Origin of the sequence: Actinoplanes sp. NPDC049681 (genome assembly GCF_044465265.1) — a bacterium.
In the GTDB taxonomy this organism is placed as follows: Bacteria; Actinomycetota; Actinomycetes; order Mycobacteriales; family Micromonosporaceae; genus Actinoplanes.
On sequence record NZ_JBITLP010000006.1, the window covers coordinates 691,643 to 737,037 of the forward strand.

Below are 45,395 nucleotides of genomic sequence, written 5' to 3' on the forward strand. Positions count from 1 at the left end.
GACTACCTGGGAGAGCGCCAGAAGGTGCACTTCCTGTCCGTTCCCGAGGCGCTGCGTGTGATCTGCTGAGGATCGGGTAGCCGGGGTCGGAGCACCCCTCACGATCCGTTACAGAAACAACGGGCAAAAGGTCGGCAACGCGGCGGGTACCGTACTACATTGATGGGAGCGTTCATGAGCCGGCACCGGGGGAAGCCTCGGAACCGGACAAAAGGGTCGTGAGCTAGCTCACCCGCCCGGAGATTTTCCGAGCGCTACCCTTGACATCGCGGGAGTTCGTGAAAGCATTCACAAGCGATAAGAAGTAACCGGATGCCGCTCGCCCGCGTTCCTAATCCAGAAGGCGCGAAACGGCCTCCTGCACAAAGCTTGCTCACGCACTGGTGATCGTACGAACGCTGTCCGTCGGTCGTCACGGCGTATGCAGATAAAAGTAAGTCAGTAAGTCCGCACCATTTTCTCTACCCCATCCGAAACAAGGAGTGTTGCCGCCATGGACTGGCGCCACGATGCGATCTGCCGCGACGAGGACCCGGAGCTGTTCTTCCCGATCGGGACGTCCGGCCCCGCGCTCCTGCAGGTCGAGCAGGCCAAGGCCGTGTGCCGCCGGTGCCCCGTGACCGAGTCGTGCCTGCAGTGGGCCCTCGAGTCGGGTCAGGACGCCGGCGTATGGGGCGGTATGAGCGAGGACGAACGGCGTGCCGTGAAGCGTCGCGGCGGCCTTCGGGTCGGAGCTCCCACCGCCTGAACAATCCCTCACAGCATTCGCGCCCCGGGCCCATGACGGTGCCGGGGCGTCGTGCTGTCCGGGGTCATCCAAAGTCCCCGACCGATTACGCCAAGCGATCCCGAACAAGGGTCGGAAAGAGATCAACGGAACTTCGCGAAATGATCTCGAAATCATCGCAATCGTTGACACCATTAGTCTCCGCCCGCTCACTCTCCGATGTGGACGAGCTTTTGGGCATCGCACCCGATTCCCGCTCCCGCAACCCGGCGCCGCGGTGATCATCGACACCACGCACTGTCACGCGCGTCATAGCCGGCCCTGATCCGCCGGAAACGACGCGAACGAAAGCTCGAGCCATGGCGCGACTCCGAGAATGCATCAGGCAGCACCCCGCCCGTGACCCCAGTCACTACGCCCCGGCACGCGCACCGCCATTCGCGCGGCCCGGACTGGCGCGCACCGGCGGTCGTGACATGCGGCTGGGTGCCCGGCCGGCGGTCAGGCAGCGCGCAAAGCCGGTTTGGAGGCGATGGCATCGGCCACCCGCTCCCCGACCAACTCCGCCACCTCGGCACGGTCGGTCAGCGGCTCGGCCACCCCATCGACCCCCGCCTCCCGGGCAGAGGCCACCGCGGCGTCCCACAGCAGCCCCGGAGCAAGGAAATACGACGCCAGGCCGACCCGTTCATGCCCCGCAGCCCGGAGCTCCCGAACGGCGTCGCCCGCCAGCGGAGGCGCGGCCGAGGCGTACGCCACCCGGCACGGCACCCCGAGACGAGCCCCGAGCGCCGCGGCGGCCAGCTGCACGGTCTCCCGAGCGGCGGCATTGCGGGTGCCGGCGGCAGCGAGCACCAGCGCATCGCAGGAGGCCCCGGACAACCGGCTCACCAGTCCGTCGAGCAGCAGACCCGGAACCTCGCCTTCGACCGGCCCCAGCACGTCCGACAGCGACACGTCCAGCCGTACGCCCTCGGCCCGCGCCGCGGTGATCTCGCCGGGCACGTCGACCCTGCCGTGATAGGCGCAGGTGAGCAGCAACGGCACCATCACCGCGCGCCGATGCCCGGCCGCCTCCAACGAGGCGAGGACCTGACGCGGCCGCGGCACGCTGTGGTCGAGGTACGACGCCCGCACGTCCCACTCCGGATACCGGGCGCGCACGGCCTGGGCCAGCGCCTCGGTGGCCCGCCCGGCACGCGGATCCCGGCTGCCGTGCGCGACCAGGACGACCCCTAGACGTGCAGGCCGCATTCGGTCTTCTCGAACATCGCCCAGCGACCCGCGCGCGGGTCCTCCCCCGCCTTGGTACGCCGGGTGCACGGCCAGCATCCGATGGACCCGTACCCCTTCTTGAAGAGCTCGTTGACCGGCACGTTCCAACGGGAGACGTACCGGTCGACGTCGGCCTGGGTCCACGCCGCGATCGGGTTGACCTTGACCTTGCCCTTCTTGGCGTCGAACGCCACCACCGGGGTGTTGGCGCGCGTCGGGGACTCGTCGCGGCGCAGGCCGGTGGCCCACGAGTCGTAGTCGGCCAGGGCGCGCTCCAGCGGCTCGACCTTGCGCAGGAAGCAGCACTCGTCGGGGTTGCGGGCGAAGAGCCGGGGCCCGAACTCGCCGTCCTGCTGGCCGACCGTCATCCGCGGCCGGATCGAGCGCACGTTGACGTTCATGGTCCTGGCGACGATGTCGCGCACCTTCAGCGTCTCCGGGAAGTGCAGGCCCGTGTCGAGGAAGACGACGTCGACGCCCGGCGCGACGCGCGAGAACAGATGCGCCACCACCGCGTCGGCCATCGAGCTGGTCACGCAGAACCGGTCGCCGAAGGTCGAGGCGGCCCAGCGGGCGATCTCCTCGGCCGGCGCGTCGGCCAGCAGTGCGGCACCGTCGGCGGCCAGCGCCGACAGCTCCGCGGGAGACCGGCGGGAAGGATCGGCCGGGGCGGCCGGGGACCCCAGGGTCACCAGGCCGAGGCCGGCGGCGGTCACGACAGTCATCGGTTCACTCCCTTGGAAAGCAGCCCGTTGAACTTGACCGTGAAGACTCGGGCACAGGAGTGGCACTCCCACGCCCCGTGCGAGGCCTCGTTCGGGTAGAGGTCCTCTTCGCCGCAGTAGGGGCAGTACAGCGGGGTGGATCGGGCGTCACTCATTTGAGCAACTCCTCGTCGGCCCGGACGACCCAGTCGGCGAACGCCTCGCCGTCGGTGCGCCCCTCCAGGTAGCGACGAGCGACTCTCTCGACGTACTCGGGAAGCTCTTCGGCGGTCGCCTTGAGACCGCGCAGCTTGCGGCCGAAGCCGGCCGTCTGGCCCTTCGCCATGCCGAGCCCACCGCCGAGGTGGATCTGGAAGCCCTCGACCTGCTCGCCGTGGGCGTTCATGACCAGCTGCCCCTTGAGCCCGATGTCGGCGACCTGGGTGCGGGCGCAGGCGTTCGGGCAGCCGTTGAGATGGATCGAGATGTCGGCGTCGAAGTCCTTGAGCCGGTCCTCGAGGCGGGCCACCAGCTCCTCGCCGCGCGCCTTGGTCTCGACGATCGCGAGCTTGCAGTACTCGATGCCGGTGCAGGCCATGGTGCCGCGCCGCCAGGCGGAAGGCCGGGCCTCCAGCCCGATCGCGCGCAGGCCCCGGATCATCGGTTCCACCTGGTCGTCCGCGATATCAAGGACCAGAAGCTTCTGGTACGGGGTGAGGCGCACCCGGTCTGATCCGTGCGCCGCCACCAGGTCGGCCAGCCGGCTGAGCTGCGTGCCCGAAGAACGCCCGACGACCGGGGCGGCGCCGATGTAGTTGAGCCCGTCGACCTGCTTGTAGACGCCGATGTGGTCGATCGGCTTCTCCGGCAGCACCGGCGGCGGCCCGTCGATCAGGGCGCGGCCCAGGTATTCCTTCTCGAGGATCTCGCGGAACTTCGCCACGCCCCAGTCGGCGAGGAGGAACTTGAGCCGGGCGCGGTTGCGCAGGCGCCGGTAGCCGTAGTCGCGGAAGATCCCGACGACGCCCTCCCAGACGTCCGGGATCTCCTCGAGCGGGACCCAGACGCCCAGCCGCTCGGCGAGCCGCGGGTTGGTGGAGAGCCCGCCGCCGACCCACAGGTCGAAGCCCGGCCCGTGCTGCGGGTGCACGACGCCGAGCATCGCGATGTCGTTGACCTCGTGCGGGGTGTCGGCCAGCCACGAGATCGACGTCTTGAACTTGCGCGGCAGGTTGGAGTAGCGGGGGTCGCCGATGTACCGCTCGAGGATCGTGTCGATGGCCGGCGTGGGGTCGAGGACCTCGTCGACCGAGATGCCGGCGACCGGGCTGCCCAGCACGACGCGGGGGCAGTCGCCGCAGGCCTCGGTGGTCTGCAGGCCGACCGCCTCGAGGCGGCGCCAGATCTCCGGCATGTCCTCGATGCGGATCCAGTGCAGCTGGATGTTCTGCCGGTCGGTGATGTCGGCGGAGTCGCGGGCGAACTCGGTGGAGATCTCCGCGATGGTACGCAGCTGGGCGAGGTTGAGGCCGCCGCCGTCGATGCGGACGCGGAGCATGAAGTACTCGTCCTCGAGCTCGTGCGGCTCGAGCACGGCCGTACGGCCGCCGTCGATGCCCTGCCGGCGCTGGGTGTAGAGGCCCCACCAGCGGAAACGTCCCCGGAGGTCCTGCGGGTCGATGCCCGCGAAGCCGGTGTGGGCGTAGATGTTCTCGATCCGGGCGCGGACGTGGAGCGGGTTGTCGTCCTTCTTCATCCGCTCGTTGGGGTTCAGCGGCTCGCGGTGTCCGAGCGCCCACTGACCCTCGCCGCGCGCCTTGCGGGGGCGGGCGGTGGGGGCTGCGGGGGTGTTGCTGGGCGCCATGGCGGCGTTCCTCCGAAGAATCGTGGACACGCGGTGACGCTTACGGCAGGGCTCGCGACATCAGTGTCTGGAGGAAGCCGGCGCGTCGTGCGCGCCCGAGAAAATCAGTCGGGCGACGTCAGGAAGCCGGACACATCGCGCTGCGGACACGGCCGTAGTCGACGTGGCGGCGGGCCACGAAGCGGCGGTCAACTGCAGCGGTCATGCGGGTAAGCCTCTCACGGGCGGCGATTCTCGGCCAGTGCGGTCCAGATTTCGGGAGTGTGTCGGCGGCCACCTCCGGAGCGCGTTCATCTTCGCGTACCCCATTCAGCGTCTCCGATTCATGAGCGCGCGGTAGAACCGGACGTCGTGACCGCGGCGACGATGATCGAGGCAGCTCCCGGCACCGTGCGGGCGGCACCCGCCCGGCGGCTGTGGCCGGTTCTGTACCCGTCCGTCCTGCCGGCGCTCGCCATGGTGGCCGTCGGCGCGATCGGGCTCACCCGGCCGGCACTGGGCTGGGACGAGCACGCCACCTGGTCGGCGGCGGAGCGCACACCGGGCCAGATCGTCGACCTCGCCCGCTCGATGGACGGCGTCATCGCGCCGTACTACCTCTTCCTGCACTTCTGGTCCACCGCGTTCGGCGATTCGGTGGCGGTGCTGCGGCTGCCCTCGCTGATCGCCGTCGTCCTGGGTGTCGGGCTGGTCGGTGAGCTGGGGCGGCGGTTGTTCGGCCCCGGGGTGGGGCTGACCGGGGCGCTGATCGTCGTGGCCGTGCCTCAGCTGTCGCGCTATGCCCAGGAGGCACGGGCGTACGGGATCGCCTTCTTCTTCGGGGTTCTCGCGACGCTGCTGCTCTATGTGGCGGTGGGCAGACCGACGTGGTGGCGTTTCGCCGCGTACGGAACAGCGCTGACGCTGCTCGGCTGCACGCACATGATGGGACTGCTGGTGCTGGCAGGGCACGCCGTCGCGGTGGCCGTCCGCTGGTGGGCCGGGCACGACCGTCGGCTCCCGGTCCGCTGGCTGGTCGTCGTGCTGGCGGCGATCGCCCTGGTGTCCCCGCTGATCCGGCTCGGCCTGGGCCAGCGCGGCACGCAGCTCGAGTGGATCGCGCCGATGGACCTGCACCAGGTGCTCATCGCGCCGGGCGTCATCTTCGGTGCGCCCACGGCGGGCCTGCTGATCGTCGGCCTGGCCTTCGCGGCCCGCTCGGACCAGCCGCTGCTCCTCGGCGAGCTGGCCGCCCTGGCCGCGTTCCCGCCCGTGGTGCTCATCGCCGTCTCGTTCGTCACGTCGCCGCTGTGGGTGCCGCGGTACGTGCTGGTGGTGATCGTCCCGCTGGCCCTGCTCGCCGCCGTCGCCCTGCGGGGGCTGCGGTGGCGTACCGCCGTCGCCCTGCTGCTGATCGTGGCTTCCGGCTTCGAGGTGCACCAGGCCGTACGCGAGCCGGACGCGCACGGCGGCATGGACTTCCGCCGGGCGGCGGCGATCATCACGGCCGGACAGCGACCGGGCGACGGCGTGGTGTACGGCCGCGTCGGCACCTGGTCCCTGCGCGCGGGCCTGGACTACGAGCTGCGCCACCGCGAGAAGCCCGCCGACCTGCTCCTGCGCCGGTCGGCCGCCGAGGCGGGCGGCCTGGACGCGGTCGAGTGCCCGGAACTGACGTGCTTCGACACCGCGCGGGTCTGGTACGTGGGCGCCCGCCGTGCCGGCGACCCGATGGCCGACATGGGTGACGCGCTGCGGGCCAAGTTCGCCGCGGAGTACCGCCGGACCGGCTATTGGCTTCTTCCGCTGGGCACTATCGCAACCTATGAGCGGCGCACAGCCTGAGCTGCGACTCTGGAGGTGTGCAGACGACGCTGACGCGCGAGGCACCTCCGCTACCGGCACTTGCCGTACGCGACCCGGTCCGGGTGGACCGTCTCGCCCGGCTGTTCTGCTGGCTGGGGCCCGCGGTCGTGACCGCGTTCGTCGTGGCGTACCGGGCGGCAGAGCCCCAGCTGTGGCGGGACGAGCTCGCGACGTGGAGCGCGGCCACGCGTACGGTGCCGCAGATCTTCGCGCTGGGACGGCACATCGACGGCGTCACCGTGCCGTATTACCTGCTCGAGCATCTGGCGGTGGGCCTGTTCGGCGACTCTGCGCTCGCGTTGCGGTTGCCGTCGCTGCTCGCCGCCACGGCCACCGCCGCGGTCACCGGCCTGCTCGCGCGCCGGCTGTGGGGCGCGCGGGCCGCTGTCCTCGCCGGGCTCCTGGTCTCGGCGATGCCGGTGGTGTCGCGCTACGGGCAGGAGGCGCGGGGCTACGTCTTCGCCGCCCTCTTCGCCGTGGTGTCGACCCTGCTGCTGCTCCGGGCTCTGGAGCTGCCGCGGTGGCGGCGCTGGCTCGCGTACGGAGCGGGGGTGCTGGCCCTGGGATGGTCGCATCAGGTCGCGCTCCTGCTGCTGCTGGGGCATGCGGTGGCGGTGGTGACGACGGACTGGCGGCTGCTGCGACGGTGGCTGCCGGCGGTGACGCTCGCCGCCGGTGGCGTGCTGCCGTTCTTCGTGCTGGGGCTCGAACAGCACGACCGGCAGCTGAACTGGCTGTTCGCCGCCGAACCGGCCGACCTCGCGACCGTCGCCCAGACGATCTTCCTGTCCGGTGTGCTGGGCGGGGCGGTCTGTGCGCTCGCGGTGACCGCCGTGCGTACCCGTACGGAAGCGGCCCTGTTCCTCTCGGCGCTGCTGCCGGTGCTCGCCCTCTACGCCGTCGACCAGCTGATCACACCAGTCTTCGTGGGCCGCTACCTGTTCTTCGTGGTGCCCCTGTTGTGCGCGCTGGCCGGGCAGGCGCTCGCGCGGTCGGGGTTGCTGCTGGGGCCGGCGATCGTCGTGGTGCTCGCCCTGATCGGCCTTCCGGTGCAGGACGACATCCGGCGCAGCCACTCCCCTTTCGACTACCGGCAGGCGGCGCAGGTGATCGAGGCGAACGCCCGCCCCGGTGACGGCATCGTCTACGCACCTCGGTGGGGCTGGCAGTTCACCGACATCGCGATGCGGTATTACCTGGGTGAGGCCGTACCCCGGGACGTGCTGCTGAAGGACGACGAGGTCGCGAGCGCCTCGCTCTGGGCCACCGAGTGCGCGGACGCGGCGGTGTGTCTGCGCGGCGCCGAGCGCGTGTGGACGGTCAGCGCGGACAATTTGGAGACCGGGCGGCGGGCAGGCGTGACGGACCAGCTCACTCCCGCCGAACGGGCGGCGCTCGCGGCCTCGTACCACCAGGTGCTGCAGACCCGCCTCGAGGGTTTCACCATCGCTCTCTACATCCACCGATAGCACCCGTGAGGGGACCGTGATTGGATACGGTCACCCCGACAGCGCCGACGAGGAGGACGACACCATGGCCGACGAGATCCGTGCCGAGATGGTGGCCAACGTGTGGAAGATCGTGGCCGCCCCCGGCGCCGAGGTCGCGGAGGGGGACACCCTGGTGATCCTCGAGTCGATGAAGATGGAGATCCCCGTGATCGCCGAGTCCGACGGCGTCGTGCAGCAGCTCGCTGTCAACGAGGGCGACGTGGTCCAGGAAGGCGACCTCATCGCCGTCATCGGCTAGCGGTCAGCGGCCGGAGAGCCAGCGGCGAAGCCGGCTCGCCCGGCGATTGCGCTGCCGCGGGATCAGCGGGCCGGTGTAGTTCTCCTCCGCCTTGATGATGGCCGCCGCGCGTTCCCGGACCGCCGGCGCCACGTCCGGCGTCGCGAGCGCCAGATGCGCGAGCGACCACGCGAGCCCTGCCGTGGCGGCCGCCTCGTCGAGGCGGCCGGCCACCAGCGTGGCCACGTCCGCCCTTGCCGACGGGTCGACCCAGGCGTAGGTGACCAGCGCGAAGAGCGCCGCCTCCGTGATCCGGTCGAGCCCGCCCGTCGCCAGGTCCACCAGCAGGCGCCGGCGGGTGGAGTCGGCCCAGGGCTCCTCGGTGCGGTGGTGCAGCAGGCCCAGGCAGGCCCAGGCCTGCACGCATCGGCCCCACAGCACCGGATCGTGCGCGGCGAGCGCCCGGCCGACCTCGTCGTCCGGTGCCGGCGGCGGGTGGACGATCAGCGCCAGCAGGTCTTCGGGCTCGACGAGCACCAGGCCCAGCGCGGCGTCGTAGGCGGCCGGCGGGTGCGGCCAGAGCGGGTGCGCCACCCGGTGCAGCCGCTCCACCGCCGCGGCGCTCGGCTCCCCGCAGACGATGGGCTCGCGGTCGGGGTCCGGCGGGGTGTCGACGGCTGACGGCACCCGGCTCAGCCAGGGGTGGTCGGCGCAGCACTCGGCCAGATCGGCGTGCTCGTGGGTGTCGTCGATGTGGTCGCGCTGGAAGTCCGCGAGCCGTACGAGGTGGGTCAGGTCGCCGTCGGCCCGGTAGCGCAGGCGGTAGCCGGTGTGCACCGCGCAGTCGTCCTCGGGATTCTTGGCGAGGGCCCGGTCGATCCAGGCCAGGGCGTCGTCCAGCCGGCCGTGGTCGGCGAGGGTGCCGGCGATGTCCGCGTAGACGGAGAGGTCGTCGGGGTCGTACATCACCGCCCGGCGCAGGGCCGCGAGGGACTCCGGGATGCGGCCCGCGCTGCGGTACGCGTACCCGAGCCAGATCTCCGCCAATTTCGACGGCCGCAGCCGCGCCCCCCGGGCCGCCCACTCCACCGCCTGCGTGGCCTCGCCGAGCCGGCGCGCCAGCGCCGAGCCGGACCCGAGCAGCATGGCGTGTTCGGGATGGGCCCGCACGGCGTGCCGCACGAGCGTCAGGTACGGCCGGAGCGCCGCCTGGCCCGCCTCGGGCGCCGGATCACCGACCGCCGTGCAGAGCTGCATGACGATCCGGGCGAGCAGGCCGGGCTCCATGCGAGCACCGAGCTGCGGGTCGCTGACCCAGGGCACGCCCGCCCAGTCCACGTCGGGGGTGTGCCCGCTGGCCGCCGCGAGCAGCGGCAGGCCGTCCTCGGGGCGACCGGCGGCGGCCAGCAGGTGCGCCCGGGCCACCACCGTGCCGACGAAGGCGTGCTGCTCGAGCGGGAACAGCTCCAGGCCGCCGTCCGCGCGGGCGGCCAGGCGGCTGAGCAGCTCGTGGATCTCGGGGAGGGTCGGCGCGTGCGCGATCGCGCCGGCCAGGTGATCGGCGGCGTGATGCATCTCGCCACGCTCGAGGGCGGCACGCGCCTGCTCGAGGTCGCGATCGGCGGAGCGCCGGGGGTCGTCCATGGCCACGCCTTCCCTCACCACGCGGAAGGCCTGAGCGTGAGCCCCCGCGAGACGGTGGCACGCGGTGTGCCACCGAGGCGAGCCTAGGCGACGACGCTCGATATGTCAGTCCCGTCCGCCTGCGCAGTAATGCTCGATACGTTGCGATACGACGTCGAAACGTGCAAGACTGAGCACCGTATGAGCGAGAGTGCGCAGCAGGGAGGTCCAGTGACGCAACGAGGCCAAGGCATGGCGGCCGATATCGCGGAGCAGCCGGAGGGCTATGCGCGGTTGATGGAGGGTGAGCCGGCGGCGGCGATTGCCACCGTGGCCGCCCGGATCGCCGAGCAGCGGCCCAAGCACGTCGTTTTCGTCGGCCGCGGCACGTCCGACCACGCCGCGCTCTACGGCGCGTACCTCACCGAGATCCGGCTCGGCATTCCGGTCGGGCTCGCCTCGCCCAGCGCGATCACGCTCTACGGCGCCCGCCCCGACCTGACCGGGGCGCTCGTCGTCGGCGTCAGCCAGAGCGGCGGCTCGCCCGACCTCACCGAGGTGCTGAAAGTCGCCCGGGAGAGTGGCGCCCTCACCCTCGCCGTGACCAACAACCCGGCCTCCACGCTGGCCTCGACCGCGGAGCTGTCGGTCGACGTCTCCGCCGGGCACGAGCGCGCTGTCGCCGCGACCAAGACGTACACCGCCGAGCTGCTGACGCTGCTGCTGCTCGTCGAAGGCATCCGCAACGGCGACGGCACGCTGCCCGCCGAGGAGCGCGCCGCGCTGGAGAAGCTGCCGCGGCTCGCCGAGCGGACGCTGGCCGAGCGCGGGTCGGAGGAGCTGGCCCAGCGCTACCGGTTCGCGTCGCGGATGGTCACCACCGGCCGGGGGTACGCGTACCCGACGGCTCGCGAGACCGCCCTCAAGCTGATGGAGACGTCGTATCTGCCCGCGCTGGCCTTCTCCGGGGCGGACCTGCTGCACGGCCCCCTCGCCATGACCGACCCGGACGTCCCCGTGCTGGCCGTCGTGGGCAGCGGCCCCGGCGGCGGCTCGATGGCCGACGTGGTGACCCGGCTGGGCGAGCGCCGCGCGGACGTCGTCACCGTCGGCGCCCACGACATCGCCGGTGCCGCCGGCCGCCTGGCGGTGCCCGAGGTCGACGAACGGTACGCACCCCTGCTCGACATCCTCCCGCTGCAGAAGCTCGCGCTCGCGCTGGCGCTGGCCCGCGGCGAGGACCCCGACGCACCCCGCGGCCTGAAGAAGGTCACCGCCACCCTCTGATCACCCGTCGCGCCGCGTGGGCATGGCAGGCTTGGTGCGTGTCCACGCTGCGCGATCTCGCCGAAGAGCACACCGACCTCGGCCCGGCCGACATCGACCACCTGACCCGGCTGGCCGGCGACTGGCAGCTGCTGTCCGACCTGTCCTTCGCCGACCTGCTGCTGTGGGTGCCGGTGCGCGCCGAGCCCGGCCGGCCGCGCGACTTCCTGTGCGTCGCCCAGGTGCGTCCGACCACCGCCCCGACGGCGTACCAGGACGACCAGGTCGGCAAGATGGTCGGCGGCCCGGAAGTCGCCCACCTCGACATCGCGTACGCCCAGGGCCGCATCTGGCGTGAGGGCGACCCGGTCTGGTACGGCGACACCCCGGCCCGCCACGAGGCCATCCCGGTGCGGCTGCGCGGCGAGGACGAGAACATCGAGGTCATCGCCGTCATCGGGCGCGACACCAACCTCTCCACCGCCCGTACGCCCAGCCAGCTCGAGCTCAACTACCTGACCACCGCCGACGACCTGGCGCAGATGGTCAATGACGGCACGTTCCCGCCACCGCGGCACGCAGGCGAGCACACGTCCGCCCCGCGCGTCGGCGACGGCCTGATCCGGCTGGACGCGGGCGGCAAGGTCACCTACGCCAGCCCGAACGCGCAGTCGGCGTACCGCCGGCTCGGTTTCAACGCCCACCTCGTCGGCGAGGAGCTGTCGGTGCTGTCCAGCCGGCTCGCCGCCGACCCGCTGGAGGGAACGGACGCCGCCGAGCGCATCCTCACCTCGCTACGCGGCGAGGCACCACCCCGCCACGAGATCGAGGCCCGCGGCGCCACCGTGCTCATGCGCGCCCTGCCGCTGATGCCCGCGGGCGTGCCGATCGGCGCGCTGGTGCTGGTCCGCGACGTGACCGACGTCCGCCGCCGGGACCGGGCGCTGATGACCAAGGACGCGACCATCCGCGAGATCCACCACCGGGTGAAGAACAACCTGCAGACCGTCGCCGCCCTGCTGCGCCTGCAGGCCCGCCGCGTCGATGCCCCCGAGGCGCGGATGGCACTCGAGGAGTCCGTACGCCGCGTCGCCTCGATCGCCCTGGTGCACGAGACCCTCTCGATGTCCAGCGACGAGGCGGTCGAGTTCGACGGCATCGTGGACCGCGTCGCGACCGCCGCCACGGAGGTCGCCGCCACCGAGATCACCGTGAAGATGCGCCGCGAGGGCACGTTCGGCGTCCTGCCCGCGGAGATCGCCACCTCGCTCGTCATGGTCCTCAACGAGCTGCTCATCAACGCGGTCGAGCACGGCTTCCCGGCCCCCGCCGAGGACGGCGAGCCGTCGGTCGTCCCGCCGTCGCCGGTCGGCGAGGTGGTGGTGTCGGCGCACCGCTTCCGCAAGCAGCTGCACGTGACCGTCGCGGACAACGGCCAGGGCCTGCCCGAGGGCTTCGCCGCGGACGCCGGCGGGCGCCTCGGCCTCCAGATCGTGCGCGCCCTGGCGACCGGCGAGCTGCGCGGCACCATCGAACTGCGCAACCGCGCCGGCGGCGGCACCGAGGCCGTCCTCGTCGTCCCGCTGGGCAAACGCTGAAGGGCCAGGGGACTCACCTCGACCCGCCGGACGAGCTGCTCGACCGCCTCACCCCGGCCGGTGCCCAGACCGAGGCGGGTCACGCTCAGCGCCCCCGCCGCGGCACCGGTCCGCAGGGCCTCATGGCCGGCTGGTCCGCGCGGCTGATCATCACCGCGTCCGCGCCCTCCTCGCGCAGCGCCCGGCGGCCTCCACCAGGGCCTCGACACTGTCGTCGCGCTCGCCCGTCCTCGGTCAGCTCCTCGCGGCTGTGGCCTTCAGGAAGGACACGCCGCCGGCGAGAACGGCCGTCAGGTTCTCGCCGGAGAGGTCGGCGGCTTCCATGCCCGAGGCCTGCCCGGCGGCCGATCGACCAACCTGAACATCTGTTGAACTTGCCGCCGGGGTGGATGAGGGAGCGCTCGTTGGGTATCCGCGCGGTATGACCGATCCGAACGACGACCTCAGCAGCGTCGCGGACCCGGGAGCGATGGGCCCGGACGCGATGACCGAACCCGGCCAGGACACCGGCGGCGACCTCTCCTACGACGAGGTGCACCAGGCGGACGAGGGCGGCCCGGGGGTGCCGGGCGAGGCCGCGGACAGCCCCGCGGCGCAGGGAGCACCGGTCGGCCCACCCGACTGACCCACTAGGATCGGCGGGTTGGACGGACCCATCACAGGAGAACGACATGGCCAAGAAGGCTCGTAAGAAGAAGGCCCGGAAGAAGAGCTCTGCCAACCACGGCAAGCGTCCCAACTCCTGAGCCGCTGATGACGACGAAAGGGCCCGCAGCGTGCGCTGCGGGCCCTTTCGGTCGTCGGGCGGTGTCTACGGCAGGAACTCGTGGCTCTCGACCTCGACCACGTACTCGCTCAACTTCATCCTGAGCCGCTCGCGCAGCTCCTTGGGGGCGGTCTCGTCGCCGCAGCAGCGGGCGACCAGTGCCTTCACCTCGTGCTCGATGCCGTATTCGCGCAGGCAGTCGGAGCAGTCGTCGAGGTGTCGCTGGATCAGCTTCCGGCGTTCGTCGCTGCACTCGAGGTCGAGGTAGAGGTAGACCTCGCTGATGACGACGCTGCAGTCGGCCTTGTGGTCCTCGTCGCTCACGTCGCTCACGCCTCCTGTGCGGCGGGCGTGCCGGAGCTACGGGTGATGCCCCGGTCGACGGCGTACTGCTCCAGCAGCTTGCGCAGGTTGCGGCGGCCGCGGTGCAGGCGGGACATGACGGTGCCGATCGGCGTACCCATGATGTCGGCGATCTCCTTGTACGAGAAACCCTCGACATCGGCGAGGTAGACGGCCAGGCGGAACTCCTCGGGAAGCTGCTGCAGCGCGTCCTTGATGTCGCTGTCGGGCAGCCGGTCCAGCGCCTCGGTCTCGGCCGAGCGCAGGCCGGCCGACGTGTGCGACTCGCTCGAGGCGAGCTGCCAGTCCGAGATCTCCTCGGTCGGCGCCTGCACGGGCTGCCGCTGCTTACGCCTGTACGAGTTGATGTAGGTGTTCGTGAGGATGCGGTACAACCACGCCTTGAGGTTGGTGCCCTCCTCGAACTGATGGAACGCCGAGAACGCCTTGAGGAAGGTCTCCTGGACCAGGTCCTCGGCGTCCGCCGGGTTGCGCGTCATGCGCAGTCCCGCGGCGTACAACTGGTCGACGAACGGCAGCGCGTCCCGCTCGAAGCGCGCCCTGCGCTCCTCGGTCCGCTCGCCGCGTCCTACCCGCTCTGCTGGCGTCACCCGCACGTCTCCCCTCGACTGCCCCGCCGAGGATACGGGTAGTGCCCCGTCAGCAGATTCAAAAACCGCCGGTGTGCTCACGCTCACCGATGGGGCGACAAGCGCCGGCGACGCCGCGGGCCACTCCGGGGAGTGCAGCAGTTGCTGCACCCTGCGGGCCTGCAGGCCGTCGCGCTCCGCGAATCCGGCTCGCACCTCATCTACCCCTTCCGACGTACAGCCTTCCGGGTGGTGTAACCGCAACTTGCATGTCCGCATTCCGACTTACCGCGCCCAGCGGTGCCGGCGCAACCAGTCGGCGACGACCGCGGCGGTGCCCGGCAGGTCGCGGCGGAGGTCGTGGACGGCTCCCGGGCGTACGGCGACCTCCACGGCGCCGGTGGCGCCGGGCATGCCGAACGGGTCCCGGTCGCCGTTGACGACCAGGGTCGGCAGGGTGGCCGGCAGCTCGTCGGCGCGGCTGCGCTCCGGCTTGCCCGGCGGGTGCAGCGGGAACGCCAGCGCCAGCACGCCGGCGGCGCTGAGCGCGGCGGCGGTGCGGCAGGCGACCCGGGCCCCGCTGGAGCGGCCGCCGACGATCAGCGGCACCGCCGGGTCGCGCACCTCGGTCACGACGGCGGTCCACGCCTCGTCCAGGTGACCGGCGGGTGCCGGCGCGCGGCGGCCGGCCACCCGGTAGGGCTGGGTCACCAGCACCACCCGGACCCCGCCGGCGACGGCGACGTCGCGGACGGCCGTCAGGTCGGGCGCGTCGACGTCACCCCCGGCGCCGTGGCCGAGCACCAGCATGCTGACGGGCGGGCCGGCGGGGTCCACGACCTGGACCCGCGCCGGTCCGCGCGGTGTGTCGATCTCGAAGCTGCGCACAGCTCCTATGGTTACCGGCTGACCGGCTCCAGGGTGAGCAGGCGGCGATCTTCCTCGTCCGGCCCGTCGTCGACCGGGTCGCCGTTGGGCTGGACCCGCTCGCGCCAGGCGATCAGCATCGCGCGCCGTTCGCGCGGCGTGGTGCCGCCCCAGACCCCGTGGCAGTCGCCGACCTGCAGCGCCCACGCCAGGCACGACCCCTTGACGTCACAGGTGCCGCAGAGCGCCACGGCGCCCTCGGTGGGCTCGTTGGGAGCCGGGAAAAAGGTTTCCGGATCGACGCTGCGGCAGGCGCCCCGGGTGCGCCAGGCCTCGTCCGACCTGCGTTCCGCGATGGCTGCGAGAAGCCTCGGGTCACGCCTTGCGATGGCGACTTCGTGTGGACGCGGCATACGAGCACGTGTCATCAGCCCACCTCCCCCGTGGGTACCGGTAGAGCCGTGGCGACGCGGTCCGCACCGTGCGCACCGTCACCACACCGGCGCTGGTTTCTATCGCACGGAGGAAGATCAGAACAAGGGTCTTGTCTATCTCGAAACAAAGAAGTCAGTGAGGAATGCCGGCATTCTGGGCAAAGATCCCTCACGTTTTGCCAGGAACCGGCAATTCGGACGTCGTTTTCGATCTCCATTTGTGACCCGTCAGAAGAGCGTCGCCTCCCTCTCCGGAGCCTCTTCGGGAGTCGTCAGTTGCGGACCGTTGTTGCGCACATTGCCGACGTCCGGGCGCACCGCGCGCACCTCGATCGCCTCGAGCGCGGCCTCGGACAGCGGGCGCAGCAGGTCGCCGGCATCGCCGCCGCCGGCCAGCCAGGGCTCCCACCGCTCGCGGGGCAGGATCAACGGCATGCGGTCGTGCACCGCCTTCAGCCCGCCCAGCGCCGCCGTGGTCAGCACGCTGCAGGTCAGCGCCTCGCCGCGCCACATCGTCCAGATGCCCGCGAAGGCCAGGACGGAGGAGTCGAGCGGGGTCATGTAATACGCCTGGCGCTGCTTGCCGGTGCGCACCCACTCGTACCAGCCGTCGGCGGGCACCAGGCAGCGGCGGCGCGCGAAGGACGCCGCGAACGCCGGGGACGTGGCCACCGTCTCCGACCGGGCGTTGATCATGCGAGCGCCGGCGCGCAGGTCGGCCGCCCACGGCGGCACCAGACCCCAGCGGGCCGTGTCCACCACGCGTGCCTCGTGGCGCTGCGACATGCGGATGAGCGGGACCGGATCGGTGGGTGCGACGTTCCAGCTGGCGGCGGGCGCCTCGGCCACGGCCACGGCGTCGAAGAGCTCGCCGAGGTCGGCCTCGCTCTTCGTCGTCGCGTATCGCCCGCACATGCCCGCAGACCCTACGCCGGGGCCGCTGCGCCCGCTGACCCGTCAGGCCGTACCGAAGCAAACCCCCCGGAAGAGCACGGCAGAATGGGGCCGTGACCGCAGAAGCCCGGCCGTGGACCGCGCCCCTCGCCCAGGCGCCGGTGACCGCCACCGTGCGGCTGCCCGGCTCCAAGTCGATGACCGCGCGCGCCCTGGTGCTCAGCGCCCTGGCCGACGGTCCCTCGCGGATCCACCGGCCGTTGCGGGCTCGCGACACCACGCTGATGGCCGACGGGCTGCGGGCGCTCGGCACCACGATCGACGCGTCGCAGGGCGACGTCTGGGCGGTCGAGCCGCGGCCCCTGCGCGGTCCGGCCACGGTGGACGTCGGCCTGGCCGGCACCGTGATGCGCTTCGCGCCGCCGGTGGCCGCGCTGGCCGAGGGAACGGTCACCTTCGACGGCGACCCGCACGCCCGCAACCGGCCGCTGCGCCCGATCGTGGAGGCGCTGAGATCCCTGGGCGCCCACATCGACGCCTCGCCCAGCGGCGGCCTCCCCCTCGTCGTCCGGGGCACGGGCACACTCGAGGGCGGCACGGCGGTCATCGACGCGTCGGGCTCCAGCCAGTTCGTGTCCGGTCTGCTCCTGTCCGCCCCGCGCTGCACCAAGGGCCTGGTGCTGCGCCACGAGGGACCGCCCGTGCCGTCCGCGCCGCACCTGCGGATGACCACGCACATGCTGCGGGCCGCCGGAGCCGTCGTCGACGACAGCGCGCCGGACGTCTGGACCGTCGAGCCGGGCCCGTTGAGCGGACGGAGCTGGCAGATCGAGCCGGACCTGTCCGGGGCGGCGCCGTTCTTCGCGGCCGCCATGGTCACCGGCGGCACGGTGACGCTGGCGGGCTGGCCGCGCGACAGCTGGCAGCCGGTGGGCGTGCTCGGCGATCTGCTCATCCGGCTCGGCGCCGAGGTGAGCCAGGGCGACGACGGGCTCACCGTGCGCGGCACCGGCCGGCTGCACGGCATCGACGCCGACCTGTCCGAGGTCAGCGAGCTCACGCCGGTGGTCGCCGCGCTGGCCGCACTGGCCGACTCGCCGTCGTCGCTGCGCGGCGTGGCGCACATCCGCGGCCACGAGACCGACCGCATCGCCGCGCTCGCCCGGGAGCTGGACAAGGTGGGCGCCGGAGTGGTGGAGCACGCCGACGGCCTCGACATCACTCCCCACCCGCTGCGCGCCGCCGCCTTCGAGACGTACGCGGACCACCGCATGGCCCACGCCGCCGCGGTGATCGGCCTCGCCGTGGAGGGGATCATGCTCACGGACGTAGCGTGTACGTCCAAGACCCTGCCCGAGTTCCCCGAGCTCTGGGCCGGCCTGGTGACGGGGGGCTGACGCTGCCGGCGCGCAAACGGGAGTACGACGAGGACGACGTCCGGATCCGTCCGGGCCGGTCGTCGCGACCGCGTACCCGCACCAGGCCCAAGCACGAGGACGCCGTCGACGGCCTCGTGATCACCGTGGACCGCGGCCGCTACGGGTGCGTGCGCGAGGACGCCGAGAGCGAGGCGGAGATCGTCACGGCGATGCGCGCCCGCGAGCTCGGCCGCAAGTCCGTCGTCGTCGGCGACCGCGTGGCGCTGGTCGGTGACGTCTCCGGGGCGCCCGGGGCGCTGGCCCGCATCGTGCGCATCGCCGAGCGCACCTCGGTGCTGCGGCGTACGGCGGACGACGACGACACCACGCCCGAGGGCCGGCTGGAACGGGTCGTGGTGGCCAACGCCGACCAGCTGGTGATCGTCAGCGCGCTGGCCGACCCGCCGCCGCGCACGGGCTTCATCGACCGGTGCCTGGTGGCCGCGTACGACGCCGGCATCGACCCGCTGCTGTGCCTGACCAAGGCCGACCTCGCCGGCCCGGCCGCGGTGCTCGACTACTACACCGAGCTCGACCTGCCGTACGTGCTGGTGCAGCCGGACAGCGATCTCGGCGAACTGCGCGAGCACCTCGCCGACCGCATCTCGGTCATGGTGGGGCATTCCGGCGTCGGCAAGTCCACGCTGGTGAACCGGTTGGTCCCGGACGCGCTGCGAGCGGTCGGCGTGGTCAGCGCGGTGGGCAAGGGGCGGCACACGTCGACGAGCGCGGTGGCGCTGCGCCTGCCGCGGGTCAAGAAGAAGGGCGACCCGGGCTGGATCATCGACACGCCCGGGATCCGGAGCTTCGGGCTCGCGCACGTGAGCGCCGAGAGCCTGTTGCACGGCTTCCCCGACCTGGTCGAGGGCACGGTGGACTGCCCGCCCAACTGTGGGCACGCGGCGGGCGACGTGGACTGCGCCCTGGACGCGTGGGTGGCGGGGGGCAAGGCCGATCAGCGGCGGCTGGCGTCGTACCGAAGGCTTCTGAGCAGCCGCGCCGGCGAGCTGGACGTGCGCGACCAGAGCGAGTGACGATCGGCTAGTTTGCCCGCATGGCTTCGTACGCCGACGACCTCGCGCTCGCCCACCTGCTGGCCGACACCGCCGACTCGATCTCCACGGCCCGCTTCCGGGCCCTCGACCTGCACGTCGAGTCCAAGCCGGACCTGACCCCGGTCTCGGACGCCGACACCGCCGTCGAGCAGGCGATCCGGGCGACGCTGGCCCGCGCCCGTCCGCGCGACGGCGTCATCGGCGAGGAGTTCGGCAGCTCGACAGCGCCGGCCGGGGCGGGCAACCGGCACTGGGTGATCGACCCGATCGACGGCACCAAGAACTTCATCCGCGGCGTCCCGGTGTGGGGCACGCTCATCGCGCTCATGGAGGGTGAGCGGCCGGTCGCCGGGCTGGTCTCCGCGCCGGCCCTGGGTCGCCGCTGGTGGGGAGCGGTCGGGCACGGCGCGTACGCGGGTAAGCACCAGCGGGCCGCCACCAGGATCTCGGTGTCGGGGGTCAGCAAGCTCGGCGACGCCAGCTTCTGCTACTCCAGCCTCTCCGGCTGGGAGGAGGGCGGCTACCTCGAGCCCGTGCTCGACCTCATGCGTGCCACCTGGCGCAGCCGGGCCTACGGGGACTTCTACGGCTACATGCTGCTGGCCGAGGGTGCGCTGGACGTCATGGTCGAGCCCGAGCTGTCGCTCTGGGACGTGGCCGCGCTGATCCCGATCGTCACCGAGGCCGGCGGCACCTTCACCGACCTGGCGGGGGAGCGGGCGCCGGGCGACGGCAGCGCCATCGCCACGAACGGCCACCTGCACGAGGAGATCCTCGCCCGGCTGGCCCGCGGCCGGGCCTGAGGGGGCCGTTCGGCCTCCGGACGCCTCGGAAGCTGGTCTATCCTCGCTCAGGTGATGTCCGCGGGCTGGCTCTTCCTCGCTGCGATGATCGCCGCGTACGGGGTGGCGAACCTGCTGCAGTCCATGGCGGCGGCGCGCACCAGCGTCCATCACACCTTCGATCCTCAGCTGCTCGTGCGGCTCGCCTGTCACCGTACGTATCTGCTCGGGCTGCTCTGTCAGGTGCTCGGCTTCGTTCTCGCGTTCATGGCGCGCCGCGACCTGCCGTTGTTCCTCGTGCAGGCGAGCGTGGCGGCCGGCCTCGGCGTCACGGCGGTGCTCGGCGTCCTGGTGCTGAAATGGACCCTGCCGGTCGCCGAGGTGGCCCTGCTCGCGCTGCTGCTGGGCGGCATCACCGCGCTGGTCCTGTCGGCCCAGCCGGCGCACTCGCGCCAGCTCGGGACCGCCGGGGTGGTCGGCCTCGCGGTCGCGGTCGCGGTGATCGCCGTGCTCGGCTTCTTCGCGGTACGGCTGCACGGCGCGATGGGTTCCGTCGCGCTCGGCTCCCTGGCCGGCATCGCGTTCTCGGCGGCGGCGATCGCTGCCCGCCCGTTGGCGGTGGAGGAGTCCTTCGCGGGCTTCTGCACCAACCCGCTGCTCTACCTGCTGATCGCCCACTCGCTCGTGGGTCAGCTCCTGCTCGGCCTCGCGATGCAGCGGGGGTCGACCACCGCCGCGGTCGCCGCCATGGACGCCGCCGGGGCGGTCCCGGCCGCCGTCGTCGGCCTGCTGCTGCTCGGCGACCGGATTCAGCCGGGCCGCGAGTGGCTGGCCGCGGCCGGCTTCGTCGTCACGCTCGCCGCGGTGATCGCCTTGACCAGGTACGCCGAGCCGCAGCACCACCACGCGACCGCCCGGCCGCCGTCCGGCCGGCGCGCCGAACGTGCCCGCCTCCACCCGGCTGCCCGTTGAGATCCGTGCATGAGCCGCAGCCCGCGGGGTACATCGAGCGCATGACCATGCTTCGCTTATGCAACAAATGCCGCAAATCATCCTAAAGTTCCGAGATCTCGCGGGAATGCGAAAGCCGTACGTGTTAGGCACAATGGAGTGATCATGCCGAGCGAGGTCCAACACCTGGTCGACGGCGGGCAGACCTATCCGGTCGTCCGGCTGGCCGGGATGCTCGACGCCGATTCCGCTCCCGCGGTGCGCTCCGCCCTCCTCGAGGTTCTCGCCGGTCAGCCGGAGGCGCTCGTCGTCGACGTCCGCGACCTGGCCGTGGGCCACCCGGAAGCGGTCGCCGTGCTGCGGGACGTCGCCGCGGTAACGTCCGACTGGCCCTGTGCGCACCTGGCCCTGTGCGCCACCGGCGACACCGCGGCGTGGCACGACGCCGGCCTGCCGATCTGGCCCACGCCCGAAGAGGCGTTCACGGCGCTCGGCACGCCCGCCCCCGAACGTTTCCTGACGGCCGCGCTGGAACCGGTCATGGGCGCGGCGCGGCGCTCCCGGGAGCTCGTGACCGAGGCCTGCGCCCGCTGGGAGCTGGCGGACATGGCCGGCCCGGCGTGCATCGTGGTCACCGAGATGGTCAACAACGTGGTCGCGCACGCCCGTACGGCGATGACGGTCCTGCTGGGCCTGCACGGCGCCCGGATGACCGTGGCCGTCCGCGACCGCTCCCCGCACCTGCCCCGCTTCAGCGGCGAGCCCGTGCCGGTCACCTCGTACGGCGGCCGCGGGCTGCTGCTGATCGACTCCGTGGCCCACAGCTGGGGCAGCCTGGAGGTCCCCGGCGGCAAGGTCGTGTGGGCGTCCCTCGACGGCACCGACGAGCCGGCCGACGATGTGCCGAGCACAGGCATGGCCGGCCACACCCGGGGGTAAGCAGCGGGTATGCGAGACGACGACTTCCCGACCGAGGTCTCCGACCCGGAGGCGTCCGGCCTGCCCGGCACCGCGGACGACGATTCGAACGCGTACGACGAGGTGGACAGCCCCCGCTGGTCCGACGGCCCCGACCCGGCGGCGCTTCCCGGCGTCGGACCGGGCGGCTCCAACCGCTACGGCGACACCGCGGAGGAGCAGCGCGAGGGCGAATCGCTCGACTACCGCCTGCGCCAGGAGGAGCCCGACGTCGGCGCCGAGGACCCGCTCCCGCCGCGCCGCGACCCGTACGACGAGACGGTCGACGACCCGGAGCAGCGCCGCCTGGACGCGGACGTGTGGGGCCAGAGCCCGACCTCCGACCCGAACTCCCCGGTCTCCCTCTACGACGACGGCCAGCTCGACGACGACTCCCCGCGGCCGGTGGGCCGCCTCGTGGAGCCGGACGAGGGCTACGGCACCGACGACGAGCCGGACAGCGTCGCGTACGACGCGGGAGCGGCCGGCGGCGGCGCTTCAGCCGAGGAAGCCGCCATGCACGAGACGAACGCCCCTAACTACCGCTGAACGTCAGTCCAAGCCCTTTTCTATCGCGTAGCGGGTGAGCTCCACGCGGTTGTGCAGCTGGAGCTTGCCCAGCGTGTTCTGGACGTGGTTCTGCACGGTCCGGTGGCTCAGGACGAGCCGCTCGGCGATCTGACGGTATGACAGCCCCTTGGCCACGAGCCGGAGCACCTCGGTCTCCCGCTCGGTCAGCTTCGGGGCCATACCGTCGTCCCCCGCGGGCTCGACCGCCAGCCGCCGGAACTCGCCCAGCACCAGCCCCGCGAGCCCCGGCGTGAAGACCGTGTCGCCGGCGGCCGTACGGCCCACCGCGTCCAGGAACTCCGCCTGCCCCGCCGACTTCAGCAGGTAGCCCGACGCACCCGCCTTCACCGCGTCGAGGACGCTCTGCTGCTCGCCGCTGGCCGAGAGCATCAGGACCCGTACGCCGGGCACGGCCGCCAGCAGCCCGTTGATGACCTCCACGCCGGAGATGTCCGGCAGTTGCAGGTCGAGGACCACCACGTCGGGCCGGGCGGCGCCGGCGATGCGCACCGCCTGCCGTCCCTCGCCGGTGGTCGCGACCACCTCGTAGCCGGCCGCCGCCAGGTCGCGAGCCACGCCGTCGCGCCACATCGGGTGGTCGTCCACCACCATCACCCTGATCGCCACGCGATCACCCTAGCCTTACGGCGTGCGGGGAACGGTCAGCTCGACCTCGGTCCCCTGGCCGGGCGCCGAGGTGATCCGGACCGTGCCGTGCAGATCCGACATGCGTCCCCGGATGGACTGGGCGACCCCGAGGCGGCCCTGCGACTCGGCTTCGGCGAGGCGGTCGGGCGCGATGCCGCACCCGTCGTCCCGCACGCTCACCGTCACCGATGACGGCTCGTCCTCGACCAGCACCCACACCTTCGTGTCCGGCGCGCAGTGCCGGGTCACGTTGTCCAGCGCCGCGGCGACGGCCGCGGCGATCTCGGTGGCGGCTCGGGACGGCAGGCGGACCGCTCCGGCGGGTGCGGCGACCGAGACCGTTGCTGACGCGTACGGATCCAGCAGCGTCATCAGGTCGACGTCGGCGCCCTCGTCGACGGGTTCCGTGGCGCGTCCGGTGACCAGGGTGCGCAGCGCCGCCTCCTGTTCCCCCGCCAGCCGGGCGATCTCTCCCGCCTCGCCGTCGAGGCCCGCGCCGCGGCGCTTGACGAGGGCCAGCACCTGCAGCACGGAGTCGTGGATGTCGCGGGCGAGGCGTTCCCGTTCCCGGGTGGCCGCCTCGAGCTGGATGGCCCGTTCGAGCCGGCGCTGGGAGACCTCGGCGATGCCGACCAGGTAACCGACGGCCAGGGCGGCCAGCAGCATCAGCACCGTGCCGGTGAAGGCGGCCTGGTCGTAGTGGTTGCGCACCACCAGGTCGGTGGCACCCATGGCGAGCGCCGCCACGATGCCCCAGCGGCGGCCGCCGGCGACGGCCCAGGCGATGACGGGGGCGACGTGCCAGGCCACGGCCAGGGTGGGTTTGCCGTCCTTGAGCGCCTGGGGGCCGACGATCCAGGCGCTGGAGGCCATGACGGCCATGGTGACGAGCAGGTCGGCGATGAGCAGCGGCGGCTTTCGGCGGGCCGGTACGGCGTACGCGTACGTGGTGAAGACCGTCCAGCCGGCGGTGAGGGCGAGCACCGGCCAGGCGAGCATCGGCCGCTCGTACGCCCCGACGTTGCGGACCACGAGGATGGCGACGTAGACGAGCGCGGCGATGCGGTACACGGCGATCGCGCGCCACAGCGGGGTCTGCAGCCCACTCGTTTCCGCCATGGGGCAGACCCTACTCATCCAGCGAAATGATCAGGCTTCGCTTACCGTCGGAGTCATCGCTGATTTGCTCCTTTCCGAGGCGTTCGACCGCGGCCGGGTCACCGCGCTGCGGCATGTCGTCGCGTCCCGGGCCGGTGAATCCGGGCTGGGCGGGGACCGGCTGGCCGATTTCGTCGTCGCCGTCAACGAGTTGCTGACCAATGCCGTACGGCACGGCGGCGGCACGGGACACGTCGCCGTCTGGTGCACCGAGGACCGGGTGATTTGCGAGGTCACAGACCACGGCGCCGGTCTCGGGGCGATCCGCCCGGACAAGCCCGCTCCCGACGAGCCGGGCGGCTGGGGCCTTTATCTCGTCCGGGAGCTCACCGACACATTCGAGATCAAAACCGGCCCCGAGGGTACGGCCGTACGCATCTCCAGCCGTACGGGTAATGAGAAAATCTGAATGTTCTTATGGTTCCACGGACGAGTACTTGACCTTTCCGTGGGAATCTTCTTAGGTCTCTGTGACGCAACAGCCTCACCGCCCCCGGAGGTCCCCCCGTGCCGCGACACAGCGCGCAGCAGCAGCCTGCCTGGCTGCGTCCCCGACTCGTCGTCACCCTCGCGGTCGCGACCGCCGGTCTGGCCACCGCCATCTGGCTGCCGACCCGTAACGACAGCGCGGACGCGTCCGAGTGGAACCGCTCCGGCTGGAACCGCAACCGCACGTTGTCGTCGGACCGGTTCGTCGACGAGTTCCGGGGCCGCGAGGGCAGCACCGTGGACCCGCAGAAGTGGTTCCTGAACACGGGCCGGCTGGACAACGGGCTGACCTTCCGGGACAACACGCGCAACGCCCACCTGGACGGCGACGGCAACCTCGTGATCACCGCCCGCGAGGGCGACCGCAGCGGGCTGACCTCGGCGCGGCTGGTCAGCCGCAACGTCTTCCGCCAGGAGGCCGGCCGGGTGGAGGCACGCGTCCGGGTGCCCGAGGGCGACGGCGTGCGGCCGGTGCTCGCGCTGTTCGGCTCGGGCCGTCCGGATTCCGGCACGATCGATCTGCTCGCGGACGCCGTCACGGACGACGACTTCCACACCTACGCGGTGAGCTGGACGGCGGATTCGATCACGCTGTCGGTCGACGACGAGACGGTCCGCAAGGTGGCGGCCCCGCGCGGGGAGACGGATCAGCCGTTCCGGCTGGTGCTGACCCTCGTGGTCACCGACGCCGACGAGGCCGACCTGCCGGCGCGGATGGTCGTGGACTCCGTCAAGGTCGAGGCCGCGGACGACGACGCGACTCCGACCCCGTCCTCGTCGGCCTCGGAAGACCCCACCACCCCGCCGTCGGACGACCCGAGCACGCCGCCGGCCGAGGAGCCGACCACCGCGCCGACGAGCGCGCCGGCGACCTCCACCTCGCCGGCGCCGGAGCCGACGACGGCTGCGCCGACCACCGCGCCGAAGCCGAAGGCGAAGGACTGGAAGGCGTTCACCGTCTACGCGAAGGGTGACGTCGTCAAGTTCAAGGGCGACCTCTACGAGGTGCTGGAGGCGCACACGGCGCTGCCCGGCTGGGAGCCGACCAAGCTGCCGAAGCTGTTCAAGAAGTTGTAAAAAGTGTTCTCCGGGGGTTCCGGAACCAGTCTCCCTTGACTGGCAGCAGTGCATTTGTAAACACTGCTTAAATATTTACAAACCTCTTCCCCCGGAGGCACATCCCCATGCGCAGAGCGAGATTTCTGCTCGCCGCGGCGGTCGTCGCGGTCACTGTCTCGGGCGGCCTGGCCGCCGTCTCCCGCAACGACACGGCCGCCGCGGCGATCGGCGGCATCACCTGGTCCGACGAGTTCAACGGGGCGGCCGGCGCCTCGGTCGACCCCGCCAAATGGAAGTTCGACATCGGCGGCAGCGGCTGGGGCAACAACGAGCAGCAGTACTACACGAACTCGACGAACAACGTGCGCCAGGACGGCCAGGGTCACCTGGCGATCACCGCGCGGCGTGAGAACCCCGCCAACTACCAATGCCACTACGGCACGTGCCAGTACACGTCCGGCCGCATCCTGACCGCGGACAGGTTCAGCCAGGCGTACGGCCGCTTCGAGGCCAGCATCAAGATCCCGAAGGGCCAGGGCATCTGGCCGGCGTTCTGGATGCTCGGCGGCAACAGCTGGCCGAACACCGGCGAGATCGACATCATGGAGAACGTCGGCAACGCCCCGAACACCGTCTACGGCACCGTGCACGGACCGGGCTACTCGGGAGCCGAGGGCATCGGCGGCAACCGCACCATCGGCGCTCCGCTCGGCGACGCCTTCCACACCTACCGGGTCGACTGGTCCCCCAACCTGATCGTCTGGTACCTCGACGGCACCGAGTACTTCCGCGTCACCCCGTCGAACCTCGGCGGCGACCAGTGGGTGTTCGACCACAACTTCTTCATGATCCTCAACGTCGCGGTCGGCGGCTACTGGCCCGGCTACCCGGACGGCACGACCCAGTTCCCGCAGACGATGCTCGTCGACTACGTCCGCGTCTCGGCGTGGAACAACGACGGCGGCGGCACCGGCTCGGCGCTCAAGTCCACCTTCAGCGGCCGGTGCATCGACATCCCCGGGGCGAACGCGGTGGACGGGGCGCGGCTGCAGATGTACGACTGCAACAACTCCGCAGCCCAGAAGTGGTCGTTCGAGGGTGACGGCACGCTCCGCGCGATGGGCAAGTGCATGGACCCGGCCGGCGGTGCGCTCGGCAACGGCACCGCGATCCAGCTCGTCACCTGCAACGGCAACGCGGTGCAGAGATTCACGCTCTCGGCCGCGGGCGACCTGGTGAACGTCTCGGCCAACCGCTGCGTCGACGTCAAGGACTGGAACAGCGCCAACGGCGCCCAGCTTCAACTCTGGGACTGCGGCGGGACCACCAACCAGAAATGGACGAAGGCCTGATCTGAGGAAAGGCCGGTGGCTCGCCGGAGCTACCGGCCTTTCGGCTGTCAGGAAGCGACCGCGTATTTGTCGCCGTAGACGTGCCAGGTCAGCGGGGCGTTGAGGTCGAGGTTGCCGGCGCGCAGGAAGACGCGCTGGGCGGTCTCGACGCGGGAGACGTCGCTGTGTGCCTCCTCCGTACGCATCTCGGCGACGCGGGCGTCGAGGAAGGCGTTGAGCCAGACGGTCTCGTCGCCGCCCTGCTGGGGAGTCTTGGCGACGCGCATCGCCGCCGCCCGGATGTCGCGCAGCCCCGACATGCCGTGCATCACCGCCGCGTCGTAGTACGCGAACTGGCCCAGCGCCCGCAGGTCGTCCGAGGTCGCCAGCGTGACCGCGGGGTCGAAGTACATCAGGTCCCGCTCGTCCTCCTGCGTCTTCTGGAACACCGGGTCGGCCGCGGCGGCCTTCCAGGCGGCCGGGAAGCCCGGGTCGAGGCCGGCGTGGGAGGCCGAGCCGTCGACAGCGCGCAGGGCGGGCAGATACTTGGCGAGCTTGTTGCCCGGCGAGCGCTCGGTGTACTCGGTGACCACCGCTAGCATGTCCGACGTGCCGGAGCAGAAGCCGATGATGCCCGCCGTGTAGCCGCGCCCGTCGCCGATGTCCTCGATGTAGCCGAACTGGCCGCGCCAGTCGAGCGTCGAATTCTCCGCGCTGGAGACGAGCTCGAACGCACGTTCCTTCTTACGCGGGTCGGCCAGTCCCGCCGCGATCGCGGGCACCGACGTCGGTGCGCTGGTCACGGGCGTCGCCTTGACGGCCGGGCCGGGTCCGTACACCTGGAGCTCCCGCAGGGAATAGCCCGACGCCCAGGCCCGCTGGGTGGCCAGCAGCCGCAGGAAACGCCCCGATCCGCTGAGCCGCTTCAGGTCGTCGGTGCCCCCGTCGCCGCCGGTCACCCGCGTCAGGTCGGTCCAGCGGACGCCGTCGGGCGACAGCTGCAGACGGTACGCCCGGGCGTACGCGGAATCCCACAGCAGCCGCACCCGGGTGACCGCCTGCTGCCGGCCGAGGTCGAGGCGCAGCCACTGGGTGCCGGCCGGCGTCGAGGACGTCCAGCGGGTGGTGGTGTCGCCGTCCACCGCCATGATCGCGGTTCGGGCGGCGTCCTTGGCGCTCGAGGCGAGGACCGCGTGGTTGCGGGAGAGCAGCACGTCGGGCGCGGCGTCGGCGGTCATCGTGATGACCAGGGGGACGGTGCACAGGGCAGCGACCCCCACCCCCAGCGCGACCGCTTTCGCCCGAATCCCCACTCCTCGAAGGTAGGGGCGGGGGCTCAGCGGCGTTTGCGGTTCCGGGAAATCAGGACGACCGCCAGGACGATGCCGCCGACCACCAGCAGGCAGCAGAGACCGCCGACGATCGGGAAGAAGCCGAAGCCGCTGCGCCGGCGGCGATACTTCGCGGCCTCCACCGCGAGCCCGTCGACGCCCTTGCTCGCCGCCCAGGCGTGCACCGGCACCACGAGGGTCAGGACCGCGCCCGTGACGGCCGCACTGAGCCGGGCCCACCACTTCACTGCAGAAGACATGTGCCCAAGTCTGGCCCGCCCTCGCAAGACCCGCCTCCCGGGACTAGGACTTTCAGGGCAGGGTATGCGGAAGAGCACCGACGACGAGGGGGCGTGAGTGGACGCTGAGCTGACCGCACTGGCGGAGGCGCACGGGGTGGCGACCTGGTACGAGGACTGGCACCGCGAGCGCCGCGACGTGGCCACCGAATCGGTCATCGGGGTGCTGGGCCTGCTCGGGGTCGACGCCACGACGCCGGAGTCGATAGCGCGGGAGCTGGCCGCCGTCCGGGCGGCGCGCGAACAGCAGCGCCTGCCCGGGACCGTGGTCGTCAAGCAGGGCGAGGCCCGCCCGCTGCCCGGAGTCGGCACGGTGGTGCTGGAGGACGGCACCTCCCGGGAGGTGACCGGGCTCCCGGACGACCTCCCGCTCGGCTGGCACCGGCTGCGCACCGGCGGGCAGGACGTGACGCTGGTCGTGGTGCCGCCGCGGCTGCCGGAGCCTCCGGAGACGTGGGGGTGGATGGTTCAGCTCTACTCCCTGCACTCGGACGCGTCCTGGGGCATGGGCGACCTCGGGGACCTGCGTACGTTCGTCGAGGGCAGCCACGGTGCGGGGCTGGTCCTGCTCAACCCGCTGCACGCGATCACGCCGACGGAGCCCGTACCGTCGTCGCCGTATTCGCCGTCCAGCCGGCGATTCTCGAACCCGCTGTATCTGCGGGTCGCCGACACCGACGCCTACCGCCGCGCGGACCCTACGCTGCGGGAACGGGTCGACGCGCTCAAGCCGGAGCCGACGCCGGACGGGCTGATCGACTACAGCGCCGTGTGGCGGGCCAAGCGGGCGGCCCTGGAGCTGCTGTGGCCGCTGGCCGGCGAGGTCGACCTCGACGCCGACCCCGGCCTCACCGACTTCGCCGTCTTCTGCACGCTGGCCGAGGAGCACGGCGCCAATTGGCAGGAGTGGCCCGAGCAGTTCCGCCGGCCGGACACGGCCGAGGTGCGCGCGGCCCGCAAGGGCGACCGCGTGGCCTTCCACGTGTGGTTGCAGCAGCTGCTCAACGAGCAGCTCGACGCCGCCAACGACGCCGCGCGGGCCCAGGGCATGCCGGTCGGCGTGGTGCACGACCTCGCCGTGGGCATCGACCCGAGCGGGGCGGACGGCTGGCTGCTGCAGGACGTCCTGGCGGCCGGCGTGCACGCGGGCGCGCCCCCGGACGCGTTCAACCAGCTCGGGCAGGACTGGGGGCTGGCGGCGTGGCGGCCCGACCAGCTCATCGAGACCGGGTACGCGGCCTACCGCGACATGCTGCGCCGCATCTTCCGGCACGCCGGTGGGCTGCGCGTCGACCATGTCGCCGGCCTGTGGCGGCTCTGGTGGGTGCCACCGGGCATGGGGCCGGACGAGGGTACGTACGTGCACTACGACCCGGACGCGATGCTCGGCATCCTCGCGCTGGAGGCGCACCGGGCGGGCGCCGTGGTGATCGGCGAGGACCTGGGCACGGTGCTGCCGGTGATGACGAAGACGCTGGAAGAGATGAACATGCTCGGCTCGGCGGTGCTGTGGTTCACCCGGGACTACAAGAACGATCCGGACGAGGGTTACCTGCCCGCCGCCCGCTATCCCCGTAACGCGCTGGCCAGCATCTCCACTCACGACCTGCCGACCGCGGCCGGATTCCTGGCCGGCGAGCAGGTCCGCGTCCGCGCCGAGCTGGGCCAGCTCGTCGGACCGGTGGAGGACGAGCGGGCGTACGCGGAGAAGGACCGTGGAAAGCTCCTCGCCCGCCTCACCGAGGAGGGCCTGATCACGGCGTCGAGCACGCCGGAGGAGATCGTCGTCGCCATGCACGAGTTCCTGGCGCGGACGCCGTGCCGGTTCGTGACCGCGGCCCTCTACGACGTGCTGGGCGAGCTCGACCAGCCGAACCTGCCCGGTACGACGGACGAGTACCCGAACTGGCGCATGCCGTTGCGCACTAGCCTGGAACAGATCGTGGCGGACCCGCGGGTGGCGCGGGTCGCCGACGTGCTGAGCGCGAGAAAGGGCGGTGCCCGATGAGCTTCCTGGACAAGGCGAAGGAGTTCGCCGACAAGCACGACAAGCAGGTGGACCAGGTGCTCGAGAAGCTCGGCGACGAGGTCGACAAGCGGACCGGGCACAAGTACACCGACCAGATCGACCGGGGTGTCGACGAGGCCCAGAAGCGTACCGGCGACGGCGACACCCGGCCCTGAGGTTTTCGCAGGCCGCTGCCGGGAAGCTGATGGGTGTTCGCTAACGGAAGGACGACACCATGGGCTTCATGGACCAGGCCAAGGACTTCGCCGACAAGCATGACGAGCAGGTCGACCAGGGCCTCGAGAAGGCCGGCGACCAGATCGACCAGCGCACCGGCAACAAGTACTCGGACAAGATCGACCAGGGCGTCGACCAGGCGCAGGCCCGTACGGGTGAGGGCGACACCCAGCAGTGAGCCGACCGGCCCCCGTCCTCGCGGCTAGATCGCGAGCGGCGGGGGCGGCGGGTCGTCGTCCAGCGCGAACAGCATCGGGTGGACGGCCAGCCGGTGGTCGCGTTCCCGGCAGCGCGCCGGCGGCAGCAGCGACGAGCGGTGCTCCGGGTGTTCCGAGCAGTGCCGCATCGCCCGGCTGACCGCGTCGCGGTGGTGCCGGCCGCCGCCGTACTCGCCGCAGTTGGCGCAGTCCCAGCGCCAGTACGCGGGCCCCTCGTCGGACTCCTGCCGCCGGATCTTCAGCGGCGGACCGGCGCGGTGCTGCGCTGCGGCGAGGATGGCGGTCATGTCCCCGGCATGTGGTGGTCCGGACGGCCGTGCCGGCCTGTCGCCGATGATCTCGGCCAGCGCGCTGGTCCCCGTACCCGACACTCTTCACCCCCGCAATCGTTGAACGCGCCCAGTGTGGAACGGGACGCAGCGATTGCAGGGGGTTTTCATGTTTCCGGGCCTCCCTTTCACCCCCACTGGTACTCCCGCCTCGCTCGGCGGACAGCCGGAAATCGGCCGGGTGTTACCGTGGTCGATCAGCGGTGCTCGGAGGTGGCGAGGCGGTGTTCACCCACTCGGCGTTCCTCTATGACACCGACTCCGCGTATGCGGCCACCCTCGGCGACTTCGTCCGCGACGGGCTGGAACGCGGCGAGGTGGTGGCCGTCGCCGCCGGCCCGCACGGGCTCGGCCTGCTGCGCGAGGCGCTCGCCGACCACGCCCGCTCGGTGCGGTTCCTGCCGGCCGACGAGTGGTACGTCCGTCCGGTGCGGACCATCGCCGGCTGGGCCCAGATCCTGCGCGCCGCGGCAGCCGGCGGCAGTCCGTTCGTTCGGCTCATCGGGCAGATCCCGTTCGCCGGCCCGTACGACCCGTGGCTGCGTTTCGAGGCGGCGCTGAACCGCAGCCTGGCCGAGCTCAACGGGCATCTGGTGTGCCCGTACGACCGCCGGGTCCTGCCGACCGCCCTGGTCACCGCCGCTGTCCGTACCCATCCGCGGGTGCACGACGGCGACTGGCGCGACAGCGCGACCTACGAGTCGCCCGAGGTCTTCCTGGCCGGGCTGCCCGAGCCGCTGTGGCCCGTCGCCGGCGAGCCGGTGCTGGCAGCCCCGATCGTCGACGCCGTGGCCGCGCTGCGGGCCCGGATCCGGGAGCTCGCCAAGGCCGGCGACTGGCTGCCGCCCGAGCGCCTGCAGACGCTGGTCCTCGCGATCAGCGAGATCGCCACGAACGGCATCCGGCACGGTGGCAGCCACCGTGAGCTGCGCATCTGGGTGACCGACGACGCCGTCGTGGGCGAGGTGAGCGACGACGGCACGCCGGGCCCGGGACCGCTGGCCGGATACCTGCCGCCCCGGCCGGGCGAGGTCGGCGGCATGGGCCTGTGGCTGGTCCAGCAGCTCTGCGACTCGTTGGCGATCCACCAGGCCGACGGCTTGACGAGGGTCCGCTTCGCCCTGCGCCGCGGCTGACTAGCGGGACCGCACGAGTCCCAGCGTGGAGGGTTTCACGCCCGGGAAGACGGCGGCCAGGTCGGATACGCCGCAGCGGGCGCGGAGGATCTCGCCGATGACGGCCCGGTAGTCGGTGGTGACGGCCAGGTCGCCAGCGACGAGCCGGCTCGCCGACAGCCCGGGCCAGCGGCCGTACACCTTGCCGCCCCTGACGCCGCCGCCGAGCACGAACATGGCGTTGCCGTAGCCGTGGTCCAGCCCGCCCGAGCCGTTCTGGGCGACGCGCCGGCCGAACTCGCTGATCGTGATGAGCGTGACCCGGCCCAGCCCGTCCGGTCCGAGGTCGGTGGCGAACGCGGCCAGGGCGCCGGCCAGCTCGGCGAGGTGGTCGTACATCCGCTTGCCTGGCGTTGCCGTGCCCAGGTTCTCGTGCATGTCCCACTCGCCGGAGTCGACGCAGGCGCTCATCAGCCCGACGTCCGACTTCACCAGGCGCGCCACGTCGCGCAGCGCCTTGCCGAGGTCGTTGTCCGGGTACGCGGCGCCGTTCGCCGGCGTGTATCCGACGGCCTGCAGCCGCCCGGCGGTCGCCAGCGCCGAGGTGGCCGTCGCCGCCGTACGAGCGAGGGCTTCCGGCGCGTCGGCGTAGAGGGCCGCGATGGTCTGCGCCATCGGCCGGTACGGGGTCTCCCCGGAGAGCTTGAACTTGTCGACCGCCTTGAGACCCAGGTCGGGGGCGGGACCGGCGAGCACCCGGGCCGGCATCGCGTTGCCGGCCGAGACCGCGTCGAAGGCGCCGCTCGCGCCGAGACCGCCCATCATCCGGTCGAGCCAGCCGGTCCGCAGGGTGGTTCCGGGCGCGGCGCGTTCCAGCTCCTCCATCGCGGAGAAGTGCGAACGGTTCGGCGCCGGTTGCCCCACGGCCTGCACCGCCGCCAGCGTGCCGGCCTTCCAGAACGGCAGCAGCGGGGCGAGCGCCGGGTTCAGCCCGAAGGCCGAGTTGCCACCGATGAGCCGGGCCTTGGGCACGGCGATGCCGGGACGGGCCTTGTAGTACGCCGGGTCGCCGTGCGGCACGACGGCGGACAGCCCGTCGAAGCCGCCGCGCAGCGACAGCAGCACGAACACGTCGCCCTGGTAGCCGGGCGACGCGAAGGCGAGCTGGGTCGCCAGCTGGTCGCCGGCGAAGCTCGCGAACAGCCCGGCCGCGCCGGCGCCCAGCAGCGTGCGCCGGCTGATCGTGCAGCCGCAGTCCTGGTCAGCCATCACGGTCACCTCAGCGCGAAGTAGGGAGAGTCGAGCACCAGCGCCACCAGGTACGGGAACAGCCACCCCGCCGCCCCGTCGGTGTCCTTGAGCGGGCTGGCGGGCACCTTGCCGAAGAAGGCGGCGAGCGCGGCGGTGTGCTGGGGTGCGAGGGTCCGCCCGACCAACCGGGTCGCCAGCGCGTCGATGAGGCCGCCGTACGTCGGAGGCAGGGTGCTGCCCACGAACTCCTGCACCAGCGACGCCGGCCGCTGCAGCGTGGTCGGCCACCATCCCCCGGTGATGTTCAGGTGGGCGTTCCACCGGGTCACCTGCGTGCCCGGCGATGCCCAGGCGGTGGCCACGTCCGGATAGCCGTTCGGCGGCTTCCACGCCATCGGCGCGTTCCCGGCGTCGTTCGCCGTCCAGTAGAGGGCCATGACACCCGCCGTCCCGGACGCCTCCGGCCCGTACCCGAGGGTGCGCACGGTGGCCACGATGTCCTCGTACGGCGTGCGCGTCTTGGCGCCGACCGAGGCGGCGAACTCGGGCGAGGTGAACAGGGCCCGCAGCACCGGCACGATGGCGCTCTTGTTGTCGAGGTACACCTTCGTCAGCTTGGTGACCAGCGAGGCGGGCGGCTGGTCGGCGACGAACCGTACGCACAGTTTGGTGGCGATCCGCTTCGCGGTGCGCGGGTGCAGGGCCAGGTAGTCGAGCATGGCCAGGGCCGCCGCCTGGCCACCGGACGCGGTCCGGTTCGCGTGCCGGAAGCCGAGCACCTTCACCGGTCCGGTGGCGTGCCGGCCGGCGTCGTACACGTAGCGGCCGGTCTCCCAGCTGATGGTGAGGCCGGTGAGCAGCCGGGCGGCGTTCTTGACGTCCGACTCCGTGTAGCCGAGCCCGACGGTGTGCAGTTCGAGCAGCTCACGGCCGTAGTTCTCGTTCGGCGCCTCGCGGGTGGAGAAGCGGTTGTCCAGATACATGAGCATCGCCGGGTGGCGGGCGCTGGCCTTGAGCATGTCGGCGAAGCGGCCCAGCGCGTGCGCGCGGATCACCCTGCGGTCATAGTCGGGGAGGTTGTCCCAGACCTCACCCGCCGGGCAGGCGATGTGCAGGTGGTTGGACCAGAACTCGACCATCACCTCGAAGAGCTGACGCTCGCTCCAGACCGCCCGGGCGATGGTGGCGGCGGCGACCTGGTACATCGCTTCCCAGCCGTACTGGCGAAAGACCCCGGCCCGCGAGCGGGCGCGGACGCTGTCGATGGTGAGTCCGCTCAGCGGGAACCGGGCGACCAGGCCGTCGGCGACCTTGTCGTCGATCGCGGCGGGCTTCAGCTGCCGCTCGAGCCACGCCTTCGCGCCGAGGCGGCGGATCTCGGCGATCGAGGCCGGGGTCGGACCGTACGTGGCGCGGCGCAGCAGGTGCAGCAACGGGTCGCCGGGCAGGAAGTCCGAGGGTGCCGTCACGTCATCGTCGTCGGCCGCCGGTCGGACCTTTATCGGGTTACCGGCCTCGTGCTCCCCAACCGCAACCGACGTACTGTGCAGCCGTGGCACAGCGCAGGCGAGGCGAGCGACGCGTCGAGACCGTCGGCTCCGGCGTCGCCGAGCTGGTCCCCGACCCCGACCGGCCGACCGGGTGGACCCTGCTGCTCGACGGCGCGCCGCAGTCGCACGTCGACCTTGACGACCCGACGCACCTCGAGTTCGAGTACATCCGCCGGATGGCCACGGCGATCGACCTGCTGGCGCCGTCGGGAGCGCCGCTGCGGGTCCTGCACCTGGGTGGCGGGGCGCTGACGCTGCCCCGCTACGTCGCGGCGACCCGGCCGGGCTCGCCGCAGCGGGTGGTGGAGATCGACGGACCGCTGGTCGATCTGATCCGCACGGCACTGCCCTGGGACACCAGGACCAAGCTTCGGGTACGGGTGGCAGACGCGCGCGAGGCCGTCACGGGCATGCGAGACGCCGGGTACGACGTGGTGATCGTCGACGTGTTCGCGGGCGCGCGCACGCCCGCACACCTCGCGTCGGTCGAATTCATCCGCGAGGCGGCGCGGGTGCTGGCCCCCGGCGGGCGGCTCATCGCCAACGTGGCGGACGGGCCACCGCTGACGTACGCGCGTACCCAGGTGGCCACGATCCGCGCGGTGCTGCCGCAGGCGTGCCTCGTCGCGGACGCCGCGGTGCTGCGCGGCCGCCGGTTCGGCAACCTGGTCGTCGTCGCCGGGCGTACCCCGCTGCCGGTGGCGGAGCTCACCCGCCGGGCGGCCGGCGACTGGTTCCCGGGCCGCGTGGAGACGGATCTGGACAGGTTCACCGGCGGTCGCGCCGCGGTCACGGACGCCGACGCGGTCGCCTCCCCGGCACCGCCCGAGGGGCTGTTCAGCACGAAGGCCTAGACACGAGTACGACTCGCGTCGGCCGAAGGTTCAGCGGATCGTCAGGCGAAAATTTGACAGCGCAACGACTTGTCTCCGCATTCGGAGTCCGGATCTAATCGAGGGATGCCGGACCCGCACCCGCAGCCGCTGCCCGATGCCTTCGGTCCGCTCCAGGGAGGGGAACGGGCCCTGTGGCGGGGCCGCTGCGCCGTCGCCGAATACGCCTTCGACCGCGCCGCCTCACTCCCGCGCTGGACGCTCCCCGAGGCCACCGAGGTGCTCGTCACGGACCGCCGCCTCGGGTACGCGTACACCTCCTCGGAATCGCCCGGCGACGTGGAGATCACCGCGGGCGAGCTCCGCTGGCTGTACCCCCAGCACATCCGCGTGCAGCCGGGCACGCGTACGCCCGGCCGCGCCGCCTCCGTCACCCAGATCCAGCTCGTCTGCGGCGGCGCCGACGGCTCCTTCCCCGCCCTCGTGCTGGCGGGCGGCGAACTGGCCGAGGTGGGCGACGCGGACCGGCTCGCGAACATCATCCGCCACGCGATCGCCCGCTTCCGGGTGGACAACGCGGACAAGCTGGGCCTGGCAACGCCACAGGCGCGGATGCTGTCGCGGCTGCTGATCGGACCGGAATTCACCAACTACCAGGGCGGTGAGGGTCAGACGGTGTCGCTGCTGGGCGCCCTCCCGGTCCCCCGTCAGGCCCCCGCCGATCCGCAGCCGCAGCCGGCCGGGTCGCCTCCGGTGCAGCGGGCGGGCCACGCCGAGGTTGCCGCGTGGCAGTCCGACCTCGCCGCGCAGGACGGCCCTGTCGCGGGCCGTCCCGCTCCTCCGGTTTCCGAGCCCACCATCACCGGCAGCGGCCCGCTCCCGGGCTACCGGCCCGGAACGGCCGCCGACGAGGCACGGGCGCTCGAAGCCGCCGCGGCCGAGGAGGCGGCCCAGGCCACCCAGCCCGACCTCGCCTCCCGCGCCGCCGACCTCGCCTCCCGGGTGGCGCACCTGATCGCCGGCGAACCGGAGGCCGCCGTGGACCGCTCGAACGAGCCCACGACCGACCTCACCGCCCGCGCCGAGCGGGTCCGGCGCGCCGCTGCCCGGTTCGCGGCCAACTCGGCGAAGGGCAAGACCGGAATCCGCCGCCCGGACCAGGAGATCGGCTCCAGCACCCGCGGCCGGCGCCAGCACTGAGCCACCCCCCGAGCCGCTTCATCTCGCCGCGGCCGGCCTGGCCCGTCGCGCGCTCGGGGCGCCTGCCCGTCGGTCTCCCCTGACCCCGCAGGCCCGGCGGACCCGGTCAGGCCGCCCGCTCGGCGGTCTCGGCCTCTGCCTTACCCCGGGCTGTCAGGCCGCGTTCTCGGCGCACAGGCGGGTCGTGTCGTCGGTCACGGCCGCCCTGACCTGGGACTCGGTGAGGAACAGCGCACCGCTGAGGTCGGCCCCGCGCAGATCCGCCCCTCGCAGGTCGGCACCCGTGAAGTCGGCCGCCCGCAGATCGGTGTCCCGCAGGTCGGCGCCGATCAGCAGGGCGCCACGCAGGCTCGCTCCGCGCAGGTTCGCGCCACGCATCCGTCGGCCGATCAGGTTCGCGCCCCGGTGGTCGGCGCGCCGCTGAGCCACCCCGGCACGGGCCAGCTCGCTCGCCTTCTGCAGCAGCGGGTTCACCTTCCTCCGGTACGCGTCCAGGTCGAGCGCGAGCAACTCGTCGGGCGTACCCGTGGTGAGCGCGACCGTCTCGTCCCGCGCCGCCAGCAGTCTCGGGTGCAGCCGGCGCGCCGCAGGAAGGTTCAGCGCCTCGGTCACGTACCAGAGAAGCTCGTGGATCTGCCGCATCACCGGGAGCACCGCGAACATCTGCCCCGCGATGCCGGGCGTGCTTCGCCAATCCCGGCCCCCGAAGGTGACCTGCGTCACCTGTTGCCCGGCGCCGAAGCAATCGAAGACGACGCACCCCGGGAAGCCCTTCGCCGGCAGCCGGTCGTGGATGCCGCAGCGGAAGTCGTCGCGAAGGTTCGGGCAGGCCCGGCCGGCCGGCTTGTCGATGGCGAAGTCCGACGACTTGGCGAACGCGGGCGCGACGCAGCACAGCCCCGCGCACCGTTCGCACTCGGCGCGCAGCACCAGATCGGTCATGCGTGCAGCCTAGCGCCGCCCGATCCGCGGCATTTTACCGTTACCTGGCGTGACGGCCCTCGCTGACGGAAAGTGACTCTACGTCGCCTCTGCGCTCCCCCGACCGGCCAGCAACCAGGACCGACAGGACGGGTGACTACGCATAGTCATGATCCGTAAGCTGCGAGGACCGCCCTCGACGCTCAAGGAGACTTTCGCTGATGCGTGCACGCAAGACGGCCCTGTTCGCCGCCCTGGGCTGCGCCGCCGCCCTCGGCCTCGCCGCCCCCGCGGCCGCCGCCGACGCGCCCACCATCTCGGCGCCGGCGAGCCGCCAGGGATACGGGCCCATCACCCTCACCGGCACCGCCCCCGCGGGCGCCACCGTCGCGCTCTACGAGTCGGCGTACGTCTGGAACGACTTCTACCCGTCGCCCGACTACACCAACGGCGGCACCATCTCGACCACCGCGAACAGTTCCGGCAAGTGGTCGCTCAGCCGGATCGTGGACTCCGGCTTCCGCTTCTACGTGATGGCCGGCGGCGTCGAGTCGAACCGCATCTCGGTCGCGATGGGCATCGTGCCGACGATGACCATGACCGCCAGCAACGGCACGGTCAACGTCAACGTCTCGGCCAACCCCACCCAGCCCGGCCTGCGCGTCCACATCCAGCGCGCGGCGAGCGGCGTCTGGAGCGACGTGGCCACCGGCAACACGGTCGGCGACGCCTCCATCTTCACGACCACGCTCTCCGGCCAGGGCTCGGGTACGAAGTCCTACCGCGCGGTCATCGACGGCGACCCGGAGAACAACCTGCTCAAGGGCACCACCGAGACCGTCGACATCAACGTCGGCAGCGGCTCGGGCAGCGGCGGAGGCACCACGCCCACGCCGACGACCCCCTCGGTCGCAGCCGGAGCGGTCCAGTTCAGCAAGATCCAGTACAACTCGCCGGGCTCCGACACCGGCAGCAACACCAGCCTCAACAACGAGTGGGTCCGCCTGACCAACAAGACGTCGGCGACGATCAACCTCAAGGGCTGGACCGTGCGCGACGCCGCCGGCCACGTCTACACGTTCTCCGGTGACTACCGGCTGGGCGCCGGCAAGTACATGTACGTCCACACCGGCAAGGGCACCAACGGCCAGCCCGACTCGAAGCACCGCTACTGGAACCGGACCAGCTACGTGTGGAACAACGGCGGCGACACCGCGTACCTGCGGACGAACACCGGCAAGTCGATCGACTCCTGCAAGTGGGGCAACGGCAGCGGCGTCACGTACTGCTGACCACTTCCCACCGCTGCGGCCCCCGGCTTCCCCCCGCCGGGGGCCGCAGTGTTTCCCCGGTACGCGATCATGGTCCTATGCCTTCTCTGCCGGTGACCAAGGTGCTCCGCGACCGTACTGAAGACGGCCGCTGGACGATCACGCTCAACGACCCGGACCGCCGCAACGCGATCGACCCGGAGGTCCGCGACGGCCTGATCGCGGCGATCACCGACATCGCCGACGACCGCGACGCCCGCACGCTGGTCATCGCGGGCAACGGCCCGGCCTTCTGCGCGGGAGCGGACCTGCCGGCGATGTTCAACCGCACCGGCCGCTCGGTCGCCGAGATCCGCACGGACCTGCACGAGATCTACGACAGCTTCCTGCGCGTCCTCACTCTGCCGATCCCGACCATCGCCGCCATCCAGGGCCCCGCGGTCGGCGCGGGCCTCAACCTGGCGATGGCCTGCGACACCCGCATCGTCGGCCCGCAGGCGCAACTCATCGCCTCGTTCACCAAGATCGGGCTGCACCCGGGCGGCGGCTGCACGTGGTTCCTCACCCGTACCCTCGGCCCGGAACGCGCGATGCAGCTCCTGCTCGACGGCGGCAGCGTGGACGGCCCGGAAGCGGTCCGGCTCGGCCTGGCCGGCACCCTGGCGGAGGACCCGCTCGCCGCGGCCCACGAAAGGGCCGCCCGCTGGGCAGCGCTGGACCCGGCCCTGGCCCGCGACATCAAGACATCGGTACGCATGGCGACCACGTCCGACCTCGCCACGAGCGTCGAATTCGAGGCGTGGGCCCAGGCCTCCTCGGCCACGGGCCCGGCGATCCAGGAGACGGTGGCCCGCTTCCGCCGGTGAGGAGGAACACTCCCCCGGACGAGGCCCCGGGCGAGCGTGCTAACGTTGCCGGGCCGACGCGGGGTGGAGCAGCTCGGTAGCTCGCTGGGCTCATAACCCAGAGGTCGCAGGTTCAAATCCTGTCCCCGCTACCACGGAAAGGGCCCCCGGAGACACTCTCTCCGGGGGCCCTTCGCGTGAGACCGCGTTTGGACTTCCTCCAGGATTTGCCCTCGGGGCGCCGGCTGCATTCCCCGTATGCCCGGTGCCGCGACCATGGTTGCGGGGGCCTGGGCACCACACTGGCATTGGCCCTGATGATCCGGCTCCAGGCGCGCATCGGCGATCAGCTGGTCGCCGAGATCCGGCACGCGGTGGGAGCGGTGGACCGGTGCGGAGTGGCACGGCCACTACGACTGAACCACCGCTGCACTTCCTTCAGCGCTGGCTCGGCGGGCGGCGCAGCGAGCGCACGTTCTCCTCGGCCGGCTGACTACCTGTACCCACGCGCATGCCGTTGAGGTATCCGTCGGTCTCCCGCTGCTCCCCGTAGTCCGCGAGGCGCTCCGCGATGATCTGCCACTCACGCTCGCGGTCGGCGGCCAGCTCGGCGCGTACCTCGGTCAAGAGCTCCCGCATCCGTTCGGGATCTCCGCCCTCGCCGAGGCGCCGAAGGATCTGGTCGCGGGCGAAGACGACCAGGACCGCGAGCCAGGACAGCACGAAGACGCCGGTCACGAGCACGATCACCGCGACCGCCTGAACGTTCGGAGGCGGCCCCGGAGGAATGCCGGGGTTCCCGGGCGGCGGCCCGGGACGCTCCGGGAAGGCCACGATGGACGTGATGACCAACGCCCCCGTGGCAGCGATCGCGACGATCAGGCAGCAGAGCAGCAACCTGCTCATCTGCAGGTGCAATCCGTTCACGCTTGGTACGCGTTCAACTCCGGCCCGCGCAGTCATGTGCCGAGATTACGGACATCCGGCCCGTGACGCGAATTACTGTCACGCGGAACGGCGCCGACGAAGGACCCTCCGGTATGGATCGATCATGCGATCCAGCACCGTCTCGAGGGCCCGGCGGTCGGCCGCCGGTATCGGCGAGTCATCGGCCAGCATCCGGGCCAGCTCCTGCACCAACGGGTGCGTCGCCGGCTCCGGCGACCGTTCACCCCCGAGCCGATCCGGGTACGCGGCCAGCACCAGCTCGTTGATACTCCGCCCGAGCACCGGAGCGATCCGCTCGATGGACCGGATCGTGGGGCGCTGCTCACCGCTGAGCCATCGCAGCACAACGGACGGATCCATCCCCACAGCACGAGCGAAGTGCGTCGGCGTCGGAAACCCCGCGGCGTGGATCACGCCCCTGAGGTAGTCGCCGAAGCTCATCCCCGAAGCATATGCGGGGGAACGGCACCCTGGACGATTGGTTGAAGGGCCATCTACTGCTAGCGTCATTGGCTGGAAAACCAATGGCTCGGGCCGCCACCCGCTGCCGCATGTTCTCGTCCTTCGCAGGGTGCCCGGGACCCGGCGTTCCTCCGGCTCCCACACCGTGCCCCGTGCTCCGTGCGGGACAGCAGAGAAAGGTCGTGGCTCCATGGCGCTGACGATCGTGGCGGCCCTCCTGATGACGGCAGGCATAGCCCTGACCCTCGCCCTGCTCCGGCACGCCCGCAGGACGCCGCCCACCCGGCCGGAAACCCCGGACGGCGGCGTACCCGTCGCGCGTCCGGCACCCGACCCACACCTGCCGGTGGTGGCGGCCACGGCAGGTGTGGGTCCGCAGCGCCCCACCGTCGTACGGCTCACGCCGCCCACGGAAAAGCCGCCCGCGATTTCACCCGCACGGGTGACACCGCCGATCGCGCCGGCGGCTCGGCGCGCGGCCAGGAACAGCGGCTCGGGCCACTTCTCCACCGGCCGGCAGGCGGCTGGGCGCACGCCTTCCTGGGCCGGACCCCGCGCCTAGATAAAAGCCCGCGGGGCGGTACTGACACCCGCGCGCCTCCCCGGCACCTGTCGCCCTCGCCAGCGGCCCGCCGATCGGGTCCGCGCTGGATGGTCTATGGCCGCAGACACAACGGTTCCGAAGCCCTCGGCTCCCCGCCGCACGTCCGGCCCTCTTCCGGCACCTCGGCACGAGTGGACAAAAGGCGCCCGCATCGGGAGGCGGCAGACGCCGTGATCGCCCACCATGACCCCGTTTGCGGCGGTACGGTGCGAAAGACGGCAGATCAGGATCGACCGGCCGCACCATCGACCGTGTCGCTCCCGGGCGCGGCGGCGACGAGCAAGAGGGGCTTGCTGCATGTCCGCCCAAGAGCGTCAGCTCGGACCCGAGCGGTGGACGGTCAAGTGCGCCAAGTTCTTCCTTGCGGTGCTCGTCGTTTTTCTCATCATCACGTCCCTCCTCAGTGGCTTCCTGCGGGGTCTTTCGCACTGGCAAACATGGGAGCTGGTTACACGAATCGGCGCAGGGGTGATGGCCCTCCTGCTCACCGTTGCGCTCTTCGTCATGCGCCGAGGCAGACTCGCCGAGGAAGAGTCGACCGGCGGTACGCCCGACCCGCCCTCCCCGGAGTGGCTCGACGAACTGTGGACCGAAGCGGCTCGGCGAATCACTCGCGATCCGCAGAACGCCTTCGCCCCCGGTGCAGACGCACGCGAATTCGAGTACCTGGCTCCGGTCACCACGTTCGTAGAGCTGATCATGAGCTCCGCGAAGCACAGAGTCAGGGTCGCCGAGACCGTCGACCTCGAAGGGCATCTCATGGTCCAGCGGGTGACCGTGGAGTTCGACCTCCCACGCGGCTGGGAGCAGGCAAAGGTCCTTTACCTACCCGTGCTGCATCCCACGAAGGGCGAGTTGGTCGACAATTTCCACCTTCGCGACGCCGGGGACAACTCACTCGCCGACCTCACCTACGAGGAGACCACGCGCCTGGCGGCAGCCGGCCTCCGGCTGCTCATGGCGTTCGGTTACCAGACCGCTCTCGCCGCCCGGGGCACCAGCGTCGAGGAGGCCGATGAATGGCCCAACGATCAGTCCCGCGCGAGCGAAAAGGAACTGCTGGCCCAGCTGGCCATGCGCGGCCGCGTGCAGCTCGGGGAGGCAAAGCACACGGTCAACCAGCTTCTGGGACCGCTCGATGTCGACGACCTCACCCGCGATCGGCTCAACCGGTATGTGCTTGAACTGTGCGGGGCATACCCGATCGTCGCCGTCGTGGATCCGGCGACGGTGACCGGCGGGCGCGTGCTCATCAAGTACGAACGTACGTTGATGCCGTCGTCCGTGACCGCCCTCGACGACCCGGACACGGCCGAACGCCGAGCAGGGCGGAAGGCCCACCGGGCGAAGCACTGGAGAGGCCTTGCTCGCATCGGCCTGGGCCTTCGGCCCTCGCAGGTGGCCATCCCGGTGATTCTCGCGCTGACCGCCTCGTCGTACCACTTGCGCCTTAACGCTCCGGACAGCAAATACGTGTTCGAGCAGCGCCTGATGTGTCGCTATTGCCGCAGGCTGGTGGACTCGTCGTGGACCGGCAAGGAACCACAGCCCGAACTCCCCGCACCGCACAACGAATGCAGTCACGGCCCGGAAAATCGCTCTCCAGCCTCCCCGTCCGACGGTCGTCATTACTTCCGCATGCAACGCCGCCGCGGTCAGAATTTTGTTCATCTCTATCTGCGCGGATTCGGGTCCATGCGACCGCAGATGGAGGGACTTCAGATCATCGCGCGTTTCAAGGAGGTTCCACCGGGCTCTCGTCTTCAATCCGCGGTGACGGCGCTCGCGACGACGGTCCTCGTCATCGTGGTGGGATACCTGGTGTCGAATCACAGAGTGTCACCTGGAAGCGACTATCCGGCGGTAGTACTTGCCTTGCCGGCCGTCGTGGCCTCCTGGTTCGGCATCGCCTCCGAGAGAAACGCGCTAGTGGGGGGTTCCCTGTTGGCACGCGTTTCCCTCATAGTGAGCGGCATATTGTCGATAGCATCGATCGTGACGTACCTGACGACGGCCTCGGCCGCCCCAGCGGTCGCCCCTGGACCGCGAGTGAGCCTGCTCGGCGTCACGCACACGGCGTGGATCGCCCTTTCGATCCTGTCGCTCGTCAACTTTATGTACATTTACTACAGATTCATTTTGAAACTCGTGCACTATCGGGACTTGATGCGGCGCACCACGGAAATCGGTCGGCGACCGAGTCCGGTCAGAAAGGAGGGGTGATGTCCGACAAGAAGGCCTCAACAAGCAACAATGACGCGATCTGGGTCGTTGAATCCACCGACTTCGTGACGCCTTACGCACCCCTCAAGGGGTCGATGTTCGACGATGCGGACCGTCTCCGCGCCGCCTGGCGACTCACCATGGCGAGCTTCGAACGCGATGCCGGCAACGCCGGCACCCAGGACCGGATCGTCGAGATCCTCCCCCCGGACGATCCGGCGACTACGAACACCGTCGCAGGTCTCGAGCGGCAGGGGCACGATGTCGCCCCGGAGCAGCCGGATCCTTCCGCAGCACCCACCCCGGAGCCCGGCGAGAAACCGTCCGGGTCGATGCATCTCGTCCGTACCATCCTGGCCTGGCTGTTGCGGCGACCCCGGGTGGACCCGGCCTCCTAGGCGGCCGGTTCGTACGCCCATCGCAGGCGAGCCGGCACGACGTCGGCGACCTCGCGGGACTCCCTGGCGATCGCGTTTCTTCCGCCGCATCCGAGCGAACCGCGCCGCGAGCAAGGCCGCTCACGCCGGCTTGCTCCCGTCCGCCGCCTTACCTGGCGACCCGCCCGGCCCGGTGGTGCCAGCCCGCTCGGAATACCCGGTGCTCGTCTCCTGCGGTGGAGACGCCGGAGCCGCCCGGCACCATGCCGGGCGGCTCAGACGTGCACTTGCCGGATCAGCCGAGCTTGACGTTGAAGATCGGGTTGGCGGCGACCTTGCGGAAGGCGGCGAGGTTGGTCTTGGTGCTGTCGATGCTGATGTCGCGGTCGCCCTGGTCGTCGTGGGCGGTGTCGAAGTAGACGATGGCCTTGA

Annotated in this window: 49 protein-coding genes and 1 tRNA gene (1 of these 50 cut by a window edge); 30 read left to right on the forward strand and 20 right to left on the reverse strand. The window is 71.5% G+C overall.

Annotated features, from left to right (window positions below; genetic code table 11):
* Positions 1-69 carry the final stretch of a diacylglycerol/lipid kinase family protein gene (locus tag ACIBO8_RS24985; protein ID WP_396117680.1) on the forward strand. The gene continues 882 nt to the left of window position 1, outside the view, so only the last 69 of its 951 coding nucleotides appear in the window; its start codon lies beyond the left edge, outside the window; it ends in the stop codon at positions 67-69.
* 424 nt (positions 70-493) lie between these two features.
* Positions 494-748 (forward strand): WhiB family transcriptional regulator, encoded by a 255-nt coding sequence (locus ACIBO8_RS24990; protein ID WP_043524653.1) that lies wholly within the window; start codon positions 494-496, stop codon positions 746-748.
* Between the two features lie 480 nt (positions 749-1,228).
* Here ACIBO8_RS24990 and ACIBO8_RS24995 read toward each other — a convergent pair whose 3' ends face one another.
* From ACIBO8_RS24995 to ACIBO8_RS25010, 4 genes are read right to left on the reverse strand one after another with little or no spacing between them, the layout of a single operon-like run.
* Positions 1,229-1,981: a sirohydrochlorin chelatase gene (locus tag ACIBO8_RS24995; protein ID WP_396117681.1), complete on the reverse strand. Its 753-nt coding sequence runs from the start codon at positions 1,979-1,981 to the stop codon at positions 1,229-1,231.
* Positions 1,963-2,727 carry a phosphoadenylyl-sulfate reductase gene (locus ACIBO8_RS25000; protein ID WP_396117682.1) on the reverse strand — a complete coding sequence of 255 codons (765 nt, stop codon included), beginning with the start codon at positions 2,725-2,727 and terminating at the stop codon, positions 1,963-1,965. Before ACIBO8_RS25000 ends, ACIBO8_RS24995 begins: the two co-directional genes overlap by 19 nt.
* A complete protein-coding gene (locus tag ACIBO8_RS25005) occupies positions 2,724-2,882 on the reverse strand; it encodes an IS1 family transposase (protein ID WP_198028930.1) in 159 nt (52 codons plus the stop codon). Before ACIBO8_RS25005 ends, ACIBO8_RS25000 begins: the two co-directional genes overlap by 4 nt.
* Entirely contained in the window at positions 2,879-4,570 is a 1,692-nt protein-coding gene (locus ACIBO8_RS25010) for a nitrite/sulfite reductase (protein WP_396117683.1), read from the reverse strand. Before ACIBO8_RS25010 ends, ACIBO8_RS25005 begins: the two co-directional genes overlap by 4 nt.
* Before the next feature lie 351 nt (positions 4,571-4,921).
* Between ACIBO8_RS25010 and ACIBO8_RS25015 the strand changes: the two genes are divergently transcribed.
* From ACIBO8_RS25015 to ACIBO8_RS25025, 3 genes are all read left to right on the forward strand, one after another.
* A complete protein-coding gene (locus ACIBO8_RS25015; protein ID WP_396117684.1) occupies positions 4,922-6,394 on the forward strand; it encodes a glycosyltransferase family 39 protein in 1,473 nt (490 codons plus the stop codon).
* Between the two features lie 17 nt (positions 6,395-6,411).
* Entirely contained in the window at positions 6,412-7,884 is a 1,473-nt protein-coding gene (locus ACIBO8_RS25020; protein WP_396117685.1) for a glycosyltransferase family 39 protein, read from the forward strand.
* 64 nt (positions 7,885-7,948) lie between these two features.
* Positions 7,949-8,164, forward strand: coding sequence for a biotin/lipoyl-binding carrier protein (locus ACIBO8_RS25025; protein WP_396117761.1), 216 nt, complete (start codon positions 7,949-7,951; stop codon positions 8,162-8,164).
* A 3-nt stretch (positions 8,165-8,167) separates the two neighbouring features.
* On the opposite strand, the gene ACIBO8_RS25030 is transcribed toward ACIBO8_RS25025, so the two are convergent.
* Positions 8,168-9,787 (reverse strand): tetratricopeptide repeat protein, encoded by a 1,620-nt coding sequence (locus ACIBO8_RS25030; RefSeq protein ID WP_396117686.1) that lies wholly within the window; start codon positions 9,785-9,787, stop codon positions 8,168-8,170.
* A gap of 231 nt (positions 9,788-10,018) precedes the next feature.
* Between ACIBO8_RS25030 and ACIBO8_RS25035 the strand changes: the two genes are divergently transcribed.
* The 4 genes from ACIBO8_RS25035 to ACIBO8_RS25050 all read left to right on the forward strand — a co-directional run bounded on the left by ACIBO8_RS25035 (position 10,019) and on the right by ACIBO8_RS25050 (position 13,376).
* Positions 10,019-11,053 carry an SIS domain-containing protein gene (locus ACIBO8_RS25035; protein ID WP_396117687.1) on the forward strand — a complete coding sequence of 345 codons (1,035 nt, stop codon included), beginning with the start codon at positions 10,019-10,021 and terminating at the stop codon, positions 11,051-11,053.
* Positions 11,054-11,091: 38 nt separating this feature from the next.
* Positions 11,092-12,630: a sensor histidine kinase gene (locus ACIBO8_RS25040; protein WP_396117688.1), complete on the forward strand. Its 1,539-nt coding sequence runs from the start codon at positions 11,092-11,094 to the stop codon at positions 12,628-12,630.
* A gap of 421 nt (positions 12,631-13,051) precedes the next feature.
* Positions 13,052-13,255 carry a hypothetical protein gene (locus tag ACIBO8_RS25045; protein WP_396117689.1) on the forward strand — a complete coding sequence of 68 codons (204 nt, stop codon included), beginning with the start codon at positions 13,052-13,054 and terminating at the stop codon, positions 13,253-13,255.
* A gap of 46 nt (positions 13,256-13,301) precedes the next feature.
* Complete coding sequence (locus ACIBO8_RS25050) at positions 13,302-13,376, forward strand: 50S ribosomal protein bL37 (RefSeq protein WP_369752275.1); 75 nt, start codon at positions 13,302-13,304, stop codon at positions 13,374-13,376.
* Between the two features lie 65 nt (positions 13,377-13,441).
* Here ACIBO8_RS25050 and rsrA read toward each other — a convergent pair whose 3' ends face one another.
* From rsrA to ACIBO8_RS25075, 5 genes are all read right to left on the reverse strand, one after another.
* Positions 13,442-13,720 (reverse strand): mycothiol system anti-sigma-R factor, encoded by a 279-nt coding sequence (gene rsrA / locus ACIBO8_RS25055; RefSeq protein ID WP_396117690.1) that lies wholly within the window; start codon positions 13,718-13,720, stop codon positions 13,442-13,444.
* Positions 13,721-13,725: 5 nt separating this feature from the next.
* The gene (locus ACIBO8_RS25060) at positions 13,726-14,607 is read right to left on the reverse strand and encodes a sigma-70 family RNA polymerase sigma factor (protein ID WP_396117692.1); all 882 of its coding nucleotides are present in this window, start codon (positions 14,605-14,607) and stop codon (positions 13,726-13,728) included.
* Between the two features lie 6 nt (positions 14,608-14,613).
* Positions 14,614-15,216 (reverse strand): alpha/beta family hydrolase, encoded by a 603-nt coding sequence (locus ACIBO8_RS25065; protein WP_396117693.1) that lies wholly within the window; start codon positions 15,214-15,216, stop codon positions 14,614-14,616.
* Positions 15,217-15,227: 11 nt separating this feature from the next.
* A complete protein-coding gene (locus ACIBO8_RS25070) occupies positions 15,228-15,623 on the reverse strand; it encodes a WhiB family transcriptional regulator (RefSeq protein ID WP_396117694.1) in 396 nt (131 codons plus the stop codon).
* A 234-nt stretch (positions 15,624-15,857) separates the two neighbouring features.
* A complete protein-coding gene (locus ACIBO8_RS25075; RefSeq protein ID WP_396117695.1) occupies positions 15,858-16,544 on the reverse strand; it encodes an SOS response-associated peptidase in 687 nt (228 codons plus the stop codon).
* Positions 16,545-16,636: 92 nt separating this feature from the next.
* Between ACIBO8_RS25075 and aroA the strand changes: the two genes are divergently transcribed.
* The 6 genes from aroA (at position 16,637) to ACIBO8_RS25105 (ending at position 22,235) form a co-directional block, all read left to right on the forward strand.
* Positions 16,637-17,920, forward strand: a complete 1,284-nt coding sequence (gene aroA, locus ACIBO8_RS25080; protein ID WP_396117696.1) for a 3-phosphoshikimate 1-carboxyvinyltransferase — start codon at positions 16,637-16,639, stop codon at positions 17,918-17,920.
* Positions 17,893-18,975 (forward strand): ribosome small subunit-dependent GTPase A, encoded by a 1,083-nt coding sequence (rsgA, locus tag ACIBO8_RS25085; RefSeq protein ID WP_396117762.1) that lies wholly within the window; start codon positions 17,893-17,895, stop codon positions 18,973-18,975. The genes aroA and rsgA overlap by 28 nt, the downstream gene beginning before the upstream one ends.
* A 20-nt stretch (positions 18,976-18,995) precedes the next feature.
* Complete coding sequence (gene hisN, locus ACIBO8_RS25090) at positions 18,996-19,799, forward strand: histidinol-phosphatase (RefSeq protein WP_396117697.1); 804 nt, start codon at positions 18,996-18,998, stop codon at positions 19,797-19,799.
* A 51-nt stretch (positions 19,800-19,850) separates the two neighbouring features.
* Positions 19,851-20,750, forward strand: coding sequence for a hypothetical protein (locus ACIBO8_RS25095; RefSeq protein WP_396117698.1), 900 nt, complete (start codon positions 19,851-19,853; stop codon positions 20,748-20,750).
* 144 nt (positions 20,751-20,894) lie between these two features.
* A complete protein-coding gene (locus ACIBO8_RS25100; protein WP_396117699.1) occupies positions 20,895-21,668 on the forward strand; it encodes an ATP-binding protein in 774 nt (257 codons plus the stop codon).
* A 9-nt stretch (positions 21,669-21,677) separates the two neighbouring features.
* Positions 21,678-22,235 (forward strand): DUF5709 domain-containing protein, encoded by a 558-nt coding sequence (locus tag ACIBO8_RS25105; RefSeq protein WP_396117700.1) that lies wholly within the window; start codon positions 21,678-21,680, stop codon positions 22,233-22,235.
* Positions 22,236-22,238: 3 nt separating this feature from the next.
* Here ACIBO8_RS25105 and ACIBO8_RS25110 read toward each other — a convergent pair whose 3' ends face one another.
* Both ACIBO8_RS25110 and macS read right to left on the reverse strand, forming a co-directional pair.
* Complete coding sequence (locus ACIBO8_RS25110) at positions 22,239-22,868, reverse strand: response regulator (protein ID WP_396117763.1); 630 nt, start codon at positions 22,866-22,868, stop codon at positions 22,239-22,241.
* A 30-nt stretch (positions 22,869-22,898) separates the two neighbouring features.
* Positions 22,899-24,023, reverse strand: coding sequence for a MacS family sensor histidine kinase (macS, locus tag ACIBO8_RS25115; protein ID WP_396117701.1), 1,125 nt, complete (start codon positions 24,021-24,023; stop codon positions 22,899-22,901).
* Between the two features lie 64 nt (positions 24,024-24,087).
* Here macS and ACIBO8_RS25120 point away from each other — a divergent pair, with 64 nt between their 5' ends.
* The 3 genes from ACIBO8_RS25120 to ACIBO8_RS25130 all read left to right on the forward strand — a co-directional run bounded on the left by ACIBO8_RS25120 (position 24,088) and on the right by ACIBO8_RS25130 (position 26,962).
* The gene (locus tag ACIBO8_RS25120) at positions 24,088-24,471 is read left to right on the forward strand and encodes an ATP-binding protein (RefSeq protein WP_396117702.1); all 384 of its coding nucleotides are present in this window, start codon (positions 24,088-24,090) and stop codon (positions 24,469-24,471) included.
* Between the two features lie 98 nt (positions 24,472-24,569).
* Positions 24,570-25,628 (forward strand): carbohydrate-binding protein, encoded by a 1,059-nt coding sequence (locus tag ACIBO8_RS25125; protein ID WP_396117703.1) that lies wholly within the window; start codon positions 24,570-24,572, stop codon positions 25,626-25,628.
* A 107-nt stretch (positions 25,629-25,735) separates the two neighbouring features.
* Positions 25,736-26,962, forward strand: coding sequence for a family 16 glycosylhydrolase (locus ACIBO8_RS25130; protein WP_396117704.1), 1,227 nt, complete (start codon positions 25,736-25,738; stop codon positions 26,960-26,962).
* Between the two features lie 47 nt (positions 26,963-27,009).
* On the opposite strand, the gene ACIBO8_RS25135 is transcribed toward ACIBO8_RS25130, so the two are convergent.
* Positions 27,010-28,254 (reverse strand): chitosanase, encoded by a 1,245-nt coding sequence (locus ACIBO8_RS25135; RefSeq protein ID WP_396117705.1) that lies wholly within the window; start codon positions 28,252-28,254, stop codon positions 27,010-27,012.
* Between the two features lie 23 nt (positions 28,255-28,277).
* Positions 28,278-28,532, reverse strand: a complete 255-nt coding sequence (locus ACIBO8_RS25140; RefSeq protein WP_396117706.1) for a hypothetical protein — start codon at positions 28,530-28,532, stop codon at positions 28,278-28,280.
* A gap of 97 nt (positions 28,533-28,629) precedes the next feature.
* Here ACIBO8_RS25140 and malQ point away from each other — a divergent pair, with 97 nt between their 5' ends.
* Genes malQ through ACIBO8_RS25155 form a run of 3 tightly spaced genes read left to right on the forward strand, consistent with a single transcriptional unit; the run spans position 28,630 to position 30,994 of the window.
* The gene (malQ, locus tag ACIBO8_RS25145) at positions 28,630-30,579 is read left to right on the forward strand and encodes a 4-alpha-glucanotransferase (RefSeq protein WP_396117707.1); all 1,950 of its coding nucleotides are present in this window, start codon (positions 28,630-28,632) and stop codon (positions 30,577-30,579) included.
* Positions 30,576-30,755 carry an antitoxin gene (locus ACIBO8_RS25150; RefSeq protein WP_364711368.1) on the forward strand — a complete coding sequence of 60 codons (180 nt, stop codon included), beginning with the start codon at positions 30,576-30,578 and terminating at the stop codon, positions 30,753-30,755. The genes malQ and ACIBO8_RS25150 overlap by 4 nt, the downstream gene beginning before the upstream one ends.
* A 59-nt stretch (positions 30,756-30,814) precedes the next feature.
* Positions 30,815-30,994 carry an antitoxin gene (locus ACIBO8_RS25155; protein ID WP_364711365.1) on the forward strand — a complete coding sequence of 60 codons (180 nt, stop codon included), beginning with the start codon at positions 30,815-30,817 and terminating at the stop codon, positions 30,992-30,994.
* A gap of 24 nt (positions 30,995-31,018) precedes the next feature.
* Here the strand turns inward: ACIBO8_RS25155 and ACIBO8_RS25160 are convergent, their stop codons facing one another.
* On the reverse strand, positions 31,019-31,321 hold the full coding sequence (locus ACIBO8_RS25160; protein WP_396117708.1) for a hypothetical protein: 303 nt from the start codon (positions 31,319-31,321) through the stop codon (positions 31,019-31,021).
* Between the two features lie 266 nt (positions 31,322-31,587).
* On the opposite strand from ACIBO8_RS25160, the gene ACIBO8_RS25165 reads away from it, so the two are divergent.
* A complete protein-coding gene (locus ACIBO8_RS25165) occupies positions 31,588-32,499 on the forward strand; it encodes an anti-sigma factor RsbA family regulatory protein (protein WP_396117709.1) in 912 nt (303 codons plus the stop codon).
* On the opposite strand, the gene ACIBO8_RS25170 is transcribed toward ACIBO8_RS25165, so the two are convergent.
* The gene (locus ACIBO8_RS25170) at positions 32,500-33,747 is read right to left on the reverse strand and encodes a DUF1501 domain-containing protein (RefSeq protein WP_396117710.1); all 1,248 of its coding nucleotides are present in this window, start codon (positions 33,745-33,747) and stop codon (positions 32,500-32,502) included. It abuts the gene before it with no gap.
* Between the two features lie 5 nt (positions 33,748-33,752).
* Entirely contained in the window at positions 33,753-35,198 is a 1,446-nt protein-coding gene (locus ACIBO8_RS25175; RefSeq protein ID WP_396117711.1) for a DUF1800 domain-containing protein, read from the reverse strand.
* 83 nt (positions 35,199-35,281) lie between these two features.
* Between ACIBO8_RS25175 and ACIBO8_RS25180 the strand changes: the two genes are divergently transcribed.
* A complete protein-coding gene (locus tag ACIBO8_RS25180) occupies positions 35,282-36,133 on the forward strand; it encodes a spermidine synthase (RefSeq protein ID WP_396117712.1) in 852 nt (283 codons plus the stop codon).
* 105 nt (positions 36,134-36,238) lie between these two features.
* Entirely contained in the window at positions 36,239-37,312 is a 1,074-nt protein-coding gene (locus ACIBO8_RS25185) for a translation initiation factor 2 (RefSeq protein ID WP_396117713.1), read from the forward strand.
* A gap of 153 nt (positions 37,313-37,465) precedes the next feature.
* Here the strand turns inward: ACIBO8_RS25185 and ACIBO8_RS25190 are convergent, their stop codons facing one another.
* Positions 37,466-38,254, reverse strand: a complete 789-nt coding sequence (locus tag ACIBO8_RS25190) for a pentapeptide repeat-containing protein (protein ID WP_396117714.1) — start codon at positions 38,252-38,254, stop codon at positions 37,466-37,468.
* Positions 38,255-38,454: 200 nt separating this feature from the next.
* Here ACIBO8_RS25190 and ACIBO8_RS25195 point away from each other — a divergent pair, with 200 nt between their 5' ends.
* From ACIBO8_RS25195 to ACIBO8_RS25205, 3 genes are all read left to right on the forward strand, one after another.
* Positions 38,455-39,525: a lamin tail domain-containing protein gene (locus ACIBO8_RS25195; protein WP_396117715.1), complete on the forward strand. Its 1,071-nt coding sequence runs from the start codon at positions 38,455-38,457 to the stop codon at positions 39,523-39,525.
* A 77-nt stretch (positions 39,526-39,602) separates the two neighbouring features.
* Positions 39,603-40,370, forward strand: a complete 768-nt coding sequence (locus ACIBO8_RS25200; protein ID WP_396117716.1) for an enoyl-CoA hydratase — start codon at positions 39,603-39,605, stop codon at positions 40,368-40,370.
* A gap of 57 nt (positions 40,371-40,427) precedes the next feature.
* Positions 40,428-40,504 (forward strand) — tRNA-Met (locus ACIBO8_RS25205).
* A 283-nt stretch (positions 40,505-40,787) separates the two neighbouring features.
* On the opposite strand, the gene ACIBO8_RS25210 is transcribed toward ACIBO8_RS25205, so the two are convergent.
* Both ACIBO8_RS25210 and ACIBO8_RS25215 read right to left on the reverse strand, forming a co-directional pair.
* Positions 40,788-41,255 carry a hypothetical protein gene (locus tag ACIBO8_RS25210; RefSeq protein ID WP_396117717.1) on the reverse strand — a complete coding sequence of 156 codons (468 nt, stop codon included), beginning with the start codon at positions 41,253-41,255 and terminating at the stop codon, positions 40,788-40,790.
* A gap of 99 nt (positions 41,256-41,354) precedes the next feature.
* Positions 41,355-41,993 (reverse strand): helix-turn-helix domain-containing protein, encoded by a 639-nt coding sequence (locus ACIBO8_RS25215; RefSeq protein ID WP_396117718.1) that lies wholly within the window; start codon positions 41,991-41,993, stop codon positions 41,355-41,357.
* On the opposite strand from ACIBO8_RS25215, the gene ACIBO8_RS25220 reads away from it, so the two are divergent.
* The 3 genes from ACIBO8_RS25220 (at position 41,950) to ACIBO8_RS25230 (ending at position 44,984) form a co-directional block, all read left to right on the forward strand.
* The gene (locus ACIBO8_RS25220) at positions 41,950-42,321 is read left to right on the forward strand and encodes a hypothetical protein (RefSeq protein ID WP_396117765.1); all 372 of its coding nucleotides are present in this window, start codon (positions 41,950-41,952) and stop codon (positions 42,319-42,321) included. The two genes, ACIBO8_RS25215 and ACIBO8_RS25220, sit on opposite strands and share 44 nt — an antisense overlap.
* Before the next feature lie 339 nt (positions 42,322-42,660).
* A complete protein-coding gene (locus ACIBO8_RS25225) occupies positions 42,661-44,586 on the forward strand; it encodes a hypothetical protein (RefSeq protein ID WP_396117719.1) in 1,926 nt (641 codons plus the stop codon).
* A complete protein-coding gene (locus tag ACIBO8_RS25230) occupies positions 44,586-44,984 on the forward strand; it encodes a hypothetical protein (protein ID WP_396117720.1) in 399 nt (132 codons plus the stop codon). Before ACIBO8_RS25225 ends, ACIBO8_RS25230 begins: the two co-directional genes overlap by 1 nt.
* Positions 44,985-45,395 lie beyond the last annotated feature (411 nt).

Excerpts from the sequence above, each read along its gene's own strand:
- ACIBO8_RS24990 (WP_043524653.1), top strand. The coding sequence starts at position 494 with ATGGACTGGCGCCACGATGCGATCTGCCGCGACGAGGACCCGGAGCTG.
- ACIBO8_RS24995 (WP_396117681.1), bottom strand. The coding sequence starts at position 1,981 with ATGCGGCCTGCACGTCTAGGGGTCGTCCTGGTCGCGCACGGCAGCCGG.
- ACIBO8_RS25000 (WP_396117682.1), bottom strand. The coding sequence starts at position 2,727 with ATGACTGTCGTGACCGCCGCCGGCCTCGGCCTGGTGACCCTGGGGTCC.
- ACIBO8_RS25005 (WP_198028930.1), bottom strand. The coding sequence starts at position 2,882 with ATGAGTGACGCCCGATCCACCCCGCTGTACTGCCCCTACTGCGGCGAA.
- ACIBO8_RS25010 (WP_396117683.1), bottom strand. The coding sequence starts at position 4,570 with ATGGCGCCCAGCAACACCCCCGCAGCCCCCACCGCCCGCCCCCGCAAG.
- ACIBO8_RS25025 (WP_396117761.1), top strand. The coding sequence starts at position 7,949 with ATGGCCGACGAGATCCGTGCCGAGATGGTGGCCAACGTGTGGAAGATC.
- ACIBO8_RS25030 (WP_396117686.1), bottom strand. The coding sequence starts at position 9,787 with ATGGACGACCCCCGGCGCTCCGCCGATCGCGACCTCGAGCAGGCGCGT.
- ACIBO8_RS25035 (WP_396117687.1), top strand. The coding sequence starts at position 10,019 with ATGGCGGCCGATATCGCGGAGCAGCCGGAGGGCTATGCGCGGTTGATG.
- ACIBO8_RS25045 (WP_396117689.1), top strand. The coding sequence starts at position 13,052 with ATGACCGATCCGAACGACGACCTCAGCAGCGTCGCGGACCCGGGAGCG.
- ACIBO8_RS25060 (WP_396117692.1), bottom strand. The coding sequence starts at position 14,607 with ATGCGGACATGCAAGTTGCGGTTACACCACCCGGAAGGCTGTACGTCG.
- ACIBO8_RS25070 (WP_396117694.1), bottom strand. The coding sequence starts at position 15,623 with ATGACACGTGCTCGTATGCCGCGTCCACACGAAGTCGCCATCGCAAGG.
- ACIBO8_RS25075 (WP_396117695.1), bottom strand. The coding sequence starts at position 16,544 with ATGTGCGGGCGATACGCGACGACGAAGAGCGAGGCCGACCTCGGCGAG.
- hisN (WP_396117697.1), top strand. The coding sequence starts at position 18,996 with ATGGCTTCGTACGCCGACGACCTCGCGCTCGCCCACCTGCTGGCCGAC.
- ACIBO8_RS25100 (WP_396117699.1), top strand. The coding sequence starts at position 20,895 with ATGCCGAGCGAGGTCCAACACCTGGTCGACGGCGGGCAGACCTATCCG.
- ACIBO8_RS25105 (WP_396117700.1), top strand. The coding sequence starts at position 21,678 with ATGCGAGACGACGACTTCCCGACCGAGGTCTCCGACCCGGAGGCGTCC.
- ACIBO8_RS25110 (WP_396117763.1), bottom strand. The coding sequence starts at position 22,868 with ATGGTGGTGGACGACCACCCGATGTGGCGCGACGGCGTGGCTCGCGAC.
- macS (WP_396117701.1), bottom strand. The coding sequence starts at position 24,023 with ATGGCGGAAACGAGTGGGCTGCAGACCCCGCTGTGGCGCGCGATCGCC.
- ACIBO8_RS25130 (WP_396117704.1), top strand. The coding sequence starts at position 25,736 with ATGCGCAGAGCGAGATTTCTGCTCGCCGCGGCGGTCGTCGCGGTCACT.
- ACIBO8_RS25140 (WP_396117706.1), bottom strand. The coding sequence starts at position 28,532 with ATGTCTTCTGCAGTGAAGTGGTGGGCCCGGCTCAGTGCGGCCGTCACG.
- ACIBO8_RS25150 (WP_364711368.1), top strand. The coding sequence starts at position 30,576 with ATGAGCTTCCTGGACAAGGCGAAGGAGTTCGCCGACAAGCACGACAAG.
- ACIBO8_RS25155 (WP_364711365.1), top strand. The coding sequence starts at position 30,815 with ATGGGCTTCATGGACCAGGCCAAGGACTTCGCCGACAAGCATGACGAG.
- ACIBO8_RS25160 (WP_396117708.1), bottom strand. The coding sequence starts at position 31,321 with ATGACCGCCATCCTCGCCGCAGCGCAGCACCGCGCCGGTCCGCCGCTG.
- ACIBO8_RS25170 (WP_396117710.1), bottom strand. The coding sequence starts at position 33,747 with ATGGCTGACCAGGACTGCGGCTGCACGATCAGCCGGCGCACGCTGCTG.
- ACIBO8_RS25185 (WP_396117713.1), top strand. The coding sequence starts at position 36,239 with ATGCCGGACCCGCACCCGCAGCCGCTGCCCGATGCCTTCGGTCCGCTC.
- ACIBO8_RS25190 (WP_396117714.1), bottom strand. The coding sequence starts at position 38,254 with ATGACCGATCTGGTGCTGCGCGCCGAGTGCGAACGGTGCGCGGGGCTG.
- ACIBO8_RS25195 (WP_396117715.1), top strand. The coding sequence starts at position 38,455 with ATGCGTGCACGCAAGACGGCCCTGTTCGCCGCCCTGGGCTGCGCCGCC.
- ACIBO8_RS25200 (WP_396117716.1), top strand. The coding sequence starts at position 39,603 with ATGCCTTCTCTGCCGGTGACCAAGGTGCTCCGCGACCGTACTGAAGAC.
- ACIBO8_RS25210 (WP_396117717.1), bottom strand. The coding sequence starts at position 41,255 with ATGAGCAGGTTGCTGCTCTGCTGCCTGATCGTCGCGATCGCTGCCACG.
- ACIBO8_RS25220 (WP_396117765.1), top strand. The coding sequence starts at position 41,950 with ATGGCGCTGACGATCGTGGCGGCCCTCCTGATGACGGCAGGCATAGCC.
- ACIBO8_RS25215 (WP_396117718.1), bottom strand. The coding sequence starts at position 41,993 with ATGCCTGCCGTCATCAGGAGGGCCGCCACGATCGTCAGCGCCATGGAG.
- ACIBO8_RS25225 (WP_396117719.1), top strand. The coding sequence starts at position 42,661 with ATGTCCGCCCAAGAGCGTCAGCTCGGACCCGAGCGGTGGACGGTCAAG.
- ACIBO8_RS25230 (WP_396117720.1), top strand. The coding sequence starts at position 44,586 with ATGTCCGACAAGAAGGCCTCAACAAGCAACAATGACGCGATCTGGGTC.